Genomic DNA, 57671 nt, shown 5'->3' with positions numbered 1-57671 from the left:
GCGCTGCACGGCGCACGGCGCTATCAGGGTGCGGCGGAATTCGCACAGTCCTACGCCCTGCGGTACCGCATGATGGAGCGGCTCGAAGCACAGCTGCTGCGCACGGAGCAAGAGCCGGAGTCCGGCATGGTCGGCATCATCGAGCACGCGCAGGCGCAGATCCTCGGCATGGTGGAGAAGGACGCGTTCTACAAGATGCTCCTCGGCGTGCAGGCGGACGGGATGAGCGAGGACGCTGCACGCAAACAAAAAGCAGTGGAAAAGAATCGCATACATGTGCTCGAACGCTATCGCAGCGGTGCTCTCCCCGACCCAAAGGACACAGATTTCCGCGGCGCACAGACGGAGGATGTCCTCGTCTTTGTACGGGACGAAGGGCAGCATGTCATCGACTGCATCGTCACGGCAGAGCTGCGGCGCGGTGACACCCCCGCGCTTCACTCCGCCGCAGTCGCAAGCATCGTGCGCGTCGAGGGCATGGATACGTTCGTGCGCATCCTGCAGGCACTCGGCGCACTGAAGCTCGACCGCGGCAGCTGGTACTACGGGGCAAACGAGGCGAAGGCATCGACGCTCAGTCACCTGCTGAAGGTCAGCCACCCGCGCGCGGACGAGACAGCGGCGGAGCTGAAGACGGCTCTCTCGGGAAGCGGCATCACGGAGCAGCGGCTCGTCGAGGCGGCGATGTACGCACCGCAGTGGATTCCGCTCATCGAGGCACACCTCGGCTGGCGCGGCATGGCAAGCGGCTGTTACTACTTCCAGGCGCACATGAGCGACATCCCAAAGGATCGCGAGAGCATGATCGCAAAGTACACCCCGATCGCCGTCGAGGATCTGAAGGAGGGCGCGTTTGACATCGACTGGTTCAACGCAGCCTACAAGGAGCTCGGCAAGGCGCATTTCGAGTGTCTCTACGATGCCGCAAAGTACATCTCCGACGGTGCGAAGCACGCACGGGCGCGCAAATTCGCCGACGCCGTGCGCGGCATGATGAAACTCGCAGACGTGGAGAAGGAGATCGCGGCGAAGCGCAACAAGGATCTCGTCCTGTGCTGCGGGCTGATCCCCCTCAAACGCGCACGGGAAAAGGATATGCTCGAGCGCTACACATTCTTGCAAAACTTCCTCAAGGAGAGCAGGCAGTTCGGCGCACAGCGCCGCGCGAGCGAGGCAAAGGCGGTCGAGATCGCCCTCTCGAACCTCGCCCGCGCCTGCGGCTTTGACGACGTGACGCGCCTCGTGTGGACGGCGGAGACGGAGCTCATCAAGACGCACGCCGCCCACTTTGCACCCAAGGCGGTCGAGGACACGGAGCTGTGGCTGCGCGTGGCGGAGGACGGCAAGGTAAGCCTCGTGTGCGCAAAGGGCGGCAAGGAGCTGAAATCCATCCCCGCAAAGCTGAAGAAGAATGCCTACGTGCTCGAACTGAAGGAAGCGGAGACGAATCTGAAGGAGCAGTACCGCCGTACGCGGAAGATGCTCGAGGAGATGATGGAGGACGGCACGCCGCTGCTCGCCCGTGAGATTGCAAACGTCATGGAGCACAATCCTGTCATCGCTCCTCTCTTGCGTGTACTCGTCTTCAAATCGGACACGGCATTCGGCTTTTACGAGGGCGGCGCACTCGTCACGCCCGACGGCACACGCACAGAGGTCGCAGCGGATGCGGAAGTGAAAATCGCCCACGCGCTTGATCTCTATGAGAGCGGCACATGGGCGGCGTATCAGGCATATCTCTTTGAAAAGGGCATCCGTCAGCCGTTCAAGCAGGTATTCCGCGAGCTCTACGTCAAGACGGTGGACGAACGCGGCAAGGAGACGAGCCTGCGGTATGCGGGACACCAGATCCAGCCCGCGAAGACCGTCGCGCTGCTCAAGACGCGCCGCTGGGTCGTCGATGGCACGGACGGACTGCAGCGCGTTTACTACAAGGCAAACATCATCGCGCGTATCTACGCGCTCGCCGACTGGTTCTCGCCCGCCGACATCGAAGCACCGACGCTCGAATGGGTGGACTTCTTCGACCGCAAGACGTTCAAGAAACTGCCGATCGACGATGTGCCCGACCTCATCTTCACCGAGGTCATGCGCGATGTCGATCTCGTCGTCTCCGTCGCGCACGTCGGCGGCGTCGACCCCGAGGCAAGCCACTCGACCATCGAGATGCGCCGCGCCATCGTGCAGTTCAATCTGCCGCTCTTTAAGCTCGACAACGTCCGTCTCGATGGCACGCACGCACATATCCACGGAACGCTCGGCGACTATACCGTCCACCTCGGCAGCGGCATCGTGCAGCAGAAGGCGGGCGCAATGGTGAACGTCCTGCCCGTCCACAGTCAGCACCGCGGCCGCCTCTTCCTGCCGTTCCTCGACGAGGATCCCAAGACAGCAGAGATCATGTCGAAGATTATCCTCTTTGCGGAGGACGGGAAAATCAAGGATCCGTTTATATTGGAGCAGATCAAGACGAAACAGTGATCGGTTGATAACAGACCTGTGCATGCTCCACGTGACAAGCGTTTGCGTGGAGTTCGCATAGGACGTTTCATATCATCCATCACAGCACAAAAAACCGCACGGAACTCTGATCGGTCATTCCACCGACTCAGCACCCTGCGGTTTTCTTGTGCAGTAATATTCGATTGTTCAATGATTCCCTCCGTGAGAAGGACTACGCCGACGCCGCTTCGGCGTCAATCGCAGGACGCACACCCTGCAGATCAACCACGTACGGATCCCCAAACAACTCACGCGTCGCGTCGCTGTGGATATCCTCCTCCAACGAGCGCAGCGAACGTGCAAGCGCCTGAATGTCAACCTCGTACGCTTCACCATCCATGCGGTGGAGCTGCCGAATCTGCTCACGATACGCGAGCCGCTGAGCACGCATCCCCTCGATGAGGGCATCGTCCTTCGCGGGATAAACCGCTGCCGCGCGCACCATGGCATTGATTGGGATCCGTTTAGCCGGATCGTCCAGCACCGCTGCCAGTGATATGACTGCCATTACAGCCACCTCATTTCCTTATGAGTATTTTTCGTTGTGCTCGACTGCACACAACCGATCTTGAGACATTTCCTTTGTCTCACGTTTATTATAGAAAAAAAGCCAATGCTTGAACATAGTTCTTTCTTCCCATTTTTATTGTTTTTATCCAAAAATAACCTTCTTTTATCTTCATGATATAAAATTTATATCCAAATATTTTTCTTTATGCTATTGAATTTCATTCTCTCATATGCTATATTATCTACAGGCTTTCGTTTGAGACCATAGCCTGTGGAAAGGATATGGTTTCCAGAGCTCTCCTAAAATATAATACACAGCAAAAACACCCCGCAACTGCTCATTGCGGGGTGTTTTTGTGTATGCCTAGGCGTGCTCATGCGGCAGCTTGCAGTCGCGCCCCTTGATATGATCGTAGAGCCAGCGCGCAAGGAAGTCGAGAATGTTCAACAGATACTCCTGCTGGTTCTCATCGATTGCATCAAGGTCGATCTCTCCAACCTTCTTCATAAAGCGCAGGTGGAGTGCACGATGGCTGAAGCGGTGCGGATCGCCGACGCTCTCCGCATATGCCTCCTCGTGCGCAAAATGCGTGCCCGCATAGGCGGCAAGCTCCTCCAATATCGCGACGATCTTGTCGTATTTGTCCTCCGACGCACTCTCCATCACGAGCTCATAGCACTCGTTCGTGAGATCGAACAGCTTGCTGTGCTGCGCGTCCACAGACGCGATTCCCGTCAGATAATCATCGGTAAACTCGTATTTCATCTAAATCGTTCCCGCTTTCTCTCTGCGCACACTTCTCAAGGATTTCTGTGTCTACCTATTTTGCTGCAGCAACATCCTCCTTTGGAATGCGGCAGTCCATGACCTTGATATGACCGTAGAGCCAGCGTGCAAGAAAGTCGAGGATGTTCAGCAGATACTCCTGCTGGTTCTCGTCGATGTCGTCGAGGTTGATCTCGCTGAGTTTCTGGATGAAGCGCAGGTGCTGATAGCGCTCGCTGAAGCGCCGCTCGTATTGGATGCGCTCCATATACTCCTCCTCATGGGCGAAATGCGTCGCCGCGTAGGCGCGCAACTCCTCGAGCAGGGCAACAATGCGATCGAATCGGTCAACTGCCGCATCGTCCATCACGAGATCGTAACATTCATTTGCCAGATCAAAGAGCTTTCCATGCTCCTCATCAATCATATCAATGCCCGTCAGATAGTCTTTCGTAAGCTCGTACTTCATGTTCTGCTCTCCTTTTCGTCCAGATCAATCCCAACCTTGAAATTCCCAATACCTCTCCGCCGCGTCAATCAAGGCATAGAAGCCGTTCGTGCGCGCGGTATCCGTATGTACCCCGACGAGCTTCCAACGCCCGTCCGTCTGCCGCGCGAGCTCCATCGTCACGGAGCCCTCGGGCAGGAGGCGGCCGTAGTCCGTATCGTCGCCACGCACAATCACATTCACCATGGCGCGGTCGCCTGTAATCACGGGCAACTCGATGCTCGCCGTGTAGTGTGCGGCAAAGGCGCGCACCTCGTCCGAGCCCCAGCGCGCATTGCCGTCCTCCTTCGTCACAGGCACGCGCTCCGCGTCGAAGTAGTAGTCCAGCAAAAGGCGCGTAAAGGCAATGTCCGCCGCGCGCCGCTCCGCCATGTAGTCATACATAAATGCCGTATCGTGGCGGAAGAACCAGTCGGAGGGATGCCGCTCGTGGAGTGCCGCAATGTTGTCCGCGAGGAGTGCGGTTGCCTCCTCGTGCATCACGGCGAACACGGCGTCCTCGTCGACGTATTCGTCAAACAGTTTCCGATCCTCGGTCACGACGGCGCGCGCAATCGCGTGCAGCGCCGCCTCGGGCGTGCGGTCGCGGTGATAACAGTACCCCGTGTACGCGCCGCCGATGAGCGCCGCGACGAGGAGCACGAGCGCACCGAGGCGCAGGCGATATGTCATAGAGCCCCCTCCCCTGCAAATTTATTTATCCTTTGGGGCGAGTCCCACGCGAACGCTTAGTTACGCAAGCGGTCGGGCACTTATCTGCCTAAATACCTGCGGACTTCTTAAACGCGCTTCGCTTGAACGAAAGAAATCCGCAGGGGGCAGAACGTGCCCTCGTTTCCGCTTGCTCCACTAGGGTTCGCTTAGGGACTTCGCCTCCATCCATCTAGCTCGTTTTCTCCATATTCTTCAGCATCCGCACCCGCCGCTCCGCCTCAGCCGAAGCATAGGCGAAATGCGTGCGCAGATAGCTGTCCACGGTCTGTCCAATGTATTTCTTCCCCGTGAGGTCGGGGTGCAGCCCGTCCGTCGTATAGCCCTCCTCGAGCTCGCCGTCCGCATCCGAGAGCACGGTCGCAACATCGATGCTGTGCTCCTGCTGCATGACCCAGTTGTTCACATAGTCGCGGTGCGCCCACCAATCGCTCGGAGGCGTATTGATCGTCATGCGTGCGGTCATGAGCGCTGGGCGGATCGGCGTCGCCGTCAGAAAGATCGGCGTGATGCCGTGCGCCCTGCATTTCTCACGCAGCGCCGCGAGGTTGCGCACCGTCTCCGCGCCGTAGATGCCGACGCGGTAATCATTCACGCCGCCCATGATGATAAGGACGCGCGGTGCAAAAGGCAGGACATCGCGCTCAAAGCGTTCGAGCATCGCCTCCGTCGTGTCGCCGCTGCGCCCGAGGTTTTTCACGGGCACGGTGCAGTAGGACTCCCAATCGTAGAGCTGATACGAGGGCGGCACGGTGATTGCGCCGCCGCCATGCGTAATGCTGTCGCCGAGCGCCGCGATCGGCGTGCGCTCCGCGACGGTGAACGAGCCATACGCCGACCAGTTCGAGATCGGCATCCCCGCCGCCGTCACGCCGCGCACGCGGTAGACATACGTGCCCGGCACGGTAAAGGGCGTGTCGTCGTAGACATCGTACTCGCCGCCCCGCAGCGTATGCACGTAACGGTCATGCCCCACCTCGCGGCGATAGACCTCGACCTCGTGCTCCTTTTGCCCCGCGAGCGGAACCCACGAGTAGACGGGGTAGAGCGGCGCATATGGCATCGCCGCATACTCCGTCGTCAGCGCGGGTGCGGCGGGGTCTGCCTCCGCCTCGCGCACGGGGCACGGCTCCGATGCCGCAGCAAGCGGTGTGCCGTCGTAGCCGAGCGGCTGCACCGTCCAATAGAGGTCATCCACCGCGCCGTATGCCATGAGCGGCAGATGCAGCCCGGTCGTATAGACGTACTCCATCGTGGCAATCGTCTTCATCGGCGCGCCCACAGAGCCGCGCAGGACGCGCACGGCATAGCGCACCGCTGCGGGATACGGCGTCCAGTGCAACATGACGGAGGAAATACGCGTGTCCTGCATCTCTGCGGTCGCCGTCTCGCGTGCCGCCTGCGCCGTGATCTCCTGCATCGCCCGCTCTGCCTTTCCGATTGCCTGCGCGCTGTGGCGCGGCGCAGACTTCTCCGCCGCACCCACAGGTACGGCACCAAGCAATACTATGACAGCGAGAAGCGCCCCCACGCTCCGCCTGACTATCCCCATCTGCATTCAGTCCTCTTCCACCGATCGAATGTACTCCTCGCCGATCGCCTCGCGCGCGGCAGCAAGGGTCGGGGCGAGCAGTGTGCGCGCCTCCTCCCGCGTGGGAGCTGCCGCCGTGACACGCACGAGACAGCCGTCCTCCTTTGCGTAGGTCGCAACGGATGGATTCTCTCCATCGACAAGTGCGCCGAGGCGGTCAGCAACGGGTGATTCCCCGACGGGCAGCCCTTTTTCCGCCATCGAATAGAGCTTGATGTTCATGGAGACGAAGACCTTGTCGCTCTTTCCGCGCAGGAAGACGTCACACGCCGTCTCAAACATCGGCTTCATCTCCTTCGGCGGGCCGGGCAGCATGATACACGCGCGCCCGTCCTTCTCGATGATGACGCCGGGCGCCGTGCCGTGATCGTTCTGCAGCACGATCGCGCCCGAGGGCACGGTCGCCTGTTTGCGCATACTCTCCGTGAGTGCAATGCCGCGCTTTGCCGCACGCGCCTCGAGGCGGCGGAGCGCCTCCGCATCCTCCACAGGCGCAGCGCCGAAATAGGAGATCAGCATCTCTTTCGTCAGGTCATCCTTCGTCGGGCCAAGCCCGCCCGTCGTGATGACGCAGTCCGCGCGCGTGTAGGCAATATCGAGCGCGGCGCGCAGGCGCTCGGGGTTATCGCCGACAACGGTCTGATAGTAGGCGTCCAGCCCCATATGTGCAAGATGGCGCGCGATATACTGCGCATTCGTGTTCACAATGCTACCCATGAGCAACTCCGTGCCCACGCTGATGATTTCAACGACCATGGAAAGCTCCTTTTCACTCTATAGTTAATCTAGATTATTTTACTACAAAAGACCTATGTAGAAAAGGTAATTTCAGGTTTTTTGTCGAAAATATTAACAAAATGGGGTATGATATGGAAATCCGCGTGTTTGTATGCTGATTTCCCTAAGCGTTTGCGTTGGACATCAGTGGAAAACATGCCTCCCATATAAATGACATGAGGACGACGACTTGAAGCAAATCATTCTGAACGCCGACGATTTCGGTCGGCACACGCTCATCAACCGCGCCGTGGAGCGCGGCATACACGACGGCATCCTGCGCTCTGCAACCATCATGCCCGGCGGCGCGGCATTTGACGATGCGGCAGCGCTCGCGCGGCGGACACCCGAACTCGGTGTCGGCATCCATCTGACGCTCGTCAACGGCAATCCCGTCCTGCCGCCCGCCGAGATTCCGACGCTCGTCACGGAGGCGGGCGTCTTCGTCGATGATCACACTGCGCTGACCGTGCGCGTCCTGCGCGGTGCGGTCAATCTGAGCGAGGTACGCGCGGAGCTCGCGGCACAGCTGCGGCGCGTCGAGGCGGCGGGCATTCACCCGACGCATGCGGACAGCCATCAGCATATGCACGTCCTGCCGGGCGTTATCGATATCGCGCTCGATCTGTGCAAGGAGGCGCAGATCCCCGCCATGCGCGCCCCGCGCGCGCCCCTCTTTGCAGGGGACTTCGGCGGCATCGGGCAGCTCATCGGGCGCGCGGGGCTCTCCGTCCTCGCACACCGCGCCGCTGCAAAGGCAAAGGCGCGCGGCATCCGCGTCCCCGATCACTTCGCGGGCATTGTCGCAGGCGAGGCGGTCGATACAGAGGCGCTCACAGAGATCGCAGCAGGACTGAGGGAAGGCGTGACCGAGGTCATGCTCCACCCCGGCACGGACAATGCCGTGCTCATCCGCGACTGCCTCTGGAATCATGACTTCGAGGCGGAGTTTGCCGCCGTCTGCGCCCCCACCGTGCGTGATGCACTCGCAGCAGCGGACGCAGAGATCACGAATTTCAGGACGTTTGCGGATTCATCCGTGGGATACGTCTAAGCGTTTGCGTAGCGTACCCACGGATATATTGAGGAAGAACTATGGACAGAATTACAATTATCGTACCCTGCTATAACGAGGCGGAGGTTGTGGGGCGCTTCTACGAGACGGTGGAGGCGGCGACCGCAGGGATTGCAGACGCTACCTTCACCTACCTCTTTATCGACGACGGCAGCCGCGACAATACACTCGCCGCCATCCGCACGCTGGCCGAGGCGCACACGAACGTCCGCTACATCAGCTTCACGCGCAATTTCGGCAAGGAGCCCGCGATGATGGCGGGACTCGACTACGCGGACGGCGATGCCGTCATCCTCATGGATGCCGACCTGCAGCACCCGCCCGCCCTCATCCCGGAGATGGTCGCACTGTGGCGCGCAGGCTACGACGACGTCTGCGGCAAGCGGACGGATCGCACGGACGAGACCTTCCTCAAGCGCACAATGGCAAATCTCTTCTACCGCTCGATGCAGGCGGTCAGCCGCTTCACCCTGCAGCGTGACGTGGGCGATTTCCGTCTGCTCGATCACCGCTGTGTCGCGGCACTGCGGCTCCTGCGCGAGAATCAGCGCTTTACCAAGGGGCTCTTCACCTGGGTGGGTTTCAAAAAGAAGGAGATTCCGTTCCACGTGCAGCCACGCGCGGCAGGCACAACGACATGGAGTTACCCCGCGCTCCTCTCGCTTGCGATCGAGGGCATCACGTCCTTTACGACAGCGCCGCTGCGCCTGACGACGGTGCTCGGGCTCCTCGTCTCAGCACTCGCCATCGGCTACATGCTCGTCGTTCTCGTGGACGCCCTGCTCTACGGCAACCCCGTGGCGGGCTATCCGACCCTCATGACGGTGCTGCTCTTCCTCGGCGGCGTGCAGCTCCTCTCACTTGGCATCATCGGCGAGTACCTCGGGCGCGTCTTTACGGAGAGCAAACAGCGCCCGACCTATCTGATTGACGAGCGCGACGGGGAGAAATTCGACTACAGCAAGCTGCGCAGGGAGGTAAAGCGGTGCAGGGAAACAGGGGAATGAACGCACAAAAAACAGAGAGCACCGAAAAAAATAACATCGTACAGACCGTGCTTGCCGCAGGCGCAATCTTCGCCTTTATGCTTACGCTCAATCACTTTATGCCCATCCACCGCGACGACTACGACTACTCGCTGATCTGGAACACAGGCGTTCACGTCGGCGCATTCTCCGATGTGCTCTCCTCCGCCGTGCAGCACTACCTCCTGCACGGCGGGCGCATGATGACGGTCATCTGTCTGAATCTCTTCCTCTGGCTGGGAAAGCCTGCCTTCGATGCGGCGAATGCCCTCATGTTCCTCGCGCTCGCCGTTCTCGTGACAATGCACGCGCTGCGGAGGGCGGAGATCCGCCATGCGCCGGGACTGCTCGCGGCGGCAGCACTCATGCTCTGGCTCGCACTGCCGCATTTCGGTGAGGTCGCCGTCTGGAAGAGCGGCTCAACCGTTTACCTCTGGTCGGCGGTGCCCGCCTTCCTCTTCCTCCTGCCGTATAATCTCGCGCTGAAGTCGATAGAGTGCGGCATACAGCGACGATGCGCATGGGCAGTCCTGCCGATGCTCCTGCTCGGCATCTGTGCGGGCTGGTCGATCGAAAATCTCGCCGTGACCATCGTCCTGCTCGCGTTCGGCATCTGCCTCTACGTGTGGCGACGCTATGCATATCTCCCGCCGTGGATGCTCTCAGGTGCGCTCGGTGCATTCCTCGGGCTGATTGGCCTCGTCGCCGCCCCAGGCAACTACGTGCGCTATGACGAACAGGGCACGGGCAAGGGAATCCTCGCGCACATCGGCAATCAGTTTGCAGGTCAGGGCGAGATGCTGCTCTACCTCCTCCCCGTTCTCCTCCTGATTCTGACGATATGGCGTCTCTATCGACGTGACCGTGCAGGGATGGAGACAGCGCCTGCAGAGCGTGCAGGCACCGGAACAATCCTCCTTGCCGCCGCGTTCGTCCTCCTCGCTGTCTCGTATTTCACAGGCGGCTGGGTTGCGGGCGCAATCCGCGACGCCGTGATTGAAGGCGTACTGACGCCGCTCGGCCTGACAAAGCCGAAGACGATCCACCTCTTCACGAATCTCATGAACGGGTTCGAGGAGATGGCGATCTACTGGCTGGCAATTCTCCTCTTCTACGCGCGGCTCAAGCAGCAGCTTGGGCTGACTGCCGCCTCCATCCGCACGGCAGCATCGCGCATCCCCGCGGGCGAACTGCTCCGCGCCTCGCCAACGCTCCGCTATGCCGCATTCCTCATCGCACTCGGTGTCTGCAACAACCTCGTCATGCTCGCCGCGCCGACCTTCCCGGGACGCGCGACATTCAGCTCTGCCGCGATGTTCGTCACGGCGGCGCTCACACTCCTCGGCAATCCCGCCCTCCGCAGCCTGCTCAGCGCGACGGCGCGGCGGACAATCGCGGCGGCGGCCATCCTCCTCTTTGCCTACACGGGCACGGCCGCGCTCCTCATCACACATGAGATGGGCGCAGCGGACGCGGCGCGCATCTCACAGATCGAGGAGGCGTGTGCACGCGGCGAAGCCATCGTCCATTTCCCGCGCATCGACCGCACGAACCGCGCCCTCCGTCACGTCTACTACGAGGACTGGGACAACAACGTAACGAAGGAGGGGGCAATCAAGTATTTCGGACTGACGGATATTGTGGTGGAGAAATGACATTTCGCCGCGTCTGTGCTACAATACAATCGAAACATCTTTTTTGCAACCTTACGGATAGAGGAAATTCAGCCGACGAAACGCCTAAGCACCCCCTAGTGAAGCAAGCGGAAACGAGGGCACGTTCTGCCCCCTGCGGATTTCTTTCATTCAAGCGAAGCGCGTTTAAGAAATCCGCAGGTATTTAGGCAGATAAGTGCCCGACCGCTTGCGTAACTAAGCGTTTGCGTGGCGGTCGCACGGCGGCATTCCGTAACATTTATCACAAAACTCCAGATTTATTGAAAGGAGCTGCATACATCCTTGGACAGTTCCCTATCCGACCTCATTGCACTCATCCTGCTCCTCGTCTGCCTCTCGGCGAACGCCTACTTCGCGCAGGTCGAGACCGCACTCACCGCCTCCCACCGCGGACGCCTCGAGCGCCTCGCCGAGGGCGGTGACGAGGATGCCGCTCGCGCACTCGCCCTCCTCGAGCATTCCACTCGCCCGATTGCAATGGCGCAGGCGGGCGTCACCTGCACGAGCCTCCTCATGGGACTTGGCATCGGGCTCCTCGCCCTGCCGACCTTCGGGCGTTTTCTCGAAAAGCTCCTGCCCGGCATGGAGGTCTACCTCGCCGCACTCATCCTCAGCATCCTCGTCATGACCGCCCTCACGCTTCTCTTTGGCGACTTCCTGCCAAAGCAGGTCGCACAGCAGGATCCCGAGGGCATCCTCATGCGCAGTCACCGCTCCATCCGCCTCATCACGCGTCTCACGGCGCTGCCGAGCGCGGCGCTCGTCTCCGTCTCGCGCGGGCTGCTCCTCATCGTCGGTATCAACCCCGAGAACCGCGCCTCCGCCACGGAGGACGCCGTCAAGGATCTCATGGAGCAGGGCACGGAGGATGGTACCTTTGAAAAGGCGGAGCAGGACATGGTCGACCGCATCTTTCACATGAGCGATCAGACCGCCTCCGCCCTCATGACACCGCGCACGCAGATCGCGTGGATCGACCTCGCCGAGAGCCGCACAGAACAGCTGCGCGTCATCCGCTCTGCGGCACACGAGGTCTTCCCCGTCGCCTACGAGAACCTCGACGATTTCCGCGGCGTCATCTACGCAAAGGAACTCCTCGACGCCGCCCTTGACGGCGCGGAGATCGACCTCGCCGCATACATCCGCAAGCCACTCTTCGTCCCGCGCACCATGGAGGGGCTGCGTGTCCTCGAGAAATTCCGCACGGGCGCAATCCACGAGGCGGTCGTCCTCGACGAGTACGGCGGTGTCGTCGGCTTCATCACGATGGGTGACATCATGGAGGAGATCATCGGCAGCGCGGACGACGATGCGCCCGCAAGCACACGCATGGGCGCCGAGGAGACGGCAAACTGGGTCTTCGATGGACTCTTCCCCATCGACGAGTTCAAAGAGGAATTCGGCATCGACGAACTGCCCGACGAGGATCACGACCACTTCCACACCCTCGGCGGCTTCGTCACCGCACAGTTCGGCCGCATCCCGAAAGCCGGTGAGACCTGCACATGGGACGATTTCACCTTCGAAGTCCTACGCATGGATCGCGCGCGCGTCGCCCAGATCCGCATGACGCGAACGGAGGGGGCGCGCGAGACCCCCGATGCATCATGAACAGTGTAGTGCCCTAAGCAAACCCTAGTGGAGCAAACGGAGCATAGCGTGCGACCCGCCCCCGATGAATTTCTATCGTTCAAGCGCGTAGCGCGCGTTTGAAATTCATCGGTATTTAGGCGGACGAGCACGCGACCGTTTGCGCAACTAAGCGTTTGCGCGGGGCACACACCATTACACAGCACACAGAGGGAGACAATATGAACGACCGCATCTACAACTTTAATCCCGGCCCTGCCGTCCTCCCCGAGGACGTCCTCAAAGAGGTACAGGCGGAACTGCTGAACTTTAACGGCACGGGCATGTCCATCCTCGAGATCAGCCATCGTGCCCCCGCCTACGACGCCGTGCATCAGGCGGCAAAGGCAGACATCCTCGAACTCATGGGACTCGGCGACGACTACGACGTCGTCTTCACAGCAGGCGGCGCAAGCCAGACCTTTGCCCTCATCCCGCTGAACTTCGCCACCGAGTCGCACCCCGGCAGCTACGCTCTCTCCGGCTCATTCGCTCAGAAGGCATACGAGGAGGCCGTGAAACTCGGCGTCGGCACCGTTGCCGCCTCGACCAAGGAGGAGAACTACGTTCGCGTCCCCGCACAGGAGGAGCTGAACATTGCGCCAAACGCCGCCTACCTCCACATCTGCCTCAACAACACCATCTACGGCACGGAGTACCACTACACGCCCAAAACCAGCGGCGTCCCCCTCTTTGCCGATATGTCCTCCGACATCCTCTCGCGTCCGTGGGACTTCGGCAGCTACGACTTCATCTATGCAGGCGTGCAGAAAAACCTCGGCCCGGCGGGCGTCGTGCTGAACGTCGCAAAGAAAAAGCTGCTCGAGAGCAGCCCCGCCGAACTCCCGACCATGCTGCGTTACAGCACCTTCCAGAAGAACGACTCCCTCTACAACACGCCGCCCGTCTTTGCCATCTACATCGTCGGCAAGACCGTCCGCTGGATCAAGGAGCACGGCGGACTCGCTGCGATGGGCGAGGCAAATGCGAAAAAGGCGGCGCTCCTCTACGACGCCATCGACAGCTCCGACGGCTTCTATCGCGGACACGCAGAGGAGGGCAGCCGCTCGCGCATGAACGTCACCTTCCGCCTGCCGAGCGAAAGCCTCGAATCGGACTTCGTCGCGGGCGCAAAAGAGCAAGGACTCAGCGGCATCAAGGGACACCGCAGCGTCGGCGGCATGCGCGCCTCCATCTATAACGCCATGCCCCTTGCGGGCGTCGAGAAACTCGCCGCCTATATGGCAGACTTTCGCAAGAAACACTGATATTTCACTTTTATCTCACAATTACGCCCGATTTCCTTGCACGCAGTACCTGTCTGCGGTATAATCATATTGAAGGAGGTATATGAACATGAAAAACAATACCATTATTACCATCAGTCGTCAGTTCGGCAGTGGCGGTCGACAGATCTCCCGTATTCTTGCGGAGACGATGGGGGTCAAGCGCTATGACCAGACTGTTGTCACAATGGCGGCGAAGAGTCTTGGTGCGGGTGACCGCATCGAGGACGTCATCAGTCGATCCTACGAGGTGCCCAAAGCGAGTCTCGGTGCGATCAGCACGGCTTCATTCGACCGTGTACCCGCCTACAGGCAGCTCTATACCGAGCAGAGCAAAATCATCCGCGCCATCGCGGCGGAGGGAAAGGGCGCAGTTTTCCTCGGGCGCTGTGCTGATGTCATCCTCGCCGGACAGCCCGAAGTCTATTCCTTCTTCATCTGCGCCGATGATACTTTCCGTGCAAAGCGCGCCCAGACCCACTACGGCGGCATGAGCCTCGATCAGCTCAACGAGATCGAGAAACAGCGTAAGGACTACTACGACTTCTACACGGGCAAGACGTGGGGCGATCCCCAGAACTACGACCTCGTCATCAACACGAGCCGCATCCCGCTCGAAAAGGCGGCCGAGCTGATCCTCAACTACGTCAATTTCTGCCAGGGAGAGTAATCCCTCCATCCGAAGTACAAAACGCCGCGACGTGCAGACATCTGCACGTCGCGGCTCTTTTATATGGGAGCGCATGAAACGCGCTATATCCAGTTCCCCGCCTCTGCCACCATATAACCGCAAATTTCACAGCCTCAAAAAACAAGTTCAAAATCTCTTGTGCCCTAAGGAACCACTGATAATTTCAGCCACACTATCTTTGGCATCTTTTTCACCCGAACTTCGTCGACAAATCCTGTGCTTCGCTGATGCTGCAATCCGGCGTTGCCATGAAAACAGCTTCCGAAATCCTTGGACACAGCTCGATTGCCATTACAGCCGATCTTTACACCCACGTTATGCAAAAGACAAAGGAGGAAGCTGCCGGGAAAATCGGCGATTACGTTTTTGGCACGCAAGAGAAATGACAATCTTGCAAAAAAGACAAAATCCCTATAAAATATAGGTAGATCATTTGATTTGAGGTGAGTATCATCGAACTCGAACAAAAGAAAATTCGATACCTTGAAAAGATCAAACAGCTTCGGTTGATGGATGACACGTTCTTTAACAGCTGCTTTGACAGTAATATCCCCTGTATGGAGGTCGTGCTTCGTGCTGTGCTGGGCAATGACCGCCTGCGCGTGACGGAGGTCATCACGCAGCAGAGTGTGCCGAATCTCTACGGACGTTCTGTCCGCTTCGACGCCCTTGCAACGGATGGCAAGGCGATCTACAATGTGGAGATACAACGAGCGACGAGGGCGCGATTCCACTGCGTGCTCGCTACAACAGCAGCATGATTGATTCCCGCGAGGTCAGCAAGGGAACGCTCTTCCCTGATCTGCCGGAAACCTACGTCATCTTCATCACCGAGCATGACGTGTGGAGGCGGGGGAAACCGCTCTACAAGGTTCGGCGAACATTCGAGGACACCGAGGAGGTGTTCGACGACGGTGCACACATTCTCTACGTCAACGGGGAATGTCAGAGTGAAAGCCCGCTCGGACGTCTCATGCACGACTTCTTTTGCAGTGATCCAAACGACATGTACAGTGATGTACTCGCCGAGCGCGCACGCTTTTTCAAAGAAGACGAAAAGGGGGTTACCACGATGTGTAGGGTAATGGAAGAACTTTATAACGAAGGCGTTGCAGAAGGCAAGACAGAGGAGCGTCTGAAGAACATCAAGAATCTCATTTTAAGTTTAGGGCTTACCGCTGAAGCTGCCATGGACGCTCTGAAGATCTCAAAAGACGAGCAGGCCAAGTACCTGGCACTCCTATAACGGAGAAAGGTGCATCACATTCCCCAAAGAAGTGATGCGCCGTCCGCCAGAGTATTGTCCTCTCGTCCCGCCTGTCCATGCAAATAACAGGGTATGGATACCGCCATAAACACGGGCATTCTGCAAAAAAGACACAGGACAAGAGACAAAAGAGGTCTTTTCGTCCGCTGAGCGGGGAGATCAAACAGCTCCTACCAAGGAGCTCAAAAGTGATGCACAAACAATCTGAGGATGCTGCACGGCATCCTCTTTTTCTATGTCGCAGCCACAAATTTCACAGCCTCTAAAAACAAGTTCAAAATCTCTAATGCCCAAAATGTGCCCAAAATCCTGTTTTTCACCCAAAAATACGTACAGAAAAGGCTTCGTGGAAATCCCCACGAAGCCTTGATTTTACTGGCAGAGAGGGTGGGATTCGAACCCACGGCAGCTCATCACTGCACTTGATTTCGAGTCAAGCACCTTCGACCACTCGGACACCTCTCCATGCGCTTACGCGACATGACGCATTATAGCACAGTGAGGGGCGCGTTGGCAAGGGCTTTTTTCGGAAGAGCAGTAACACCGCATTACTGCTCACAACATCCTCAAACCTCGGCGAGGGCGTTTTCGAGGTCGACAATCAGATCATCGACGTGCTCGATGCCGATGGATAGACGCACCGTTCCTTCACCGATGCCGGAGGCGGCAAGCTCTGCCTCATTCATCTGAGAATGCGTGGTGGTCGCGGGGTGGATGACAAGCGACTTCACGTCCGCAACGTTCGCGAGCAGCGAGAACAGGGTCAGCTTGTCGATAAAGCGGAACGCCGCCTCACGCCCGCCCACAATGTCGAACGTGAAGATGGAGATGCCGCCGTGCGGGAAGTACCGCTTGTAGATTTCATGGTCAGGGTGGTTGGCGAGAGACGGATGGTTGACCTTCGCCACCTTCGGGTGCTTCGCGAGGAAGTCCACCACTTTCAGCGCGTTCTCGACGTGACGCTCGACGCGCAGGGACAGGGTCTCAAGCCCGTGGATGAAGTAGAACGCGCTCTGTGGTGCGATTGCCGCGCCCGTGTCGCGCAGGATGAGTGCGCGGATATAGACAACGAATGCGACAAGACCGAGCGCATCGACGAAGCTCACGCCGTGATAGCTCGGATTTGGGTCGGTGAGGTGCGGGAAGCGTCCCGATGCCTTCCAGTCGAACTTACCCCCGTCGACGATCACGCCGCCGAGGCTCGCGCCGTGTCCGCCGAGGAACTTCGTCGCCGAGTGCACAACGATGTCCGCGCCGTGCTCGATGGGGCGCAGGAGGTAGGGGGTGGCAAAGGTGTTGTCGATGACGACGGGTACGCCCTGCGCGTGCGCTGCCTGTGCGACCGCCTCGATGTCGATGAGGTCGGCGTTCGGGTTGCCGACGGTCTCGATGAAGACGCACTTCGTATTCGGACGGATCGCGTCCGCAAAGCCCTGCGCGCCCGCCTTCGGATCGACAAAGGTCACGTCGATGCCCCACTCCTTCACCGTATGCGCGAGGAGGTTGTACGAGCCGCCGTAGATCGTCTGCTGCGCGACAATATGATCACCCGCATGGGCAAGCCCCTGGAACGTCGCCGTGATCGCCGCTGCCCCCGAGGCAAACGCGAGTGCCGCCGCGCCGCCCTCAAGTGCCGCGATGCGCTTCTCGAACACATCCTGCGTCGGGTTCATGAGCCGCCCGTAGATATAGCCTGGATCTTTGAGTGCAAAGCGGTCGGCGGCATGCTGTGCATTGTGGAACACGTACGAGGTCGTCTGATAGATCGGCACCGCACGCGCATCCGTGACGGGATCCGCCTCCTCCTGTCCGACACGCACCTGCAGGGTTTCAAAATGGTATTTTTTCTCGCTCATGGTAAGTCCCCTTTTCCATTTCCGAAAACACATATTTTGTTGATATGAATTATATACAAAAGTTATTTTTTGTCAAGAGGAAATTGTCTTCTGATACTTCAACGGCGAGATTCCCTTGTACCTGCGGAACGTCTTGATAAAGTAGCTGATGTCGTTGAACCCCGTCGCGAGCGCAATCTCCGTGATGCTCTCATCGCCCTGCGCGAGGCGGATGCACGCCGCCTCGATGCGGTAGTAGTTCAGATAGTCAATGGGGCTGCGGTGCGTGATCTTCTGAAAAAACCGGCAGAAATAGTTCGGAGTCAGCCCTGCCGCTGCGGCGAGATCGCCGAGGGTGAGCGGCTGGTCGTAGGCGTCGTCGATGAGCTGAAAGGTCTTCTTGAGCTGCATGACGCGCCGGCGGCTGCTCTCGCGCAGCGCGGCGTTCGGCGCGTGGCAGAGTCCGTGGCGGAGCACCGCGCCGAGGAAGCTGTAGAGCATCCCTGTCACGACCATCTCATAGCCCGCATACGCCTCCTTCATCGCTGCAAACAGCATGGCAATCATCCCGGGGACATCCGCCGTTGTGCCCGGGATGTATTTATTGATAAGGAGTTCATGCTCGAGAATCGGCTGTACGCGCGCGCCTGTGCTCTGGCTCCCCTGCAGCAGCTTCTTCAGATCGAACACAATGCACTCGTAGACGGTCTCCTCATCGAGTGGTGCTCCGCCGTGCACGATGCCGTCGCGGATGAAGATGATATCCCCCGTCTGCGCCTGCACCGTGTCCTCGTTCAGCGCGAGCTTCAGCCCGCCGCGTACGATGTAGACGATCTCATACTCGATGTGCCAGTGATAGGGCATATGAAAACGCGGATGATTGCGGTCGACATGATGGAATTCGATTGGAAAATCAAAGCGCCCGCGCGTGCGGAATTCGTTGTATCCCTCGTGTTTCATCGTCTGACCCTCCATTTTATAAAAGATAATATCATCATGTTTTAGGTCAAGATTGTTATATCTTTCACAACCTATACATGATGAAATCGTTTCTCAAAATATATCAGAGTTTATAAAAAAGATAAAATCATACAACTTTTACATAGTATAGTACAAGCGGGAGGGCTTCTTCAATGCTATAATACGGACATGACAGAAAAAATCAAATATTCATCATAGCGATGAATCAATTACGAAACGGAGGAAATCATCATGACAGAAACAAGATGTATCGGCGGCTATCCCGTCATCGGCATTTGTCCGACGATCGACGGGCGGCGCGGGGTTCTCGACGTACGCGGCGCACTTGAGGAGCAGACGATGGGCATGGCACGCGCAGCGAAGAAGCTCTTCGAGGAGAACCTGCGCTACACAAACGGCGATCCCGTCAAGGTCATCATCGCGGACTCGACCATCGGCCGCGTCCCCGAGGCGGCGGCGTGCGCAGAGCAGTTCCGCCGCGCGGGCGTGGACATCACGCTGACGGTCACGCCGTGCTGGTGCTACGGCTCGGAGACGATGGACATGGATCCGATGACGATCAAGGGCGTCTGGGGCTTCAACGGCACGGAGCGGCCGGGCGCAGTCTACCTCACCTCCGTCCTCGCGAGCCACGCACAGAAAGGGCTGCCCGCATTCGGCATCTACGGCCATGACGTGCGGGAGGCAGACGCGGAGGAGATCCCCGCCGACGTGCAGGAGAAGCTGCTTCGCTTCGGCCGCGCTGCCGTTGCCGCCGCCACGATGCGCGGCAAGTCCTACCTCCAGATCGGCGCGATCACGATGGGCATCGGCGGCTCGATCATCAGCCCCGAGTTCTTCGAGGAGTACCTCGGCATGCGCGTCGAATCCGTCGACGAGGTCGAGATCATCCGCCGCATGACGGAGGGTGTCTACGACCCGGAGGAGTACAAGAAGGCACTCGCATGGACGAAGGAGCACTGCAAGGAGGGCTTTGACAAGAACCCCGAATTTGCACGCAAGTCCGACGCCGAAAAGGAAGAGGCGTGGGAATTCGTCGTCAAGATGATGTGCATCATCAAGGATCTCTACAACGGCAACAAGAATCTGCCGAAGGGCTGCGAGGAAGAGGTGCTCGGGCACAACGCGATTGCGGGCGGCTTCCAGGGGCAGCGCCAGTGGACGGACTTCTACCCGAACGGCGATTTCGCCGAAGCGATGATGAACTCCTCGTTCGACTGGAATGGTGCGCGCGAGCCGTACATCCTTGCCACCGAGAACGACACGCTGAACGGCGTTGCGATGCTCTTCAACAAGCTGCTCACGAACCGCGCCCAGATCTTTGCCGACGTACGTACCTACTGGAGCCCCGAGGCGGTCAAGAAGGCGACGGGCTACGATCTGGAGGGACGTGCAAAGGAAGGCAAGGGCTTCATCAACTACTTCCTGTCAGGTGAGAAGAAGACCGAGTACTCGATTGCAACGACAACCCAGATGCTTGACGCGCGCAGCCGCACATGGTCGTGCGAGGTGCTGGACGCGCTGGAACTGCCCGCGCAGATTCTCACGGAGATTGTGCCCACGGCGACGCCCATCGGGCGCATGACCGAGGAACTGTCCGCAGAGCTCGGTATGAACCGCCCCGAGATCATTGCAGTCGCAGGGCATGATACGCAGAGTGCAATGGCGGGCGTGCCCACGGGCGAGGAGGACTTCATCTTCCTCTCCTGCGGCACATGGTCGCTCCTGGGCACGGAACTGAGGGAGCCGGTCATCAACGTGGAGTCCGCCGCGTACAACATCACGAACGAGGGCGGCTGCTGCAGACGGATCTCGTTCCTCAAGAATCTCATCGGTCTCTGGCTCATACAGGAAAGCCGCCGTCAATGGATGCGCGAGGGGCACGAGTACAGCTACGGCGAACTCGAGCAGCTGGCAGCGGCAGCGCCCGCACAGCGCTCCTTCATCCGCCCCGACGATCCCGCTTTCCTGCCCTCGGGCGACATGCCGCTCCGCATTCGCGCCGCGTGCGAGCGCACGGGGCAGCCCGTTCCCGAGAGCGTGGGCGCCGTCATCCGCTGCATCGACGAGAGCCTCGCGCTCTCCTACCGCGCGGCACTCACCGAGATCGAGACCTGCACGGGCAAACACTACGACAAGATCTACCTCATCGGCGGCGGCGTCCAGAGCCGACTCCTCGCCAAGCTCACGGCAGACGCGTGCGGACGCACCGTCCTCGCGGGACCCATTGAGGCAACCGTCCTCGGCAATATCGCCCTGCAGCTGATTGCGGCGGGCGAGGTCAAGGATCTTGCCGAGGCGCGCGCACTCATCCGTGCCTCCTCCGACATCACCGCCTACGAGCCGAAGAACAACGACCAATGGGACGCACATTTTGAAAAATGGAAGGGGCTGCCCCCATGCTGAAAGGAATCCCCAAGATCATCTCGCCCGCACTCCTCAAGGTACTCGCCGAGATGGGACACAGCGACCGCATCGTCATCGGCGACGGCAACTTCCCCGCCGAATCGGTCGGTAAGGACTGCATCGTCATCCGCGCCGACGGGCACGGCGTTCCCGAACTCCTCGACGCAATCCTCACGCTGTTCCCGCTCGCCCCCTACGTTGACAAACCAGTCAGCCTCATGGAGGTCATGCCGGGCGATCCTGTTGCAACACCGATCTGAGACACGTACAAGGAGATCATTGCAAAGCATGACGCGCGCGGCGCAGCAGCCGTCGGCACGATCGAGCGGTTCCGCTTCTACGACGAGGCGCGCACGGCGTACGCCATTGTCACCACGGGCGAATCCGCGCTGTACGCCAACATCATACTGCAAAAGGGTGTCGTCACGGACGCCTGAAAGGTGAGAGAAATGGAAAATATAAAGGAAACAAAAGACGCGATCTGCGATGTCTGTCACAAGATGTGGCAGCTCGGCTGGGTCGCCGCGAACGACGGCAACGTCACCGTCCTCCTGGACGACGACACCCTGCTCGCAACGCCGACCGGCATCAGCAAGAGCTTTATCACGCCCGAGAAACTCGTGCGCATCGACCGCGAGGGCAACATCCTTGAGGCAAACGAGGGCTATCGTCCCTCCTCCGAGATCAAGATGCACCTGCGCTGCTACAAGGATCGCGCAGACGTGCGCTCCGTCGTGCATGCACATCCGCCCACGGCCACCGGATTTGCCGTCGCGCACATACCGCTTGACCGCTACGACATGATCGAGACCGTCGTCTCGCTCGGCTCCATCCCCATCACGCCGATGATGGGCGCACTCGTCGACGGCGGCACCCTCTCCGGACTCGTCAGCGGCTTCACCCCTGATGTCGCCGCCATCCGCAGCGCATTCTACCTCCCCGTCCTCTGCTTTGCCGTCGTCCTCCTTTACTCGCTCGCCTTCCGCAATGTGAAGGACTGATATACGGTAACGCAAAGCCTCCCCCGTCGGTACGGGGGAGGGGGATCGCGTGAGCGGTGGTAGGGGCGCCTTGAGCGTCCGAGAAACGCTAACAAAGAGCTGTTACACGAGTCGAAACGACTTCGTGCACCAGCTCTTTTTTGATTCATGAACAAAATATTTAATAATAACTATTGACAAGTAAAACCTTCTGGGATATAATAGCACACGTAATGAGATATGAAACAGATACACAAGGTATCTGCAGTACAAAATTATGAAAGGGGATTTTTCACTATGTCACACGCAAATGATGCAAACCTTAACAACGCACTCAACGCCTACATCGCCAACATCGGCGTCGGCTACATCAAGCTGCACAACCTCCACTGGAACGTCGTCGGCTCGCAGTTCAAGGCAGTCCACGAGTACCTCGAGTCGCTCTATGACGCATTCGCAGACGTACTCGATGAGACGGCAGAGCTGCTCAAGATGGCGGGCGCACAGCCGGTCGCGAGCCTCAAGGGATACCTCGCCATTGCAACGATTAAGGAGCTCGGCGATGAGGCAGTCGATCAGAAGAAGGCACTCGAGATCACACTTGCTGACCTCGAACTCCTCCGCGATCAGGCACTCGAGATCCGCAAGGCAGCCGATGCACACGACTGCTTCGGTGTCGCCAACCTCATGGAGGATCACGTCACCAACTACGCAAAGCAGATCTGGTTCCTCCGCTCCATGCTTGCTTAATCTAAGTCCATCCTCCATTCCTATAGACCAAACCGCCGCACAGTGTAGTGACCCCGAAAAGTTAGACCTGAAAGCGTGGGAAAGCGATTTCCTGCGCTTTTTTCTATGCGGCGAGATGTTTGCGACGGAACTGAACAGGACTGAGCCAGCCGAGAGACTCCTTGATGCGACACTCATTGTAGTAGATGATATACTCTTCGATCGCCGTCTTGAGTTCCTCGTAGCTATGGTAGACGCGCCCATAGTAAATCTCTTGCTTTAAGAGTCCAAAGAAGTTCTCCATCACACTGTTGTCCAGACAGTTCCCCTTGCGTGACATGCTCTGAAAGATTCTCTCCTCCTTGAGCCGCTTCGTGTACGACTTCATCTGATATGCCCACCCCTGATCGGAGTGGAAGGTGCGCCGATAAGGACAATCTGCTGTCACACGAATTGCTTCCTCAAGTGCGGACTGAATCCCCATCGCAGACGGTGTCTTTCCAATGTGGAAGCTGACAATTTCGTTGTTAAACAGATCCATATACGGATCAAAATACAGCTTATGTACGACGGACTTTCCATCCTCGCCCTGCAGCCAGTACTTGAACTCACTCGTGTCCGTTGTAATCTTTTGATGCGGTATGGAAGTTTCGAATCTGCGGTTCAGGAGATTGTCTGCTACCGTTCCGACAGACCCCCTGTAGGAGCTGTACTTGCGTGTTCTGTGCGTAAAGGAATGCACTTGAAGTCTGAGCTTTTGTACAATCCGCTGCACTGCCTTACGATTGATCTTGTGCCCAAGATTGCGCATCTGTGCCCATAGGCGGCGATAGCCATAATCTTTGTGCTCCTCACGAATGGCAAGGATGATCTGCTCCCGCTCGTCCGGCACTTCCGGTTGCGTAAATTTCTTCTGCCAGTACATATAGGTCGCTTTCGGAAAACCTGTGACGGCAAGGATGTCTTTCAACTGAAACTCTCCTCGGAGGCTGCGGACGATCCTTGCCTTTTGCTCTGCATCTTTTCCTGCAGACGCAGCCTCCTGAGTTCTTTTAAATAGGCGACCTCGATGCGCAGTTTCAGATTCTCATCCTGCAGGGCTTTGAGTTGCTGCGCGGTCTCGTCTTGTGGGAGGTCTTTTGTTTGCTCTTTTTTCTTTCTTGGCATAGCGGGGGCTCTTCCTTTCGGTTTTGGTCTTAGGGCATCTACGCCGCCGTTGCGATATTCCTTTGTCCAACGCGCAAGGAGGGACGGATTGTTCAGACCAAACGCGATAGCTACCTCTTGATAGGATGCCTCTGTTGACAGATAACATTCTACCGCAGAACACTTAAATTCGAAAGTGTATGTTTGCTGTGCACGGGAGCGTCGGAGTCCATCGTCACCGAATGCCTGATAAGCCTTTACCCATTCCTCAATGGATTTGCGCGAAACATGATAGAGCTTCGATAGTGTTTCATAGCCTCCGTGTCCTGCAAGATATTCCTGCACAACCTTCAGCTTACACTCTGTACTGTATTTTGCCATTACAATACCCCCAAAAGTTAGATTCTCTAAGTCTAACTTTTGGGGGTCAGGTCACAGCTGTGCGGCGGTTTTTGTGTATGCGGTATTTTATTTATTTCATAATCTCATCAACGAGTGCTGCAATGTGGATGCGCATCGTATCCAGCACAGGGACAGGCGACTCCATTCCCGCAAAGATAAGGGGAATCTCGGTGCAGCCAAGGATGATGGCCTCAATGCCGTCCTCGCGCGCCATGCGCTCTGTGATCTTACGAAAGCCCTCCTGTGTTGCGGGCAGGATTTTCCCAAGCTCGACCTCGCTCAGGAGCTTATGCTCAATGTAGGACTGCTCCTCTGCGCGCGGAGTCTCGATGACGATCCCTGTCTTGGAAAAGGATTTTTCAAAGAAGCCGCCCGTCATCGTACCGATTGAGCCGAGGAGGCCGACCTTTCGGTATCCCTGCGCTGCGGCACGGTCGCGCGTCACGTCAACGATGCTGACGAGAGGAATCGGCGACTCCTGCTCCAATTCGTCAAAGACGAGATGCGCCGTGTTGCAGGCCATCGCGGCGAAGTCCGCTCCGGCGGCGGTGACATTTCGAATGCTGCCAAGGAGATATGCGGCAAGCTCCTCCCGCTTCCCTGCTGACGCCATTGGCATGACTTCGAAACAGCTCAGGCTGTCGATGACCATCGGTGGAAAGTAGGCTCTGCCAACGCGCTCCTGCACGCCATAGAGGATGTCGTGATAGTAGGGTATGGTGCTCTCTGGTCCGATGCCGCCGATGAGTCCGAGTTTTCGCATGGCAGTCTTCCTCCTCTTGCATTTTCCTCGTACAAAAAAGACGTAGTATTGCGCATGGATATAGAATACTCCATAGATACAAAGATTTCCTGCAAACATATACCTAAAAGTTCGAATTTATCATTTTTTCCAATAGTTTTATAGGTAAATATATATTGTCATTTTTTGTGTTTTACGAAAAAGTATACAGAATTCTTTTGCAAATCACTTCATTTTAGGCATAAAGTCCATTGTACGATAGATCGCTTTTATTTTATAATCAATATTGCAATTCTTCCGCGAAGTCAGCGCGGAGCTTATTTGTACGAAAGGAGTCTCCTATGCGAAACAGAACTTACACGCTGCGCCGTCTTTCACTCGTACTCGGCGTGACGCTTGTCTTGGGCGCGCCCGCAGCCTTTGCCGCCTCGAACAACGCCCCCGCCGCACCCGCACCGCTCCCCGCCTCACATAAGATGCAGACATCCCCCACGCCCAGGGGCAGCGCCGCCCTCTCCCCCGCCGCAGAGGCACAGTTGACGAAGCGTCTGGATGCGATGCTCGGCGATACGGGGACGCAGGTTCCGGGACTCGGCGTCGTGCTCTATCGAAATGGGCAGGAAGTCTACAGTCACTTTGCGGGCAGCCGTCGCTTTCTTACGCAGGACGGAACTGCGGCAGAGCCGATCACGCGTGACACGCGCTTTCGCATTGCCTCCGTGTCGAAGCAGTTCACGATCTTCACGCTGATGCAGCTGGTTGAGGCGGGCAAACTCAGTCTCGACGACGATGTGAGCCGCTACCTCGGGTTCTCCCTGCGCAATCCCGCACACCCAAACACACCGATTACAGTGCGGATGCTTGCAAGCCACACATCCTCGCTGCGCGACGGCACGGTCTACAGCATCCCGCCCTCGGTCAGCGTGCGCGAGTTTTTCACACCCGAGGGACGCTACTACGAAAACGGCGATCACTTCGCGCCTGCAGAGGAGGCACCCGGCAGCTACTTCTGCTACGCGAACATCAACTATGGTCTCCTTGGCACAATCATCGAGAAGGTCACAGGCGAGCGCTTTGATCTCTACCAGAAGGAACATATCCTGAAGCAGCTGAACACGAAGGCGGACTACGTGCCCGGAAACCTCGCCAAAAAAGACTTTGCGAAGCTCGGCACGATCTATCAAAAGAAAGACGAGAACGGCAGCTGGGACGAGCACGGTCCTTGGTACGGAAAGGCGGACGACTACGGCGGCAGGCAGCCGAAGAAGGAGTCCATCTACCTGCAAAACCCGTACGCCGAGGACATTCAAGGCTGGTTCCCGCTCAAGGGCTATGTCCCCGGCACGAACGCGACAATGCTCTCCCCGCAGGGCGGTCTGCGCATCTCCTACGAGGAACTGACGCACTGCCTCGAGATGCTGATGAACGGCGGCAACTACCGCGGGCAGCAGATCCTGTCCCCCGCCTCCATCGCTGAGATGCTGCGCCCCCAGTGGCAGTACGATCCGACGCTGAAAAACGGGAGTACGGCAGGCGGCACGCTGCTCTCCTATGGTCTTGGCGAGGTACAAATCGCGGGCGGCAGCACATCGCGCGTCAACCGCACACACGAGATCGATCTCGTCGGCCATAACGGCGAGGCGTTCGGTCTCCTCTCCGGCGTATTCTTCCGCCCGGGGACAAAGGACGGCTTCGTCTACATCATGAACGGCGAAGCTGTTGCCGAGGACGATGATCCGCGCAGCGCGGGACAGTTCAGCGGCAACTATATCTGGGAGGAGGAGATCATGGACGCGCTGACCGAGGCACTGCTCTCGAAAAACTAACGGAAACGAAAATGGGGTTGTTGTACGTTGATGTTCGTACAACAACCCCATTTTTACTTGGATGCAGTCACTGTCATTTCGATTCTGCCCTGTGCTGCGTCTCCTTCATAAAGAACGCAACGACGACAAGCACGGCTTCGAAGGCGACGACGATGATATCGAGTGCCGCCGCATGGCCAAGTGTGCTCGTCAGGAAGCCCATCAAGGGGCCTGAGAAGAACGAGAGGAAGTAGCTCGATGCGCCGACAATGCCCGTTGCAAGACCGATCTGCTGCCGGCTCACGCCGTCCTGTGCAATCGTATAGCCGAGCACGTAGATCGCATGGAGTCCGATGCCCATGACTGCGCCGACGACGTAGAGGAGCGGCGAGTTTTGCGGCATGACGTGGAAGATGAGCAGCGCACAGAGTGCATTGAGCGCAGCGAGGAAGAGCACCGTTGGCCTCCGTCCGAAGCGATCGGCGAAGAACCCCAGGAGGACACCGCTGAGTCCCCCGATGCCGTAGATCGCGCCGAAGAACTGCCCCGCCTCCGTCGCACTGAACCCCTTGTACGTCATGAAGAGATACGGCCCCATCGACGCGAATCCCCAGTATGGGATGATGTTCAAAATCTGAATCAGCACGGCAAGCCAGACAACTTTATTGAAGCCGACGGTGCGCACCGCCTCGACCAGATGAAGCTGCTTGACATCCTTGGACGTGTCCGTGTACTTTGACTTGAACCCCACGATGAGCAGGAGTCCGAAAACAACCGTCACAGCCCCCATGTGCTGAAGCCCGATGCTCCACTCGCCCGTAGTCTCAAGGCTCCACCCGTAGTAGGCAGGGCCGACATATGCGCCGATCGAGTAAAACGTCATCATAAGGCCGTTGAGCATCGCACGCGCTGCGGGGAAGATCGAGCCTGCCACCGAGTACATGACAATGTTCCAGCATCCCTCTGTGACGCCGAACATAAGGCGCCAAAATGCCGCGCTGATGAAGTTCGATGAGGTCGTCACGAGCGCCGTCATGCAGCCGAGGCCGACCATGCTCATGACGAGCAGCCGCTTGCGTCCGAAGCGGTCTGCCAGATAGCCTGCAGGAATGTCAATGAGTGCCTGCCCGAGCGTAAAGATCGTGCTGATCGTACCGAGCTGAACAGCGGTCAGCGATATGCTCGCCGCAACCGCCTTGAGCCCGACACCGAACGACAGACGGTTCGCCGAATAAAAGGCGTAGCCGAGTGCCAGCAGGAACAGCTGAAACCATACGATCTTCGGAATCTCAGAGAATTTCTTTTTCATTGCATCTGCTTCTTTCTGTATGAATTGTTATTGCAAAGCCGGCGGCTTTCCCACAGCGGGTCACTCCTCCTCCGCACTCTGCATCTCCCTGCGGTCGCGATAGATATCCGTGATGACGATCTTGACGATGACGATGAAGGGGACGGCGAGGAACATGCCCGCCGCGCCGAGGATTTCGCCGCCGAAGACGACACCGAGGATGACGGCGACGGGGTGGAGGTGGAGGCTTTTGCCGACGAGGGCGGGATAGACGATGTTGTGGTTGACCTGCGTAAGCGCAACGTAGAAGAGTGCAGTCTGCACGGTGAGTTCGCGCATCGCTGAGGCGGTCATGAGCGTGCCGAGGGTCGAGGCGACAGTGGGTCCCAGCACGGGGATAAACTCGCTGACGCCCGACAGCAGGGCAAAGACCGAGGCATACGGGAGTCCCATCAGTTTGAAGTAGGCGAATACGACCACCCCTGTGATAAAGCACATGACGATCTGACTGCAGATGTAGGCGCGCAGTGCGATGAGCAGGGTGTCAAAGAGGCGGAGGACACGTCGCCGCGCTGTGTGCGGAAAGAGATCCACGAGCCAGAGTTTGATCGTGAGACCATCCTTCAGAAGGTAGAACGATACGAAAATGATGATGACAAAGTCGATGACCTTCCCGAATGCAACAAGGAGAAAGGAGAGCGAGGCACGCAGCAGCTCTGCGCCGACGCTGCGCAGACGGTCGAGGATGTTCACGAACTCATCTTGGACGAAGTCGGTGTCCGAGAGAAAGGGAAGCTGCTGCAGGCTCTGACCGATGGTCGGCAGCTCCGCGACGAACCGCTGAAAGGATGGAAGGACGGAGCGCGAGATGATGCTCGCGAGTGCGGCGAGCACGAGGATGAAGGCGATGATGGCGATTGCCGATGCAACCGAGCGCGGCATCCGTCGTGCCTCCATGAAGTCCACAGCGGGCTTTAGGAGGAGCTGCAGGAGCAGTGAGAGGAAGATGATGAACGCAAAGTCCTGATAGAACCAGAACGTTGAGAGCAGGAGCGTAAACGTTACGGCAAGAATGATGGATGTGCGGTAATTGGCAAGATTCATAGATGCCTCCTTTCTGTGGACGGTATGGGGTTCATCATAGCATATTCAGTGTGCTCCGTCTATAATACTTCTGTCTCATTGAGTCTATTGACCGAAAACACGGTCTGACGTATACTTTCTATAAGGAGGCGTCATTATGAAACACTACTACAGCACCATTGACGGCATTGTCACGACGTTTTCGGATATTCACTGCTCTGCCCCAAAAGGTGGGAGCATTCTCGTACACATGGAGAGCGCGCAGGAACACGGCGGAGTTCCTGCTTCCGAGCATTGTCTGCACGAAGTACAGAGGCTTCACCGAGGACGAGTGTGCGAAGCTGACCGAATTTGTACGGAATAACAGTTTATCGGTGATTCCTAATAGATATACAATTGAGGCATGAAGGAGTCGATGGAAAATGTTCTGCAAAGATTGCGGAAATCCTGTTGAGGACAGCGCAAAGTATTGTCGGGCGTGCGGCTCAGCGATTGCCACATCTGAGGTGCACACACAAATGAGCGGCACTCCGCGTAAACCGGACGAGGGCATTATAGAGAATTTTTTCAAGCTTCATGGGCGTTTGAATCGAAAGAGATTTATCAAGAGATCATTTGCGTTAGCGGGTCTGGCGTTCCCTTGCTTTTTCTTGCTTTTTGCCGTGCTCGATGATACGAAGCCATTTGAAGTCCTGTCAATGGTAACCGCATTTGTTTTCCAGATCGCGAATTATTGTATCGCTGCCCGCCGTTTGGAAGACATGGGGCATGGCCCGGGTGCGGCACGCCTCATTTTAATTGTTGGTATCATATCTCTCCCGATTGATGATGAGCATGTCCTTCGGATTTTGTCGTATGTACAGTCCGGTTTTTGGTTCTACTGTGCGGTAAAGAAAGGTACTGCGGGAAAAAATCAATACGGCGAAGATCCCCTGCAGCAAGGAGCAGGCTCATAGTTTTTGAGCATCAGAACATGGATAAAATTGCAATCATTCGAGAGCAACGCACAAAAAACGCCCCAACCAATGCGGTTGGGGCGTTTCCATTCCAAGTCTTACGCTCCGGGCGTCTGTGCCTTTGCGGTCTGCAGACGCGCTGCGGCGCGCTTGAGCGCGAGGGAGGCACGCTGTTCGTCGATGATGCTTCCCTCGGTCTCAGGGCTCTCGCGCAGGAGACGCAGGCGTTCCTGTGCGCGCTCGTAGGCACGCTGTGCGCGGTTGATGTCGATGTCGATCGGCTCCTCCGCAGCGGTTGCGAGAACGGTGATCTTCTCGGGTGTGACCTCCATGAAGCCGCCCGCCACAGCGATGAGCTGTTCCTTGGCGTCGACATGAATCTTCATGGCATGCGGCTGAAGTCCCGTGACGAGGGGGATGTGCTTCGGCAGGATGCCGATCTCGCCGCCCGTGGAGCGGGCGATGAGCATGTCGATATCGGCGGCGTAGACCATGCGGTCGGGAGATACAATCTCCAGCTTGATGGTCGCCATCCGTTACTCCTCCTCTTTGAGCTTCTTCGCCTTTTCGATCGCCTCTTCGATGCCGCCGACCATGTAGAAGGCAGCCTCGGGAAGTTCGTCGTACTTGCCGTCGAGGATCTCGCGGAAACCGCGGATCGTGTCCTTCAGTGCAACATACTTGCCGGGCGATCCCGTGAAGACCTCTGCAACCGCGAACGGCTGCGAGAGGAAGCGCTGGATCTTGCGTGCACGCGAGACGGTCAGCTTATCCTCGTCGGAGAGTTCCTCCATACCGAGGATGGCAATGATGTCCTGCAGCTCCTTGTACTTCTGGAGCACCGCCTGCACGCCGCGCGCGACCTCGTAGTGCTCCTGCCCGATAACATGCGGGTCGAGGATGCGCGAGGTGGAGTCGAGCGGGTCGACGGCGGGGTAGATGCCGAGCTCGGCGATCTGACGCGAGAGAACGGTGGTCGCATCCAGATGCGTAAAGGTCGCAGCCGGTGCGGGGTCGGTCAGGTCGTCCGCAGGGACGTAGACCGCCTGCACGGACGTGATCGAGCCCTTCTTCGTGGTCGTGATACGCTCCTGCAGTGCGCCGACGTCGGTCGTCAGCGTCGGCTGGTAGCCAACGGCGGACGGCATACGTCCGAGCAGAGCCGAGACCTCGGAACCTGCCTGGATGAAACGGAAGATGTTGTCGATGAAGAGCAGCACGTCCTGACCCTGCACGTCGCGGAAGTACTCCGCCATCGTGAGTCCCGTCAGTGCCACGCGCATACGCGCTCCGGGCGGCTCGTTCATCTGGCCGTAGACGAGTGCGGTCTTGTCGATAACGCCCGACTCGGTCATCTCCGACCAGAGGTCGTTGCCCTCACGCGTACGCTCGCCGACACCCGCAAAGACGGAGTAGCCGCCGTGCTCGGTCGCGATGTTGTGGATGAGCTCCATGATGAGAACGGTCTTGCCGACACCTGCGCCGCCAAAGAGACCAATCTTTCCGCCGCGCGAGTACGGAGCAATCAGGTCAACGACCTTGATGCCCGTCTCGAGGATCTGCGTCGATGTCTCCTGATCGTCGAACTTCGGTGCGGGGCGGTGGATCGGCCAGCTCTCCTTGTTGCCGACGGGCTCGGGGTTGTGGTCAACCGGCTCGCCGAGGACGTTGAACACGCGTCCGAGGGTCGCCTCGCCGACGGGCACCTTAATCGGTGCGCCCGTATCGTCGGCGTCCATGCCGCGCATCAGGCCGTCGGTGGAACTCATCGCGATGCAGCGCGTGACGCTGTCGCCGAGATGCTGCATGACCTCGACCGTGAGATTGATCTCCTGGTCGGCGGCCTTGCCCTTGATCTTGATGGCGCTTAAGATCTCCGGCAGTTCGCCCGCCGGGAATTCAATATCTACGACAGGTCCGATGACCTGTACGACTTTACCTTTTGCCAATGGAAAACCTCCTTACCTCCATGTACGCACGGTGCATGGATGTCACTTGAGTGCCTCGGCGCCGCCGACAATCTCGTTGATCTCGTTCGTGATGCCCGCCTGACGCACCTTGTTGTAGTAGAGGTCGAGCTTCCCGATGAGTTCGCCTGCGTTGTCGGTCGCGTTGCTCATTGCGTTCATGCGTGAACTCAGTTCGCTCGCCGCCGACTGGAGGAGCGCCGCATAGATGGTGGTGAACAGGTACTGCGGCAGCAGTGCCCCGAGCACCTCCTCGGCATTCGGTTCATAGATGTACTGTGCCTGCGCGTGCGCCGCGTTTTCACCCTCTGCCTCAAAGGGCAGGAGCTTCACAATCTCGGGGACGCAGGTGATCGCCGAGACAAAGCGCGTGTAGACCATGTAGACTTCCTTCACGCCGCCCGCCTCGAACGCAGCGATGAGCTGCGCCGCGAGCTTCTGTGCGTGGCGTGCCTTCGGACGCTCGCTGATGCCGACGCGCTGGTGCACGATGTCAAAGCCGCGATTCTTGAAGAAATCACGCGCCTTGCGACCGACCGCGACAATCTGCGTGTTCGCCTTGTCCTCAACGAGTGTCATCGCCGTCTTGAGCGCGTTGCTGGAGTATGCTCCGGCGAGCCCCTTGTCCGCCGCCATGACGAGGATCAGGCGCTTGCCCTCTGCGTGCTTTTCAAGCAGCGGATGCGAGACGCCGGAGGCTGCCGCCGCCACGCTCCGAATGACCGCAGCGGTTTTTTCGGCGTAGGGGCGGTTGTTGTTCGCCGCTTCCTTGGCACGGCGCAGACGCGAGGTCGCAACCATGTCCATGGCGTTCGTGATCTGCTGGATGCTCTTGACGCTTCGAATGCGTCGGCGGATGTCCTGTAAATTTGCCATATACAGTCACCTCTCCTTTACGCTTCTTTGTAGGAGATGGTGTCCTTGAACTCCGCAATCGCCGCCGTGATGTTCGCCTCAAGCGCATCGTCGAGCTTCTGCTGCGACGTAATCGCCGATGCGATCTCGGGATGCGAGGAACGCATGAACTTGAGGAAGTCCGTGTGGAACGTGACGACCTTGTTCACGGGGATGTCCGTGAGGTGTCCGCGCACCGCCGTGAAGATGACAAGCACCTGCTCGGCAACGGAGAGTGGGCTGTACTGCGCCTGCTTCAGCGTCTCGACCATGCGTGCGCCGCGATCGAGCTGTGCCTTCGTCGCCTTGTCGAGGTCGGAGCCGAACTGGGCAAATGCCGCCAGCTCGCGGTACTGCGCCAGATCCAGACGCATCGTGCCCGCGACCTGCTTCATCGCCTTGATCTGTGCGGAGCCGCCGACGCGGGAGACCGAGAGACCGACGCTGATCGCCGGGCGGATACCCGAGTAGAACGAGTCGGTGTCCAGCATGATCTGACCGTCGGTGATCGAGATGACGTTCGTCGGGATGTACGCCGAAAGGTCGCCCGCGAGCGTCTCGATGATCGGCAGTGCCGTGATGGAGCCTGCGCCGAGTGCGTCGGAGAGCTTCGCCGCGCGCTCGAGGAGGCGGGAGTGTAAGTAGAACACGTCGCCCGGGTATGCCTCGCGTCCGGGCGGACGGCGGAGCAGCAGCGACATCGCGCGGTACGCAGCCGCGTGCTTGGAGAGGTCGTCATAGACGCACAGCCCATGACCGCCCTTGTACATGAAGTACTCCGCCATCGCAACGCCCGCATACGGAGCGAGGTACTGGAGCGGAGCGCTGTCCGCAGCCGTTGCCGCGACAACGATCGTGTACTCCATCGCGCCGCCGTCCTCGAGCGTCTTGACGACGCGCGCGACCGTCGATGCCTTCTGACCGATGGCGACGTAGACGCAGATACAGTTCTGCCCCTTCTGGTTCAGAATCGTATCGACAGCGATTGCCGTCTTGCCCGTGCCGCGATCGCCGATGATGAGCTCGCGCTGTCCGCGTCCGATCGGGACGAGCGCGTCGATTGCCTTGAGACCCGTCTGCAGCGGCTCGTGAACGCTCTTGCGGTCCGCGATGCCGGGTGCCGGCGACTCGACCGGACGGAACTCCTTCGTGTCGATGGGACCCTTGCCGTCGATCGGACGACCGAGCGCGTCCACAACGCGACCGATCATCGCCTCGCCCACGGGCACCTGCATGATGCGGCCCGTGCGCTTCACCGTGTCGCCTTCCTTGATGACCGTATCGCCGCCGAGCAGAACCGCGCCGACGCTCTCCTGCTCGAGGTTCAGCACGAGACCGTAGACCTCGTTGCCGAAGTCCAGCAGCTCGCCCGCCATCGCCTTGTCCAGCCCATAGATATGGGCAATGCCGTCGCCGACCTCAAGAACCGTGCCGACATCGTTGACGTTCAGGTCGACATCATAGTTCTTGATTCGTTCCTTGATTATGGAAGTAATTTCTTCCGGATTCATTTTCATATTTCGCTGTCACCCCGCTAGTTCGCCATTAACTCTGCCGTCATTGCTGCGAGACGCCCCTTGATACTGCCGTCGATGCGGCGGTCGCCGATGCGCACCACCACGCCGCCGATGAGCGAGGGGTCGCGGTGTTCGCGTAGCGTTACCTGTTTGCCCGTAATCGCCTCGAGCTTCTCCGTCAGAGCCTTCATCTGCTCCGGCGTCAGTTCGTCCACCGTCGTGACATCCGCCACGGCGATGCCGAGCTTCTCGTTCGAGAGCTGTCCGAAGATCGTGCTGATCGCGTCGAACACCATCATGCGCCGCTTGTCGATGAGCAGCAGGAGGAAGTTCAGCACCGTCTCGCGCACACCGCCCGCGAACACCTCCTTCAGGAGGGACTTCTTGTCCTCCGGCTGGATGTTCGGATTGCAGAGATACGCCTTCAGCTCCGGGCACTCCGTATAGAGACGCTGCACCTTCGCGAGATCCGCGCCGTACTCCTTGAGTGCGTTATCCTCGCAGGCAAGTTCAAAGATCGCGCGTGCGTACTTGCGTGCAAGTTCCATGTTCAGCATGGCGCATCACCAATCTTTTTTGCGTCGAGTTTTGCGATAAACTCGCCAATGATGGCATCGTTGTCCTTCTCATCCAGATTCTTCTGGATGATCTTGCCCGCCGCTGCGAGCGACAGGGCGACAACCTCGGCCTTGAGCTGCTCAACTGCATGGGCACGCTCGCGCTCCATCTGCAGCTCCGCAGCCTTCTTCATCTGTTCGATCTCACGCTTCGTTTCCTGAATGCTCGCCTCGCGCTCCTCAGATGCGCGCTTCTCGGCGATATCCACGATCTCCTGCGCCTTCGTACGCGCCGCAGCCAGCTGCGCCTTGTACTCGTTCAGCGTCGCCTCGGCGGCAGCAGCATCTGCGTCCGCCTTGTCGATGCTCTCGGCGATCTTGGCCTTGCGTTCCTCCATCATGCGGACGATCGGCTTGTACGCCACAGCGCGCAGGAGTGCAACGAGAATCAGGAAGTTGATAATCTGGACGGGCAGTGTCCCATTGAGATCAATAAGCCCCTGTACGGTTTCGATCAATTCCTATGCCCCCTTTGCAAAATCCGATGCGATTACTTACTTAATCAGCGGATTTGCATAGAGCATGATGATGCCGAAAACAACGCCAATGATACAGAGCGCCTCGATCAGACCGACGGAGATCAGCGTACGCGTAAAGAGAACGCCGCCCGCCTCCGGCTGACGTGCCAGACCCTCGATGAAGCGCCCCGTAACAAGACCGTCACCAATCGCCGCGCCCATCGCAGCAAGACCAAAGCAGAGACCAGCACCAACCAGAGCGCCTGCAACCATAATTGCGTTTTCCATGAAAAGATCCTCCTTAAACTGTTGAACAAAATCTTAGATACGCGCACCTGCGCGAAAAAACCTTAGTGAGCGTCGTCCGTCTTGATAGCAGCACCAATATATGCTGTCGAGAGCATCGTGAAGACCAGTGCCTGCACAAGCCCGACGAACACGCTGAACGCCAGCCAGATCACCGAGGGGATGGTAGAGCCATTCCCGAGGAGCTGCAGCAGGATGTGAATCAGAATCTCACCCGCCAGAATGTTGCCGAATAGACGAAACGAGAGCGTGATCGGCTTTGCGATCTCCTCGACGACGTTGATGATGACGAACGGCGCGACCGGCTGGAAGAAATGCGACACATAGTGCATCCCCTTCACCGCAAGCCCCAGGACGTGCATCATGACAATGACCAGCAGAGCCAGTCCCAATGTGGTGTTCAGATCGTTTGTCGGCGATGCCATCGTCGGAATCAGACCGATCCAATTCGATACGAGCAGGAAGATGAACAGCGACACAATGAACGTGGCGAGGAAGCCCCGTCCGCGCGGTCCCATGTTCTCATCGACCTGTTCATGAAGTGCATCGATGATCGTCTCCAACATCATCTGCCAGTTCGACGTCGGCACAACCTTTAGATTGCGCACCGCCAGCCAGCCGATGAGGAGAACGACCGCCATTGAGATCCACGTCATGACAATCGTCTGCGAATTGAAGGTAAATCCGGCGATCTGCACTGCCTCGCGAACACCGATTTCGTGCATAACCTCTACCTCCCTTGGGGGGATTCCCCCGACTGCTCCTTATCGGAACGTATCGCGTGAACGATCATCTGCACCATCATCATCGCATGCACGAGGAGGAACCCCCCGAGCATCGCGAAGAAATGCAGCGTACTCGTCCGCACCGCCGCAAATGTGACCGCCGCCACGAGCACGAACATCAGGATCATGCCCATCTGCACCTGTCCCACCGCGCGCAGCCGCGCCGCACGCATGAGGCGCTGCGCCAGCTGCCAGAAATACAGCGCCGCAGCCGCCGCCCCTGCTGCGACTCCACCCATGAGTGTGATCTCACCCGCAGCGAGCAGGGCGATCCCACCGATGAGCACAGCCGCCGCAAACGCATACACGATCTGCCGCCGATACACCGATAAAACGACTTTCATATTCCTCCTCCGACAGTCCCGCGGCGTAAGAAACGCAAGAAAACCGCCCCTGCACCATCTTGGGCGCAGAGCCTTACGCCGGTCGCCGTCTTCGTTGAATATCAGTACCCTTAACAACATTCGACGAAAAAATCCTTTTTCCTTCCACAACTGTATACATAAGTGAAAAGTTTTTTGAAATTTTCCGTCAATATCATAAGGACGGGCTATGAAAAAGCCATGAAGCGATTCATACCCCTTATCGCATATTATACGGGCTTCTTGCATTTTCCGCAACATCATTTTAATTATCCGAGGTATTTTATTATTGTATTGGACGATAGGCTCTGCTAGAATAGGCAAAATACAGAAAGGAGGCGCAGCATGACCATCGAAGGCGCCGTCATCATCGAGAAGGGCGTGACATTCGCCGTCATCCACGTCGCGCCCGAAGTAACGCGCTACACCATCAAATCCACACAGACACGCCGCGCCCTCATGCGCTTCTTCCCCGGCATGCCGATCATCCTCATGAGCCTCACGCAGGACGGAAAGCCTCAATATTATGGACGCAAAGACATTGCAGACTTTCTCAGCAGTATCCGCCTAAACCAGATCCCGTGGAAGAAATATCATATTGTGTGAAAAGCGCGGAGCCTCATCCCATGGCTCCGCGCTTACTCATAATGCCCCTTGCAGGCGGCAATATAGATATTTTTCTCGTCGAACGTATAGATCAGCCGATCCTTTTGCGTAATGCGACGGCTCCAATAGCCCGCGAGCGCATGGCGCAGCGGCTCCGGCTTGCCTAGCCCATCGTGACCGTTGCGCTCAATATCCGTCAGCAGCTCGTGAATCTTGCGCGCCACCTTGCGATCCTCGCGCACCCACTCCATGAAATCCCGCCACGCATTCTCCGAAAACACCTTATTCATCGGAGAGGCGCTCCAGTTCTGCCGTATCCTTCATCACCGTGCGCCCCGCGCGCAGCTGCTCAATCCCCTCGACAATATGCGCATAGTTGCGGCGGTCACTCGTCAGGAAGACATTCTCCATCAGATTGTTATAGCTCTCCAGGCTCATCAAAACAACATTCTCCTCATTGCGCCGTGTCACAACAATCGTCTCCGCATCACGCGTCGCAGCGTCACAATACGTCTTCAGATTACTGCGCAGCGTCGAAAAATTCACTGCCACCATACAATCACACCCTTTCACTTTTATTGTACCAAAACTCGTACAAAAAGCAAGAAGTAAGTTGCCTGAACGAAAACACGCATCCGCGTGTATAAACAAAAAGCGCAGCCACACACGCGGCTGCGCTTTTTCCGTTTTCAGATATACCTTTTACTCTGCCGGAATGATGAACGAGAGGGAGCTGAAGATCTTCTTCGTCACGATCGGATCGTCTGTCGGGAAGCCGACCTCGACGCCGATGACGTTGAGGCCGTTGTTCGCGATGCGCACGGTAACATAGCCGTTCGCATCGGCCTGCGTCTCATTCGTGAGGTCGCCGAGCACATCCGCGATCACGGGTGCATTCGCATACGGCGCGCCATCCTTGTAGATGCGCAGCTGCAGCGTGTCGCCGCGCCGCAGCGTCAGCGGATTCACCTCGGGCACAATCTGGATCGGCACATTGTAGATGCCCGCCGGCTTCACAGCCTCGTTCCAGTAGTGCACATTGTACTTGTAAGCATAGGTCACGGCCTTGAGATTCTCGATGCCCGAGAAATCACGTGTCGGGATCACCTTGCCGTCCGTTGTCTTAGCGAAATAGCCGTAGTCAAAGAACGTCGCCGTCACGCCGAGATCCTCGCCCGGCACGATCGTGATGTTCTTTTCCCCGTCGACACGCTCCACCGTCGTCGGCGCGAAGTTCACATCATAGGCGTCGATGCGCTGCACGCACGCGGGATCGTAGGCGTTATCCAGAGGCCCCTCGCCGAGCACGAGAGCCTTCGTGTCGACACGGTTCGCAAAGAAAACACCGTGTGCGTCTGCCGGTGCTGCATACATACCGAGCCCCATCGCCGCACCAAGCGCCGCTGCCAAGAGTTTTTTCTTCATTACATATCCTCCCATCAAAAACAACTGAATGCGCGGGCGTATTCCCGCCACTTTGCTCATTATAGTATAAATAATTCCTATTTGCAATAAGACAAATCATTTTCATCACTTCTGTCTCACCAAATCTTAACCTAATTCTTATGCTGCTCTATCTTTTTTTTGAGATATTCAATAAATAAGCACACTTAAAGGAGGAATATTTATGCAGATTTTAAAATCCATTGCTCTTGCTGTGCTCATGCTCGCGCTCACGATTGGCACGCAGAATGTCAGTGCAGCGCCAGCTCAGTGGGATGGCGGCAAAATCCGTGTCGAGGGGCTTGGCATCGCCCCTGCGGATGCGCGCGGCTCACAGGCAGAGGCACTGGCACGCCGCGCCGCACTCAGCGACGCCTATCGCCAGCTCGCCGAGCAGATCAACGGTGTGAATGTCGATGCCGTGAACACGGTCGAAAACATGACACTTATGAACACGACCGTCCGCACGCATGTCACTGCACTCATCCAGGGTGCGCAGATCATTGACGAAAGTGCACGCCGCGACGGTTCGTACGTTGTCACCATGGAGATTCCTGTCTACGGCACCGGCTCCCTCGCAAGCACGGTCTTCACGCGCATTGAGACTCGCGCACCATGGGCAGCGCCCGAGAGCGTCTATGCTCCCTATACGCCGGTTCCCTATGATACAACGGGATACGGCACCTATGAGCGCACGCAGAATCAAACCTCCTCCTCCCCCATCCTGCAGGCCGCCATGGCAGCAGGCTCCACCGCTGCAGTGACCGTTCCCTCCGCGCAGACAGCGCCTGCGATCACGACGACGCCGACGCGCCCGGCACATCCCGCGGCAGTGGTGACCACGCCGACAGCACCGACAACGCCTCCGGCAGTGGTGACACCGACGGCTCCGACGACGCCCCCAGCGGCAGTGGCAGTGACACCCGCCGCCCCGCTCACGCCTGCTGCACCGACACCAACCACACCTCCTGCTGAGATCGTCCCCAAGGGGCAGGCAGTTGGCGGCTACACGGGCGTCATCATCGACTGCACGGGACTCGGACTGCGCCCTGCCATGAGCCCTGTCATCAAGGCGGAGAACGGGCAGCCCATCTACGGCTACAAGAACCTCGACGTTGACAAGGTCGTCGCGAGCGGCATGGCTTCCTACGCACACAGCGATGCAGAGGCCACGCGTGCGGGCGCAAATCCGCTGCGTCTGCGCGCTGTCTCCGTCGATCACAATGCGAACCCCGTCCTCTCGGCGAGCGATGCGAACCGCCTCCTCCTCGAGAACAGTGCGAGCGGCTTCCTCGACGCGACCAACGTGGTGTTCCTGCGCTGAGAACAGCCTTTTGAAAACCCTGCGAATTTGTGACATTTATCACGAATTTTTCAGGGTTTTTGTGTTATACTATATGAGTTACTACAAAACAAGGGAGGGAAACATATGAAACTCAGTGCACGCAATCAGCTCAAGGGCAAGGTTGTCTCCATCGAGAAGGGTGCTGTCAACGGCATCGTCGGCATCGAGCTGAAGGGCGGCGACGTCGTCACGGCGACCATCAGCCTGAACTCCATCAACGAGCTCGGTCTTGAGGTCGGCAAGGAGGCGTATGCCGTCATCAAGGCAACGTCCGTCATGGTCGGCGTCGATCACCATCACTAAAGCAATAGCCGCCCCGTGCGGCACACATCCCCCGTCCGCGGCAGCGCTGCAGGCGGGGGATTTTTCGCGCCCGGCTCATGTATTCAGCGGCATGCCTCCCCTTTCGCTGCAAAAACGTGGTATACTGAACCAGCACATCAAAACAGACGGAACAGAGGAACTCTATGGCAAACATCAACGAGAACTATCTGAAACTCCCCGGCAGCTACCTCTTCGCCGAGATTGCACACCGCGTCGCTGCCTATAAAGAGGCACACGCGGACGCGGATATCATCCGTCTCGGCATCGGCGACGTCACCCTGCCGCTGCCCCGCGTCTCGATCGACGCCATGCACCGTGCCGTCGACGAGATGGCAGAGCCCGCAACCTTTCGCGGGTATGGCCCCGAGCAGGGCTATGATTTCCTGATCGAGGCGATACGCGAGACGAACTATCGGCGGCGCGGCATCTCCATTGACGCCGACGAGATCTTCGTCAGCGACGGCTCCAAGAGCGACTGCGGCAACATCCAGGAGATCTTCGGCACGGACTGCCGCGTTGCCGTCACCGACCCCGTCTACCCCGTCTACCTCGACACGAACGTGATGGCAGGACGGACGGGTGCGCTCGGTGCGGACGGTCGGTTTGCGGGCGTCACCTATCTCCCCTGCACGGCGGAGAACAACTTTACCCCCACGCTTCCCACGGAGCGCGTCGATATGATCTACCTCTGCTGCCCCAACAACCCGACGGGCACGACGCTCTCGCGCGCGGCGCTCGCCGACTGGGTCGCCTATGCGCGGAAGAACGACGCCGTCATCCTCTTTGATGCCGCCTACGCCGCCTACATCACCGAGGAGGATGTGCCGCGCTCCATCTACGAGATCGACGGAGCAAAGGAGGTCGCCATCGAGTTCCGCTCCTTCTCCAAGACGGCCGGCTTTACGGGCACGCGCTGCGGCTACACCGTCGTCCCGAAGGCACTCACGGGACGCGCCGCCGACGGGACGCGCCATCCGTTCAACGCGCTCTGGAACCGCCGTCATACGACGAAGTTCAACGGCACGGCGTACATCATCCAACGCGCCGCCGCCGCCATCTACACGGAGGAGGGTCAGCGGGAGATCAGGGACATGATCGCCTACTACATGGAGAACGCGCGCATGATCCGCGAGGGGCTCGCCGCCGTCGGCCTTGAGGCGTACGGCGGCATCAACGCGCCGTACATCTGGCTGCGGACGCCAGATGGCATGCGCTCGTGGGATTTCTTCGACAAGCTCCTGCATGAGGCGCACATCGTCGGCACGCCCGGCACGGGCTTCGGCCCCTGCGGCGAGGGCTACTTCCGCCTCACCGCCTTCAACAGTCACGAGAATACAGCGCGTGCCGTCGCGCGCTTCGCTCAGCTGAAATAACTTCGCGCATTGAAAACGCCTCCGCCTGATTGTCAGGCGGAGGCGTTTTCAATGCTTATTTTACTGCGGACGAAACATCCTATAAACGAGCCAACGGCATAACGCCCCTCGTAGGCGGGCGTTACAATTTCTCTCAGATTTACCAGCATGGCAACCGTCCTTTACAGCAGGCCTGGCAGCGAGTTTGTGAACATGCTGAGGATGAGGACGACGATGAGCGCCGTCACGCCTGAGAGTGTGCCGCCGACCGTCCAGACGCGCATCGTGCTCGGCACATCGAATCTGCCGAAGCGGTTAATGACCCAGAATCCCGAGTCGTTCGGCAGAGAGAGACCGATGCCGCCCGCGCAGATCGCGAGCGAGGCGAGCAGCGGCGACACGCCCTGCATATTCGCCACAACGGGCGCAAAGATCGCCGCCGTCGTCACGAGCGCGACCGTGGTCGAGCCCTGTGCAGCGCGGAGCACCTGACTGATGATGAACGCCGCAATGAGGATCAGCGCTCCCGAGCCGTCCGTCAGCCCCGTCATGCCCTCGACGAGCTGCTTGCCGATGCCCGTCTCGTTGATGATCTTGCCGAATGCACCGCCCGCGCCCGTGATGGCGAGGATGATGCCGGACTGCGTGCACGCCTCGTTGACGAGGTCGTTGAACGAGTCCGTCAGATAGGGGCGCAGACAGAAGAAGCCCATGAAGAGTCCTAGGAGCAGCGCAATGTTCTTGTCACCGAGGAAGGTGAAGACCATGTGCGCGGTCGTCCCCTTCTCGAGGAACATGCCTGCAACCGTGCCCATGAGGATGATGAGGATCGGGAAGAAAATCAGGAAGATGCCGAGCTCGCCGGACGGCAGCTTCTTCGTATCCGCCACCTCCTGCAGAGCCTCGTCCTTAACAAACTCCTCCTCAAACGCATCCGCAAAGTCATTCTTGTACTCCGGACGCGTCCCGAGATACTTGCCGTAGAGCACACCGCCGACGAGCACGCCCGCAAGGCTTGCAATGATCGCGTAGAAAAGGAACCATCCGATATTGACGTCCATCGTCGCCGCAACCGCAATCGGGCCGGGCGTCGGGATAACCATTGCATGCGTTGTGATGAGACCGACAGCGAGTGCCGTAACGAGTGTCGCAAACGGAACACGTCCCTGCCGCGAAAGGGTCTTGACGAGGTTCACGAGGATGACGAATGCGGCGTCGAAGAACACGGGGATCGACACGATGTAACCCGTGAGTGCAATCGCCATCGGGGTATTTTGCGTCCCCGTCACGCGCAGGAGCAGCGCCGCGATCTGGCTCGTGCAGCCCGATACGTGGAGCAGGGAGCCGAGCGCAACGCCGAGGACGATGATGATGCCGATCCCCTGCATCGTCCCGCCGAATCCCGCCGCCATCGCGGCCGCGGTCTTGTCGAGCGGCATCCCCGCGAGGATGCCCATGAGGAGGCCGCCGAGGAGCAGTGCGAGGAACGGATGAAGCTTGAACTTGATGATCGAAACGAGCACGAAAAGCAGTGCCACAAAGAAGATTGCCAGCAGTACACCGAGCATATTTCCCCCTCCTTAAACAAGTTACAAAACGAGTCTGTGCTTGCTCCACTAGGGTTTGCTTAGGAGCATTGCACAAATCAGTTTCCGAAACGTACGAAACTCACAGCAGCATGGCAACCACGTCGCGCAGCGTCTCGACCGCACCGACGTTGCCCGGGAAGATGATGTAGCTCATGCCCGGGAACTTGCTCTCGGGTCCCGTCTGCCACACGGGAATGCCGGGCGCAACCTGTCCGAGGACGAGCGCGCGCCGCACGGAGAGCCCCTTCGTTCCAACATCGCTGGATGTGATGCCACCCTTCGCGATGAGGAAGGCGGGCTGGACGCTGAGGCGGTGCACGATGCTCGTGATTGCATCCGAGATCTGCACGGCGACACGCAGCGACTCCTCCTCGGAGCCGGCGTCAAAGCGCTCGCGCCCCGTGTAGACTGCGACCGTTACGCCGCTGCGGATCGCCTCCTCTGTCTCTGCGATGACGCGCTTCAGCTCCTCCGTAAGCTTTGGCGGGTCGAGCACGAGCAGGTGATGGAACTCGATGAATTTCACATCTTTCAGCTCGCGCAGCTTCTCGAACTGCTCCGTCGTCTTCTTCACATGCGAGCCGATGATGATGAGGCCGCCGTTTTTGTTCCCCTTGACGACAAGCTCATCCCGTCCAAGCAGCGGTTTGTCGGCAACGCCACCGATGACCTTCGTCCATGCTGCCGCCGTGCGGAACATGAAATTCTTGCCCGCCTTCATCGCACGCATCATCGCGATTGCAAACACCTTCACGTCCACATAGTCGACCGCATTCACGACAACCTTGCGGAAATCCGTGACCGCCATCAGCTGACTGACGATCGCATCCACGCGCACAGCACGCAGATCTGCGAGGGAGATGCTGACAACATCGGCGGCACGGAACGCGCCCTGCGTCTTCTCCTCGATATATTCCTTCAGATCCGAGGCACAATAGCCGAACGTCTTGTCCCGCGCGAACTCCGTCTCGCCCGCCGGTGTCAGCTCCGCGCCCTCCTGCACATAGTGCACATCGTCAATCGTAAAGCGCCCGCCCTCCTTGAAGAACGGCATGAGCACCTCGCCGTCGATGCGCTCCCCGCTCTCCTCAAGCGCGTGCGCGAGCGTCGCCGTCTCGAGCGGATAGTGCCCGCGCAGCGTCGAGTCGCCGCGGCTGATGAGCATGAACGGCTTGCCCGTCCGCTTTGCCTCTGCCGCCACGCGCTCGGCAATCTTCCAGTGCTCCTCCCCCGTCTGCTTCGCCTGAAATGCACGCGAGTTCGTAAGAATAAAGAACATGGCGTTCTTCTCGGCAAAGCCCTCGGCAATGCTCTCCTCCGACCAGTCCGTATAGACGTGGATGCCGTTCACCGTCTGCACGCCCGTCGGGTCGTCGTCGAGCACAATGATCTTGCGGTCAAATCCTGTGCGCTCCGCCGCGAGCGCCGCATCCACCGCCGCCTCGTCGGCCGTCGGAATCTTTGCAAAGAGTTCGTCCTTCGATACCTTCATCGCCGTCCTCCTCACGCCTCGTCCGACTTGACCACAACGCCGGAGATATTCTCATAGAACTGCACAATGCCGCTGTGGTCGTCCATCAGATGCCCCGTTGCCTTGAGACTGTGCATGATCTGCTGCAGGACGCCCGTCAGGATCAGCGGCAACTCCATGCCCTTCGCCGTGTCCATGACGTTCGTGATGTCCTTGAGGTTGATTGCAATCGGCCCGCCGGGCTTAAAGTTCCGCGAATACATCATCGGCGCCTTCGCATCGAGCACCGTGCTGCCCGCAAGCCCCCCGCGGATCGCCTCGTAGACCTTCTTCGGATCGGCACCCGCCTTTGTCGCAAGGATGAGTGCCTCCGAGACCGCCGCAATGTTGAGATTCACAATGACCTGATTCGCAAGCTTCGTCACCGAGCCGCTGCCATTCGGCCCCACGAGCGTGATCGTCTTTCCCATCGCCGCAAAGACAGGGCGCGCCTTCTCGAGCACCGCCGCATCGCCGCCGACCATGATCGCAAGAGAGCCGTCCACAGCACCAGGCTCACCGCCGCTGACCGGCGCATCGAGGAAATCGCAGCCATGCTCCGCCGCAAGTGCCGCAAACTCCTTTGACTCGACGGGCGTCACCGAGCTCATGTCCGCAATGATCGTCCCCTTTGCCGCACCCGCGAGCACGCCGTCTGCACCGCTCAGGATGCTGCGCACAATCGCGCCGTTCGGCCCCATTGTGATCACCATGTCCGCGCCCGTCGCCGCCTCCTTCGCCGATGCGGCAGCCTTTGCGCCCGCCGCAGCCATCACCTGCACGGCGTCCGCCACGACATCGAACACCGTGACCGCAAACCCCGCCTTGAGCAGATTGCGCACCATGGGCTTGCCCATAATCCCGAGCCCAATAAAACCAACGTTCTTCATCATCCGTTCCTCCCATCAAAATCCTCTTTCGTAGTATGTAGTATACTACCTTCTTTATAAAAAGACCGGGACGCTGCCCGAGTTCCTTTTGACTTGATAGATAGCGATGCTATTGCGGCACCCCGAAGACACGCGCTGTCGCGCCCATATGCACCATGAATGCGCGCATTGCCTCCGCCTCATCGCGCCGTCCGATGCCTGAGAGAATCGCCGCGTGCTCTTCCCATGCCTCTGCATGGCGGCGGCGGTGGTGCAGCGAGGTGAAGATTGCTTGCTCCAGCTTCGTCCGCATCTGCTCATGGATGCGGATGAGATAGCTGTTCCCCGTTGACGCAACCAACAGCGAGTGGAACGCCGTATCGAGCTTCATGAACTCGTAGTGCATACGGTCGTCCGCGATGTACGGCCGACTCTTCTCCTGCACCATGCCCATGCGGGCGAGCGTTCGCTGCCGCACGGACTCCGGCGCCTGCACGGTGAGCCAGCGGATGCTGTAGCCCTCGATCGCAATCCGCGCGGCAACAATCTCGCGCAGATCATCCTCCGACACAGGACGCACCGTCCATCCGCGGTTGGCGTGTACCTCGAGCATCCCCTCGTTCGTCAGACGGATTACCGCCTCGCGCACAGGCGTACGCGACACATTCAGCTGATCCGCAACCTGCTGCTCCGAGTAGATCTCGCCCGTCCGCAGCTCGCCCTTGATGAGCGCCGTCTTGAGATACTGATACACTTGATCCTTGTAGGATACCTTCTTAATCACTTTCTGCATCCCCCACTTGTATGTAGTATACCAGTCAAACGCAAAGAAAACAATCAGGACAAAAGTAGGAAAATTTTGCGGAGTGAAAAATTTCTATAAAACAAAGACGCCCTTCCATCGAAGAGCGCCTTTGTTTTACTCCTTCACATCCTCGTCACGATGTCGCTTCGGCGGGCGCGGGTGGTAGAGGCTCCAGTTCCAGCGAATGGCCGCAAAACGGATCATGAGGACAAGCACGAACGCGAGCCACGAGTCCGCCTCCACCCCGAGCGTAAAGCGCAGTGTGCAGAAGACAAACGCGCCGACAAGTGATGCCGCCGCATAGACCTCGGCATAGAGCACGACGGGCATGCGCTGGGCAAGCACATCGCGGATCATCCCGCCGCCAACCGCCGTTGTCGCGGCGAGCAGGATCGGCAGCACATAGCTGTCGTTCCCGCCAAATCGGACACCCGTGAGCGCACCCGTGATCGTGAAGGCGGCAAGACCGATCGTATCCGACACATTGAAGATCGTGAGAAGGCGCTGACGGCGCATATGGTGCAGCGCCGTCCACTGATAGAGCAGGGAGATCACGAGGGCAGTGCCTGCCGAGAGGAGGAAATTTGTCGTGTCACGCAGCGTCATCGGCGGCGTGATGCCGACGAGCACATCACGCACCATACCGCCACCGACCGCCGTCGCCAGAGCCAGCACCGAGATCCCGAAGATGTCCATACGACGCGAGATGCCGACCAGTGCCCCCGACACCGCAAAGGCGAGCGTCCCGATGATATCGAACAGCCGCCACAGATCTTCTACTGCCATAGTTTCGTCCTTCCCTTAAAATGGCATTTATAAAACCTACCGTTGACATGAATCTGCTCAGATTGGCGCAGATTTTTCGTCCTGTCAAGGAAACAAGCCGGACGCATAGTGAAACCTATGCGGAGGACTTGTTGACACAGAGAGGGCGGAAAAGATGCCCAAGCTGATCGTCAGTCCTGCGCAAACAGATAGAGCACCGTCTCAATCGGCGTCAGTGCCCCCGTCCGTGCCGAGCGGGATGTCGCCGCAAGCAGATTGCCGTCCATATCATACACCACACGCTCCAGCGTCAGACGGTACGTCTCGTGTGCATCGCGGATCTTCGCCCCCGCAATCCGATAGGCGACCATCTGCTCCGCCCCTGCCGCACGCGCCGCCGCGAGATGCCCCTCCAACCCGCTCAGCAGATAGTCCTCCGACAGCCCACCACCGCTCGCCGCACAGACCACAGCAGCATTCCGCACATGGAGCGCATCGCGCAGCACCGCCATCATATAGGGCGCATCCTCCGCGAGCGTATCGTCCAGAGCCGTCTCAATCGGCAGGGCGTAGAGCTTCCGTCCCTCCGTGCGGTTCGGCAGCCCCATCAAAAAGAGAAACGCATTGTCCCCGCCGTACGCATCGTAGACCTGCCGAATCGCCGCATCCACATAGACCATCATCGCGTGCGGGAACTTCGCCACAGACCGCGCGGGCGACCACGGGACACGGTCCCCGAACTGCTGAAACCCGAGCGGCGCGGCAAGCACATCCTTCATCGGATCGCCGCTCATCACCACACGGTGCAGCGTAAACCGCCCCTCATAGCGACGCACAAACGCCGCATTCCCGACCGCAGGCGCACCGAACGTCGTCACAACGAGCTGCTCAGGTGCGACCCCCAGATCCGAGAGACGTGCCGCCGCAAGGACTGCCGCCGCCCCGCCGAGGCTGTGTCCCGTCAGATAGATCCGCATCGAGGGATGTGCACGCAGCTCCGCCGACAACACCTCCCCTGCCGTACGATTGCCGTATGCGGGCAACGCATCGGTAAAGAGCGCCGCTTGGCAGTAGTCGAGGAACCCGCGATGCACAAGCGGCGTCTCCTTGCGATCCGTCACACGCGCATCGCGCATGGCAAGAAACTCTGTGGGTGTCGTCCCTCCGAACGCGGCACGCCCGAGCCGCAGATCCGTCCACACATCGCTCCCGCGCTCCGTCCCTGGGAAGGCAATCAGATGCGTCTCAGTGCCATCCTCATCCGTCCGCACCATATGGAAGAACCGTCCGACCGTACCGCGATGCCCCTCCGTCTCATACGACGCGATCTGCCAGCCCGCCGCCGCGAGACGCGCACGCAGGAGTTCCGGCAGCTCCCCGCTGTACGCCGCCTCCGATGCCGCCGCACACACGAAGCAGCGCGACGGCAGATCAGCGGGCGCAGCCAGTACGCGCACAGGCAGCAGAAACAACAGACAAAATACCAGCAGCCGCAGCATCATCGCTCCTCCTTCGCAAAAAATCCTTCCCTATTATATCCATATTTCATTTGAAAAAACAGTGCTTTTTCTGCACACATTACGCCTCATTCTCATTCATTTACAAATAATCAAATCTTGTTTTCACAATTTTGCCATAAAAGAAGCCGTAAATAAATTTTTCTCTATGATACTCGTACAGCCTTGAAAACACTGGGTTTTCCGGAAAATTGGGACGTTTGAACCCTGTTATTTGCTACAGTACGTTTTTTCTGAGAATATGCTACAGTGAGATTGGAGAGGAATAACCGGCATAATTCAAGGTGCCCACATCGGATGTATTGATCTTGAAAGGAGTCGATCATCATGAAACACCATTCTCAGCGCAGCAAGCGTCCCCCATCACGGACACTTGCCCCACGCATCCTCGCCGCCCTCACGGCGGGCGCGGTGACGCTCGGTGCGCTCCCGTACGCGTACGCCGATCCCATCGTCGCCTCCTCCGTCACATCGGACATGGTGACAGAGGACGGGGTTGCGGGCAGCATCGACGGATCGTCCGCCACCATCACCGTCGGCAGGACGGGCGACGGCGATACGCCCCGCCTCCAAAGGGCAACCCCCTCGGAATGGAGCTTCGCCTACGGGACATACCTCAAGTCGTCCGTACCGCTTGCAAACATCCACATCACAAACGGAAAGGCAATTGTGCGAAGCGGTACCCTGCACGATGCTGTCGGCACCTACATCGAACTGATGCAAGGCGGTACTGCGCGCGTGGAGAACAGCACGGCGGAGGCCTCGGGCGGCACGTTTCTGTTTAACTTAACCCAGGTTCCGTCGCTCACCGGCGGTGAGGTGAGTATTGAAGGAGCCGGCACACATGGCGTGGCGGAGGTTGTCCGCAGCCATGCCACGTTTACGGGCGGCACGTTCGGGTCAATCCAAGTGTCAGGCGGCAGAGCATTCAGCGAAAACGACACACGTGCCGAGGCTCTTGTCGAGGAAAACACCGCCACCTTTACGGGCGGCAACATTTCCCGTGACGGTCTCTCTATGACCGGCGGTTATGCCTATGCAGAATCCCTCAACACCGCTGCGGCAAAGGCACTGCGGAATCGTCTGACCGTTCATACACCTACAGGTATTAGGTCATTCGATCTGGTCGGAGGCCAGGCAACGACCAGCAACGGGAGCAGCCGCAGCGCACAGGCAAACGAGAATGTGATCAACGCCAAGACAAGCGTATATCAAAGGCTCATTGGCGGATTTGCATGGAGTCATCCGGCATATTCCACTTCGGTGCCTGCCCCGCTCAGCACGACGGAGGCGAACCGGAACAAGATCTGGATCGCGGCTGGCTCCGGTGAATTCACAGGTCGGAGTGTATGCGGTTGGAGTGAGCTCAACGACAACCAGATCACCGAGCTGCGCGGAGCGGCGAACGAGAACGAGTTCTCCATCGGGGGCGGCACCCTCCGCCTCACCTACGGCGGCATGAGCCAGGCGGTAAATTCCCGCACAGGTGCGGACAGCATCGCGCGGACGGAGGCAAACAAGAACAAGGTCTGGTCAAAGGCGGACACGCTCGAAGGCGACCTGCTGGGCGGATCTGCCCTGGCGTGGACGACCGATGGCAGAGCGGAGGCCGCAGCGCACGAGAACGAGCTGTATGTGAAGGGAGGCACCTATCAGCAGAACGTCTACAGCGGCAGTGCCACAGCAGAGTCCGAGAACGGCAGCGCTGTGGCACAGGCGACGAAGAACTACCTCTCCACCGAGACGAACGTCATGCAGGGCATCACGGGAGGTCATGCATCTGCCGAGGCAAAGGGTACCTTTGACGTACTGGCAAGCGAGAACTTGCTCAGTCTGAGGGGCGGCGCGCGCAGCTTCATCGGCGGCTATGCCGAGGGCACGCAGCGAGACAGCGGCACCTACGTCCTCCAGAGCACGGGCACGGCGAACGAGAACAGTATGGAGATCCGCTCCACCGGTACATTCACCGACAAGAGCGCGGGCGGTTACGTCCATATCACAGCGAACAATACGAAGCTGCTGTCTGCTGCCGCAGCAAGGAACGAAGTTCTCCTGCAGGACGGCACGTTCAACGAGGATGTGGCGGGCGGCAGGAGCTTTGCCCGGAATACGACGACGGCGGCGGACAGCGTCACGAATGCCGCAGCGAACGAGAACACCGTCCACGCCTTGGGGGGCACGTACGGCGCGGGACTCTACGGCGGCTCGGCGTATGCCGAGGCAAAGAGGGAGTTCAATGCGAGCGCCAACAAGAACAAGCTGGCCGTCTCCGCGGGGGCAAAGAACTTCATCGGCGGCTACGCCGAGGGCAAGCAGCTTGCGCCCGGTGAATCGGTGACCCACAGCACCGCAGAGGCGAACGAGAACAAGGTCTGGGTGGGTGCAGGCGCAGGGACATTCACCGACAAGAGCGCGGCAGGCTACAGTACGATCGAGACGAACAATGTCGCAGAACCAAAAGCCGAGGCAAACAGCAACCAGCTCACCATCCGTGCCGGCACGTTCCGTGAGGACGTGACGAGCGGCAGAAGCTTTGCACGGAACACGTCTACAGGCAGCGCGGCAAATGCCGTCGACAACCGCCTCTGGGTGTACGGCGGCACCACGCGGTTCCAAAGGCATCTCTTCGGCGGCTCTGCCGAGGCAAGAGCGGCGGGCAATAACAGTGCAGAAGCGGAGGCTTCGGGGAACATTACCCACCTGATGGAGGGCACGGCGTATGACGGGGATGTCTACGGCGGCATGGCGCAGGGTGGCTCCGACACGGGCAATGTCTACCTCAAGTCCAATTACAACGAGCTCTACATCCACGGCGGCACCTATCGCGGCAACATCTACGCAGGCGCGGCTCTGGGCGATCCCGCAGCGGATCCAAACGATGTCCATGAGGAGGTTCACGACAATAAGATCGTGATCTCGGGCGCAAACGATCTCTCCTTCGCAAGTCTCTACGGCTATCGGCACCGCGTCGGCGGCGGGAATGCCCATGCAGCCGACAATGAGCTCGTCCTAAAAAACACGAAGAATATCACGGTGAAGAGCGTGCAGGGATTCAACCGATTCGCGTTCTATGTGCCGAGCGACATTACCGAAGATGATACGATGCTCTACGTCAGGGACGATACGCAGGACATCGACCTCAGCGGCAAGACGGTCGATGCCTATCTGCAGGGCAGCACGTCGCTCCCGAACCGCATCCGCCTGCTCCATACGGTAAATGCGGAGATTCACAATGACGGCACAGCCACGATGACGGTGCATGAGGGCATCTCCGGTACGGAACGCATCAGTGTGACGACGAACAAGAAGGAGCTGATCGTGCGGCGTGACGGCGGCACCGATGCGGGCGGTCCGGTGCCGGTACCGTCGGCGCCGAAGCCTGACGATACGCCGCTGCCATCGGGGGCGACCCCGCCGACGCCACCCGGCTCGCCGTCGATTACACCGCCGGGTGGGATCGTCACGCCTCCGCCGACACCGCCCGCTCTGCCGCCGGAGACACCCTACGACGGCGGCTTCCGACTGAGGGATGATCATGCAAAGTCGCTTGCCGAGACGATGGCAGGCTCGGTCGCCTTTATCGGCTCTGGCATGAATCTCTTTACGGGCTTGGCGATGTCGAGTGCGTCCATCGAGGCAGCGGCAGCCGAGGGCTTTGCCCCATTTGCGGCGATGAGCGGCTCCTCCATGCGCATCGCAACGGGCTCGCACGTTGACCTCAAGGGCATGAACCTCGCTGTCGGCTTCTCGCGCGAAGTGAAGCGCGACGACAACCGACTGATTTTCGGTCCCATCGTCGAGTACGGACGCGGCACCTACGACAGCTACGTCAATGCAGTACACGGCGACGGCTCCATCCGCTACATCGGTGCGGGCGGATTCATCCGTCAGGAGCAGAAGGACGGGATGTTCTACGAGGGCAGCCTCCGCGCCGGACGCTCGAACATGAACTACGGTGCAACGCTCAATGTGGGCGGCACCCCGAGGCATACGTCCTACGATACGCGTGCGAACTACATCGGCGCACATCTCGGCGTGGGACAGAGTACCGCGATGAAGGACGGCGGCAAGCAGGAGGTCTACGTCCGCTACTTCTACACACGGCAGAACGGCACGGACGCGACCCTCTCCACGGGCGACCGCTACTCGTTCTCTGCAGTGGACAGCCACATCCTGCGCACGGGCGCACGCTGGATGCATCCGCAGAAGAGCGGCTCGCTCATCGTCGGTGCCTCCGTACAGTATGAGTTTGGCGGCGATGCAAGCGCGACCTATCATCGCGCGGGCGGCATGAGCTACACCTCGCCGTCTCCATCACTCAAGGGTGTCTCCGCGAGTGTCGAACTCGGCTGGAAGACCCAGATGAGCGCGAACTCCACCGCCGACCTCTCCGTCGAGGGCTGGACGGGCAAACAGCGCGGGGTCAACTTCCGTGCCGGATTCGCTTGGCAGTTCTAACGTCCGTTCTCCCCCGCTGCGGCGAGGGAGCATTGGATCGCGGTATAGCAGCTTCCCCCGTCCGAGACGGGGGAAGCTTTTTTGCAAAGAAGTGCAACAAAAAATCGCTGTAGTTTCCTACAGCGACGATGTTTCAAATGGTGCGGTTGATGGGACTTGAACCCATACGTCTTGTGAACACTACCCCCTCAAAGTAGCGCGTCTGCCAATTCCGCCACAACCGCATAAATGGTGCGGTCGAGAGGACTTGAACCTCCACGATGTTGCCATCACTAGCGCCTGAAGCTAGCGCGTCTGCCATTCCGCCACGACCGCGTGACTATCAAATTGTAAAGAAAAAATGGTGCGGTCGGTGGGACTTGAACCCACACGTCTTGTGAACACTACCCCCTCAAAGTAGCGCGTCTGCCAATTCCGCCACGACCGCGTGACATGAGATATCAAAGTAAAATATATGGTGCCGAGGACCGGAATCGAACCGGTACGATCTTACGATCGGGGGATTTTAAGTCCCCTGCGTCTGCCTGTTCCGCCACCCCGGCGAAATGCAAAATGGAGCGGGTGATGGGAATCGAACCCACGTGACCAGCTTGGAAGGCTGGGGCTCTACCATTGAGCTACACCCGCATGGAGCTGGCGAGAGGACTTGAACCCCCAACCTGCTGATTACAAGTCAGCTGCTCTACCGATTGAGCTACGCCAGCAGCATTGCACAAGCGGCACGCGCCGCAGACGCTGTAGGATACGAAGTGGTGCCTCAGAGCGGAATCGAACCACTGACACGGGGATTTTCAGTCCCCTGCTCTACCAACTGAGCTACCGAGGCATAAAAATGGCGACCCGAAGGGGACTTGAACCCCTGACCTCCGCCGTGACAGGGCGGCATTCTAACCAACTAAACTACCGGGCCGTATAAAATGGAATGTCCTTGGTGGGCGATGACAGGATCGAACTGCCGACATCTTGCTTGTAAGGCAAGCGCTCTCCCAGCTGAGCTAATCGCCCATATAATGGTGACCCACCACGGAATCGAACCGTGAACCTACTGATTAAGAGTCAGTTGCTCTGCCAGTTGAGCTAGTGAGTCATGATAAGTGAAAGAAAAAGTGGTGGCTCACCCGGGACTCGAACCCGGGACCCTCTGATTAAAAGTCAGATGCTCTACCAACTGAGCTAGTGAACCTTTATCAGCGCCACCCATCTCATAAAATGAGATAAATTGGCTGGGGTAGTTGGATTCGAACCAACGGATGCGGGAGTCAAAGTCCCGTGCCTTAACCGACTTGGCGATACCCCAACTATCCACAAAGAATCACTGATAAAAAGGAACTCCTTATCAGTGCTTCGCCAGCGGCAGCACCGCTATAAATGCAAAAATGGCTCCTCGAACTGGACTCGAACCAGTGACATTCTGATTAACAGTCAGACGCTCTACCGACTGAGCTATCGAGGAGTGATTGCGGCAACTACCTACTCTCCCACGTCGTCTCCAACGAAGTACCCTCGGCCTTTGAACGCTTAACTACTGTGTTCGGAATGGGAACAGGTGGAACCGTTCAGGCATCATCACCGCATACTGAGTGTTGTACACTCAAAACTTCACAGAAGAAACTGTAAGCAAATTGTTCTTGTTAGGCTTATCTACCTTAGAATGTAGTCAAGCCCTCGACCGATTAGTGCTGGTCAGCTGCACACATTGCTGTGCTTCCACACCCAGCCTATCTACCTTGTCTTCTTCAAGGGGTCTTACTTCCTTATAGGAATGAGATACTTCATCTCGGGACGGGCTTCACGCTTAGATGCTTTCAGCGTTTATCCCTTCCGGACGCAGCTACCCGGCCGTGCCCTTGGCAGGACAACCGGTACACCGTTGGTCCGTCCACTCCGGTCCTCTCGTACTAGGAGCAGCCTCCCTCATGTATCTTGCGCCCGCGATGGATATGGACCGAACTGTCTCACGACGTTCTGAACCCAGCTCACGTACCACTTTAATGGGCGAACAGCCCAACCCTTGGGACCTGCTTCAGCCCCAGGATGTGATGAGCCGACATCGAGGTGCCAAACCTCCCCGTCGATATGGACTCTTGGGAGAGATTAGCCTGTTATCCCCAGGGTAGCTTTTATCCGTTGAGCGATGGCAATTCCACTCTCTTTCCACCGGATCACTAAGCCCTACTTTCGTACCTGCTCGACCCGTCAGTCTCGCAGTCAAGCTCCCTTCTGCCTTTATGCTCTTCGCGCGATTTCTGTCCGCGCTGAGGGAACCTTTGGACGCCTCCGTTGCTCTTTCGGAGGCGACCGCCCCAGTCAAACTGCCCGCCTGGTACTGTCCCGAACACGGTTAATGTTCCGGTTAGATCCTTAGCATATAAAGGCCGGTATCCCAACGGTGACTCCATCACATCTAGCGATATGACTTCCCAGTCTCCCGGCTATCCTGTACGTTATATGCCAAAGACCAATGCCAAGCTGCAGTAAAGCTCCATGGGGTCTTTCTGTCCAGTCGCGGGTAACCTGCATCTTCACAGGTATTTCAATTTCACCGGGTCCCTCGTTGAGACAGTGCCCAAATCGTTACGCCTTTCGTGCGGGTCGGAACTTACCCGACAAGGAATTTCGCTACCTTAGGACCGTTATAGTTACGGCCGCCGTTTACAGGGGCTTCAGTTCGCTGCTTCACCTCAGGGGCTAACAACTCTCCTTAACCTTCCTGCACCGGGCAGGCGTCAGCACCTATACTTCAGCTTGCGCTTTCGCAGGCACCTGTGTTTGTGGTAAACAGTCGCTTGGGCCTCTTTTCTGCCGCCGACAACAGCTCCATCTGTAAAAGACTTCACCACCATCGGCCATCCTTTTCCCGAAGTTACGGATGCATTTTGCCGAGTTCCTTAACGAGGGTTTTCCCGCGCACCTTAGGATTCTCTCCCCGCCTACCTGTGTCGGTTTTGGTACGGGCGGACGTCTTCTCGTTAGAAGCTTTTCTTGGCAGTGTAGTGCAGCTGAATTCAGATTGACCGTAGTCTTTCCTATCTATCGGTTCTCGGCCTTATAGTATGGGGATTTGCCTCCATACAAGCCTACCGCCTTCGACGCGCCCAACCATTCGCACGCTCAGCTTCCTTCCTGCGTCACTCCATCCTCAAACGAAGACGCCCGGTACTGGAATTTTCGCCAGTTGTCCATCGCCTATGCTTTTCGCCTCGGCTTAGGTCCCGACTAACCCCGGGACGACGAGCGTTGCCCGGGATACCTTAGGCTTTCGGTGGACAGGATTCTCACCTGTCGTTTCGCTACTCATACCGGCATTCTCACTTCTTATCCGTCCAGCAGTCCTTCCGGTCTGCCTTCGTCCAGATAAGAACGCTCCCCTACCCAGTGTGTACACATCAGCACAACGCTCAAAAAGCTTGTTAAAATTGCTCTCTGCTGTGTCAACCTCGTTTGACGTAGCTCTACTACGCCGCTCTCGGTTTCCTTGCAGATACCAATTTTTCCTGCGCTTTGAACGCTCTGTAGATATGTACACCCTGCCGCAGCTTCGGTTCTGTGCTTTAGCCCCGGATATTTTCGGCGCAGGGCCTCTCGACCAGTGAGCTATTACGCACTCTTTTAATGGTGGCTGCTTCTGAGCCAACATCCTGGTTGTTTTCGAAGTCCTACATCCTTCTCCACTTAGCACAGCATTTGGGACCTTAGCCGGCGGTCTGGGCTGTTTCCCTCTTGAATACGGGTCTTATCACTCGCATTCTGACTCCCAGGCTGCCCATATGAGCCATTCGTAGTTTGACTGGGGTCGGTAGGCTTTACGCCCCCTT

47 protein-coding genes, 14 tRNA genes, 2 rRNA genes and 3 pseudogenes (2 of these 66 cut by a window edge) are annotated in these 57671 nt (G+C 58.4%); 20 read left to right on the top strand and 46 right to left on the bottom strand.

All coding sequences use genetic code 11. From position 1 onward, the window contains the following. Nucleotides 1–2481, top strand: the final stretch of a protein-coding gene (locus tag H1B31_RS03530) for a DUF4132 domain-containing protein (RefSeq protein WP_185980919.1). It extends 2685 nt beyond the left edge of the window; 2481 of the gene's 5166 nt are visible here — the last part of the coding sequence; its start codon lies off the left edge, out of view; it ends in the stop codon at nt 2479–2481. Nucleotides 2482–2674: 193 nt separating this feature from the next. Here the strand turns inward: H1B31_RS03530 and H1B31_RS03525 are convergent, their stop codons facing one another. From H1B31_RS03525 to H1B31_RS03500, 6 genes are all read right to left on the bottom strand, one after another. Then, a complete protein-coding gene (locus H1B31_RS03525; protein ID WP_009655782.1) occupies nt 2675–3010 on the bottom strand; it encodes a hypothetical protein in 336 nt (111 codons plus the stop codon). Between the two features lie 366 nt (nt 3011–3376). Then, complete coding sequence (locus H1B31_RS03520) at nt 3377–3778, bottom strand: bacteriohemerythrin (RefSeq protein WP_009440803.1); 402 nt, start codon at nt 3776–3778, stop codon at nt 3377–3379. A gap of 55 nt (nt 3779–3833) precedes the next feature. Next, the gene (locus tag H1B31_RS03515; RefSeq protein ID WP_185980918.1) at nt 3834–4247 is read right to left on the bottom strand and encodes a bacteriohemerythrin; all 414 of its coding nucleotides are present in this window, start codon (nt 4245–4247) and stop codon (nt 3834–3836) included. Between the two features lie 24 nt (nt 4248–4271). Next, nucleotides 4272–4958 carry a hypothetical protein gene (locus H1B31_RS03510; RefSeq protein WP_185980917.1) on the bottom strand — a complete coding sequence of 229 codons (687 nt, stop codon included), beginning with the start codon at nt 4956–4958 and terminating at the stop codon, nt 4272–4274. 211 nt (nt 4959–5169) lie between these two features. Beyond that, nucleotides 5170–6555 carry an SGNH/GDSL hydrolase family protein gene (locus H1B31_RS03505; protein ID WP_185980916.1) on the bottom strand — a complete coding sequence of 462 codons (1386 nt, stop codon included), beginning with the start codon at nt 6553–6555 and terminating at the stop codon, nt 5170–5172. Continuing rightward, on the bottom strand, nt 6556–7344 hold the full coding sequence (locus H1B31_RS03500) for a molybdopterin-binding protein (protein ID WP_185980915.1): 789 nt from the start codon (nt 7342–7344) through the stop codon (nt 6556–6558). Nucleotides 7345–7555: 211 nt separating this feature from the next. Here H1B31_RS03500 and H1B31_RS03495 point away from each other — a divergent pair, with 211 nt between their 5' ends. The 8 genes and pseudogenes from H1B31_RS03495 to H1B31_RS11550 all read left to right on the top strand — a co-directional run bounded on the left by H1B31_RS03495 (nt 7556) and on the right by H1B31_RS11550 (nt 15993). Then, the gene (locus H1B31_RS03495) at nt 7556–8419 is read left to right on the top strand and encodes a ChbG/HpnK family deacetylase (RefSeq protein WP_185980914.1); all 864 of its coding nucleotides are present in this window, start codon (nt 7556–7558) and stop codon (nt 8417–8419) included. A gap of 41 nt (nt 8420–8460) precedes the next feature. After that, entirely contained in the window at nt 8461–9447 is a 987-nt protein-coding gene (locus H1B31_RS03490; protein ID WP_185980913.1) for a glycosyltransferase family 2 protein, read from the top strand. After that, nucleotides 9444–11120 carry a DUF3329 domain-containing protein gene (locus H1B31_RS03485; RefSeq protein WP_185980912.1) on the top strand — a complete coding sequence of 559 codons (1677 nt, stop codon included), beginning with the start codon at nt 9444–9446 and terminating at the stop codon, nt 11118–11120. Before H1B31_RS03490 ends, H1B31_RS03485 begins: the two co-directional genes overlap by 4 nt. Nucleotides 11121–11423: 303 nt before the next feature. Next, nucleotides 11424–12752 (top strand): hemolysin family protein, encoded by a 1329-nt coding sequence (locus H1B31_RS03480; protein ID WP_185980911.1) that lies wholly within the window; start codon nt 11424–11426, stop codon nt 12750–12752. 200 nt (nt 12753–12952) lie between these two features. Then, entirely contained in the window at nt 12953–14038 is a 1086-nt protein-coding gene (gene serC, locus H1B31_RS03475; protein WP_185980910.1) for a 3-phosphoserine/phosphohydroxythreonine transaminase, read from the top strand. A gap of 82 nt (nt 14039–14120) precedes the next feature. Further along, nucleotides 14121–14726: a cytidylate kinase-like family protein gene (locus H1B31_RS03470; protein WP_009440790.1), complete on the top strand. Its 606-nt coding sequence runs from the start codon at nt 14121–14123 to the stop codon at nt 14724–14726. Between the two features lie 221 nt (nt 14727–14947). After that, a pseudogene (locus tag H1B31_RS11555) lies at nt 14948–15133 on the top strand (hypothetical protein); the annotation flags it as partial. A 57-nt stretch (nt 15134–15190) separates the two neighbouring features. After that, nucleotides 15191–15993 (top strand): annotated as a pseudogene (locus H1B31_RS11550) (hypothetical protein). A gap of 397 nt (nt 15994–16390) precedes the next feature. Here the strand turns inward: H1B31_RS11550 and H1B31_RS03455 are convergent. From H1B31_RS03455 to H1B31_RS03445, 3 genes are all read right to left on the bottom strand, one after another. Further along, nucleotides 16391–16479 (bottom strand) — tRNA-Ser (locus H1B31_RS03455). A gap of 101 nt (nt 16480–16580) precedes the next feature. Next, entirely contained in the window at nt 16581–17870 is a 1290-nt protein-coding gene (locus tag H1B31_RS03450) for an O-acetylhomoserine aminocarboxypropyltransferase/cysteine synthase family protein (protein WP_185980908.1), read from the bottom strand. A gap of 72 nt (nt 17871–17942) precedes the next feature. Next, on the bottom strand, nt 17943–18809 hold the full coding sequence (locus H1B31_RS03445; RefSeq protein WP_185980907.1) for a helix-turn-helix transcriptional regulator: 867 nt from the start codon (nt 18807–18809) through the stop codon (nt 17943–17945). Nucleotides 18810–19061: 252 nt separating this feature from the next. On the opposite strand from H1B31_RS03445, the gene H1B31_RS11385 reads away from it, so the two are divergent. From H1B31_RS11385 to H1B31_RS03420, 4 genes and pseudogenes are all read left to right on the top strand, one after another. Continuing rightward, nucleotides 19062–21236, top strand: a complete 2175-nt coding sequence (locus H1B31_RS11385; protein WP_226372143.1) for an FGGY-family carbohydrate kinase — start codon at nt 19062–19064, stop codon at nt 21234–21236. Beyond that, nucleotides 21212–21673: pseudogene (locus H1B31_RS03430) on the top strand (RbsD/FucU family protein). The gene H1B31_RS11385 and the pseudogene H1B31_RS03430 overlap by 25 nt, the downstream one beginning before the upstream one ends. Nucleotides 21674–21685: 12 nt before the next feature. Further along, entirely contained in the window at nt 21686–22237 is a 552-nt protein-coding gene (locus H1B31_RS03425) for a class II aldolase/adducin family protein (RefSeq protein WP_226372142.1), read from the top strand. Between the two features lie 276 nt (nt 22238–22513). Beyond that, nucleotides 22514–22966 (top strand): Dps family protein, encoded by a 453-nt coding sequence (locus tag H1B31_RS03420; RefSeq protein ID WP_185980906.1) that lies wholly within the window; start codon nt 22514–22516, stop codon nt 22964–22966. A 103-nt stretch (nt 22967–23069) separates the two neighbouring features. Here the strand turns inward: H1B31_RS03420 and H1B31_RS03415 are convergent. Together H1B31_RS03415 and H1B31_RS03410 are read right to left on the bottom strand one after the other, a co-directional pair. Then, a protein-coding gene (locus tag H1B31_RS03415) for an IS3 family transposase (protein ID WP_404828669.1) occupies nt 23070–24472 on the bottom strand; the annotation gives its coding sequence in 2 pieces (ribosomal slippage) (nt 23070–24001 and nt 24001–24472; 1404 coding nt in all). A gap of 91 nt (nt 24473–24563) precedes the next feature. Then, nucleotides 24564–25256: an aspartate/glutamate racemase family protein gene (locus H1B31_RS03410; RefSeq protein ID WP_185980904.1), complete on the bottom strand. Its 693-nt coding sequence runs from the start codon at nt 25254–25256 to the stop codon at nt 24564–24566. A 320-nt stretch (nt 25257–25576) separates the two neighbouring features. Here H1B31_RS03410 and H1B31_RS03405 point away from each other — a divergent pair, with 320 nt between their 5' ends. Next, the gene (locus H1B31_RS03405; protein ID WP_185980903.1) at nt 25577–27061 is read left to right on the top strand and encodes a serine hydrolase domain-containing protein; all 1485 of its coding nucleotides are present in this window, start codon (nt 25577–25579) and stop codon (nt 27059–27061) included. Between the two features lie 73 nt (nt 27062–27134). Here H1B31_RS03405 and H1B31_RS03400 read toward each other — a convergent pair whose 3' ends face one another. Then, on the bottom strand, nt 27135–28349 hold the full coding sequence (locus H1B31_RS03400) for an MFS transporter (protein ID WP_185980902.1): 1215 nt from the start codon (nt 28347–28349) through the stop codon (nt 27135–27137). 60 nt (nt 28350–28409) lie between these two features. Further along, nucleotides 28410–29432: an AI-2E family transporter gene (locus H1B31_RS03395; RefSeq protein WP_185980901.1), complete on the bottom strand. Its 1023-nt coding sequence runs from the start codon at nt 29430–29432 to the stop codon at nt 28410–28412. A gap of 401 nt (nt 29433–29833) precedes the next feature. On the opposite strand from H1B31_RS03395, the gene H1B31_RS03390 reads away from it, so the two are divergent. After that, a complete protein-coding gene (locus H1B31_RS03390; protein ID WP_185981219.1) occupies nt 29834–30367 on the top strand; it encodes a DUF805 domain-containing protein in 534 nt (177 codons plus the stop codon). A 98-nt stretch (nt 30368–30465) separates the two neighbouring features. Here H1B31_RS03390 and H1B31_RS03385 read toward each other — a convergent pair whose 3' ends face one another. From H1B31_RS03385 to H1B31_RS03345, 9 genes are all read right to left on the bottom strand, one after another. Then, nucleotides 30466–30900: a F0F1 ATP synthase subunit epsilon gene (locus tag H1B31_RS03385; protein ID WP_009440524.1), complete on the bottom strand. Its 435-nt coding sequence runs from the start codon at nt 30898–30900 to the stop codon at nt 30466–30468. 3 nt (nt 30901–30903) lie between these two features. Continuing rightward, nucleotides 30904–32316, bottom strand: a complete 1413-nt coding sequence (gene atpD, locus H1B31_RS03380; protein WP_185980900.1) for a F0F1 ATP synthase subunit beta — start codon at nt 32314–32316, stop codon at nt 30904–30906. Between the two features lie 42 nt (nt 32317–32358). Next, nucleotides 32359–33210 carry an ATP synthase F1 subunit gamma gene (gene atpG / locus H1B31_RS03375; protein WP_185980899.1) on the bottom strand — a complete coding sequence of 284 codons (852 nt, stop codon included), beginning with the start codon at nt 33208–33210 and terminating at the stop codon, nt 32359–32361. A 17-nt stretch (nt 33211–33227) separates the two neighbouring features. After that, a complete protein-coding gene (gene atpA / locus H1B31_RS03370) occupies nt 33228–34745 on the bottom strand; it encodes a F0F1 ATP synthase subunit alpha (protein ID WP_185980898.1) in 1518 nt (505 codons plus the stop codon). 17 nt (nt 34746–34762) lie between these two features. Next, nucleotides 34763–35302: a F0F1 ATP synthase subunit delta gene (locus H1B31_RS03365; RefSeq protein WP_185980897.1), complete on the bottom strand. Its 540-nt coding sequence runs from the start codon at nt 35300–35302 to the stop codon at nt 34763–34765. Next, entirely contained in the window at nt 35296–35820 is a 525-nt protein-coding gene (atpF, locus tag H1B31_RS03360; protein WP_185980896.1) for a F0F1 ATP synthase subunit B, read from the bottom strand. Before atpF ends, H1B31_RS03365 begins: the two co-directional genes overlap by 7 nt. 36 nt (nt 35821–35856) lie before the next feature. After that, the gene (atpE, locus tag H1B31_RS03355; RefSeq protein WP_185980895.1) at nt 35857–36108 is read right to left on the bottom strand and encodes a F0F1 ATP synthase subunit C; all 252 of its coding nucleotides are present in this window, start codon (nt 36106–36108) and stop codon (nt 35857–35859) included. Between the two features lie 62 nt (nt 36109–36170). After that, complete coding sequence (gene atpB, locus H1B31_RS03350) at nt 36171–36851, bottom strand: F0F1 ATP synthase subunit A (RefSeq protein WP_185980894.1); 681 nt, start codon at nt 36849–36851, stop codon at nt 36171–36173. A 5-nt stretch (nt 36852–36856) separates the two neighbouring features. Then, nucleotides 36857–37255 (bottom strand): hypothetical protein, encoded by a 399-nt coding sequence (locus H1B31_RS03345; protein WP_185980893.1) that lies wholly within the window; start codon nt 37253–37255, stop codon nt 36857–36859. A 363-nt stretch (nt 37256–37618) separates the two neighbouring features. Here H1B31_RS03345 and H1B31_RS03340 point away from each other — a divergent pair, with 363 nt between their 5' ends. Beyond that, complete coding sequence (locus H1B31_RS03340; RefSeq protein WP_009440534.1) at nt 37619–37879, top strand: hypothetical protein; 261 nt, start codon at nt 37619–37621, stop codon at nt 37877–37879. A 32-nt stretch (nt 37880–37911) separates the two neighbouring features. Here H1B31_RS03340 and H1B31_RS03335 read toward each other — a convergent pair whose 3' ends face one another. The 3 genes from H1B31_RS03335 to H1B31_RS03325 form a co-directional block, all read right to left on the bottom strand. After that, nucleotides 37912–38169 carry a Txe/YoeB family addiction module toxin gene (locus tag H1B31_RS03335; protein ID WP_185980892.1) on the bottom strand — a complete coding sequence of 86 codons (258 nt, stop codon included), beginning with the start codon at nt 38167–38169 and terminating at the stop codon, nt 37912–37914. Next, the gene (locus tag H1B31_RS03330; protein WP_185980891.1) at nt 38162–38434 is read right to left on the bottom strand and encodes a type II toxin-antitoxin system Phd/YefM family antitoxin; all 273 of its coding nucleotides are present in this window, start codon (nt 38432–38434) and stop codon (nt 38162–38164) included. Before H1B31_RS03330 ends, H1B31_RS03335 begins: the two co-directional genes overlap by 8 nt. A gap of 147 nt (nt 38435–38581) precedes the next feature. After that, a complete protein-coding gene (locus H1B31_RS03325; protein ID WP_185980890.1) occupies nt 38582–39304 on the bottom strand; it encodes a DUF4198 domain-containing protein in 723 nt (240 codons plus the stop codon). Nucleotides 39305–39506: 202 nt separating this feature from the next. On the opposite strand from H1B31_RS03325, the gene H1B31_RS03320 reads away from it, so the two are divergent. The 3 genes from H1B31_RS03320 (at nt 39507) to H1B31_RS03310 (ending at nt 42364) form a co-directional block, all read left to right on the top strand. Continuing rightward, on the top strand, nt 39507–40646 hold the full coding sequence (locus tag H1B31_RS03320) for an LPP20 family lipoprotein (RefSeq protein ID WP_185980889.1): 1140 nt from the start codon (nt 39507–39509) through the stop codon (nt 40644–40646). 105 nt (nt 40647–40751) lie between these two features. After that, nucleotides 40752–40970: a TOBE domain-containing protein gene (locus H1B31_RS03315; RefSeq protein ID WP_009440541.1), complete on the top strand. Its 219-nt coding sequence runs from the start codon at nt 40752–40754 to the stop codon at nt 40968–40970. A 164-nt stretch (nt 40971–41134) separates the two neighbouring features. Then, complete coding sequence (locus H1B31_RS03310; protein ID WP_185980888.1) at nt 41135–42364, top strand: LL-diaminopimelate aminotransferase; 1230 nt, start codon at nt 41135–41137, stop codon at nt 42362–42364. Nucleotides 42365–42525: 161 nt separating this feature from the next. On the opposite strand, the gene H1B31_RS03305 is transcribed toward H1B31_RS03310, so the two are convergent. From H1B31_RS03305 to H1B31_RS03280, 6 genes are all read right to left on the bottom strand, one after another. Continuing rightward, nucleotides 42526–43911 (bottom strand): GntP family permease, encoded by a 1386-nt coding sequence (locus tag H1B31_RS03305; RefSeq protein ID WP_185980887.1) that lies wholly within the window; start codon nt 43909–43911, stop codon nt 42526–42528. A 100-nt stretch (nt 43912–44011) separates the two neighbouring features. After that, nucleotides 44012–45424, bottom strand: coding sequence for a four-carbon acid sugar kinase family protein (locus H1B31_RS03300; protein WP_185980886.1), 1413 nt, complete (start codon nt 45422–45424; stop codon nt 44012–44014). Nucleotides 45425–45435: 11 nt separating this feature from the next. After that, nucleotides 45436–46332: a 2-hydroxy-3-oxopropionate reductase gene (gene garR / locus H1B31_RS03295; protein ID WP_318842532.1), complete on the bottom strand. Its 897-nt coding sequence runs from the start codon at nt 46330–46332 to the stop codon at nt 45436–45438. A gap of 109 nt (nt 46333–46441) precedes the next feature. Then, entirely contained in the window at nt 46442–47104 is a 663-nt protein-coding gene (locus H1B31_RS03290; protein WP_185980884.1) for a GntR family transcriptional regulator, read from the bottom strand. A 126-nt stretch (nt 47105–47230) separates the two neighbouring features. After that, complete coding sequence (locus H1B31_RS03285) at nt 47231–47902, bottom strand: trimeric intracellular cation channel family protein (RefSeq protein ID WP_185980883.1); 672 nt, start codon at nt 47900–47902, stop codon at nt 47231–47233. Nucleotides 47903–48072: 170 nt separating this feature from the next. Then, nucleotides 48073–49383 (bottom strand): lipase family protein, encoded by a 1311-nt coding sequence (locus H1B31_RS03280; protein WP_185980882.1) that lies wholly within the window; start codon nt 49381–49383, stop codon nt 48073–48075. Nucleotides 49384–49725: 342 nt separating this feature from the next. Here H1B31_RS03280 and H1B31_RS03275 point away from each other — a divergent pair, with 342 nt between their 5' ends. Then, nucleotides 49726–53856, top strand: a complete 4131-nt coding sequence (locus tag H1B31_RS03275) for an autotransporter outer membrane beta-barrel domain-containing protein (RefSeq protein WP_185980881.1) — start codon at nt 49726–49728, stop codon at nt 53854–53856. 138 nt (nt 53857–53994) lie between these two features. Here H1B31_RS03275 and H1B31_RS03270 read toward each other — a convergent pair. The 15 genes from H1B31_RS03270 to H1B31_RS03200 form a co-directional block, all read right to left on the bottom strand. Beyond that, a tRNA-Leu gene (locus H1B31_RS03270) sits at nt 53995–54080 on the bottom strand. A 5-nt stretch (nt 54081–54085) separates the two neighbouring features. Then, a tRNA-Leu gene (locus H1B31_RS03265) sits at nt 54086–54171 on the bottom strand. Between the two features lie 26 nt (nt 54172–54197). Beyond that, a tRNA-Leu gene (locus tag H1B31_RS03260) sits at nt 54198–54283 on the bottom strand. A gap of 28 nt (nt 54284–54311) precedes the next feature. Next, nucleotides 54312–54398 (bottom strand) — tRNA-Leu (locus tag H1B31_RS03255). An 11-nt stretch (nt 54399–54409) separates the two neighbouring features. Further along, nucleotides 54410–54483: transfer RNA gene (locus H1B31_RS03250), tRNA-Gly, on the bottom strand. Nucleotide 54484: 1 nt separating this feature from the next. Continuing rightward, nucleotides 54485–54560, bottom strand: a tRNA-Thr gene (locus H1B31_RS03245). Between the two features lie 46 nt (nt 54561–54606). Further along, a tRNA-Phe gene (locus H1B31_RS03240) sits at nt 54607–54682 on the bottom strand. Nucleotides 54683–54689: 7 nt separating this feature from the next. After that, nucleotides 54690–54766, bottom strand: a tRNA-Asp gene (locus H1B31_RS03235). A 19-nt stretch (nt 54767–54785) separates the two neighbouring features. After that, nucleotides 54786–54861: transfer RNA gene (locus H1B31_RS03230), tRNA-Val, on the bottom strand. 6 nt (nt 54862–54867) lie between these two features. After that, nucleotides 54868–54943 (bottom strand) — tRNA-Lys (locus tag H1B31_RS03225). Between the two features lie 20 nt (nt 54944–54963). After that, a tRNA-Lys gene (locus tag H1B31_RS03220) sits at nt 54964–55039 on the bottom strand. Nucleotides 55040–55076: 37 nt separating this feature from the next. Beyond that, nucleotides 55077–55153 (bottom strand) — tRNA-Gln (locus H1B31_RS03215). 80 nt (nt 55154–55233) lie between these two features. Next, nucleotides 55234–55309, bottom strand: a tRNA-Asn gene (locus H1B31_RS03210). Between the two features lie 4 nt (nt 55310–55313). After that, nucleotides 55314–55430: ribosomal RNA gene (rrf, locus tag H1B31_RS03205) — 5S ribosomal RNA — on the bottom strand. Nucleotides 55431–55509: 79 nt separating this feature from the next. Next, a 23S ribosomal RNA gene (locus H1B31_RS03200) occupies nt 55510–57671 on the bottom strand; it runs 907 nt beyond the window's last position.

Origin of the sequence: Selenomonas timonae (assembly GCF_014250475.1) — a bacterium.
Taxonomy (GTDB): domain Bacteria; phylum Bacillota; class Negativicutes; order Selenomonadales; family Selenomonadaceae; genus Centipeda; species Centipeda timonae.
Note: the sequence above shows the minus strand (reverse complement) of the source record. Positions and strands in the feature narration are given on the sequence as shown.

Excerpts from the sequence above, each read along its gene's own strand:
- H1B31_RS03525 (WP_009655782.1), bottom strand. The coding sequence starts at position 3,010 with ATGGCAGTCATATCACTGGCAGCGGTGCTGGACGATCCGGCTAAACGG.
- H1B31_RS03520 (WP_009440803.1), bottom strand. The coding sequence starts at position 3,778 with ATGAAATACGAGTTTACCGATGATTATCTGACGGGAATCGCGTCTGTG.
- H1B31_RS03515 (WP_185980918.1), bottom strand. The coding sequence starts at position 4,247 with ATGAAGTACGAGCTTACGAAAGACTATCTGACGGGCATTGATATGATT.
- H1B31_RS03510 (WP_185980917.1), bottom strand. The coding sequence starts at position 4,958 with ATGACATATCGCCTGCGCCTCGGTGCGCTCGTGCTCCTCGTCGCGGCG.
- H1B31_RS03505 (WP_185980916.1), bottom strand. The coding sequence starts at position 6,555 with ATGCAGATGGGGATAGTCAGGCGGAGCGTGGGGGCGCTTCTCGCTGTC.
- H1B31_RS03500 (WP_185980915.1), bottom strand. The coding sequence starts at position 7,344 with ATGGTCGTTGAAATCATCAGCGTGGGCACGGAGTTGCTCATGGGTAGC.
- H1B31_RS03490 (WP_185980913.1), top strand. The coding sequence starts at position 8,461 with ATGGACAGAATTACAATTATCGTACCCTGCTATAACGAGGCGGAGGTT.
- H1B31_RS03485 (WP_185980912.1), top strand. The coding sequence starts at position 9,444 with ATGAACGCACAAAAAACAGAGAGCACCGAAAAAAATAACATCGTACAG.
- serC (WP_185980910.1), top strand. The coding sequence starts at position 12,953 with ATGAACGACCGCATCTACAACTTTAATCCCGGCCCTGCCGTCCTCCCC.
- H1B31_RS03470 (WP_009440790.1), top strand. The coding sequence starts at position 14,121 with ATGAACATGAAAAACAATACCATTATTACCATCAGTCGTCAGTTCGGC.
- H1B31_RS03450 (WP_185980908.1), bottom strand. The coding sequence starts at position 17,870 with ATGAGCGAGAAAAAATACCATTTTGAAACCCTGCAGGTGCGTGTCGGA.
- H1B31_RS03445 (WP_185980907.1), bottom strand. The coding sequence starts at position 18,809 with ATGAAACACGAGGGATACAACGAATTCCGCACGCGCGGGCGCTTTGAT.
- H1B31_RS11385 (WP_226372143.1), top strand. The coding sequence starts at position 19,062 with ATGACAGAAACAAGATGTATCGGCGGCTATCCCGTCATCGGCATTTGT.
- H1B31_RS03425 (WP_226372142.1), top strand. The coding sequence starts at position 21,686 with ATGGAAAATATAAAGGAAACAAAAGACGCGATCTGCGATGTCTGTCAC.
- H1B31_RS03420 (WP_185980906.1), top strand. The coding sequence starts at position 22,514 with ATGTCACACGCAAATGATGCAAACCTTAACAACGCACTCAACGCCTAC.
- H1B31_RS03410 (WP_185980904.1), bottom strand. The coding sequence starts at position 25,256 with ATGCGAAAACTCGGACTCATCGGCGGCATCGGACCAGAGAGCACCATA.
- H1B31_RS03405 (WP_185980903.1), top strand. The coding sequence starts at position 25,577 with ATGCGAAACAGAACTTACACGCTGCGCCGTCTTTCACTCGTACTCGGC.
- H1B31_RS03400 (WP_185980902.1), bottom strand. The coding sequence starts at position 28,349 with ATGAAAAAGAAATTCTCTGAGATTCCGAAGATCGTATGGTTTCAGCTG.
- H1B31_RS03395 (WP_185980901.1), bottom strand. The coding sequence starts at position 29,432 with ATGAATCTTGCCAATTACCGCACATCCATCATTCTTGCCGTAACGTTT.
- H1B31_RS03390 (WP_185981219.1), top strand. The coding sequence starts at position 29,834 with ATGTTCTGCAAAGATTGCGGAAATCCTGTTGAGGACAGCGCAAAGTAT.
- H1B31_RS03385 (WP_009440524.1), bottom strand. The coding sequence starts at position 30,900 with ATGGCGACCATCAAGCTGGAGATTGTATCTCCCGACCGCATGGTCTAC.
- atpG (WP_185980899.1), bottom strand. The coding sequence starts at position 33,210 with ATGGCAAATTTACAGGACATCCGCCGACGCATTCGAAGCGTCAAGAGC.
- atpA (WP_185980898.1), bottom strand. The coding sequence starts at position 34,745 with ATGAAAATGAATCCGGAAGAAATTACTTCCATAATCAAGGAACGAATC.
- H1B31_RS03365 (WP_185980897.1), bottom strand. The coding sequence starts at position 35,302 with ATGCTGAACATGGAACTTGCACGCAAGTACGCACGCGCGATCTTTGAA.
- atpE (WP_185980895.1), bottom strand. The coding sequence starts at position 36,108 with ATGGAAAACGCAATTATGGTTGCAGGCGCTCTGGTTGGTGCTGGTCTC.
- atpB (WP_185980894.1), bottom strand. The coding sequence starts at position 36,851 with ATGCACGAAATCGGTGTTCGCGAGGCAGTGCAGATCGCCGGATTTACC.
- H1B31_RS03345 (WP_185980893.1), bottom strand. The coding sequence starts at position 37,255 with ATGAAAGTCGTTTTATCGGTGTATCGGCGGCAGATCGTGTATGCGTTT.
- H1B31_RS03340 (WP_009440534.1), top strand. The coding sequence starts at position 37,619 with ATGACCATCGAAGGCGCCGTCATCATCGAGAAGGGCGTGACATTCGCC.
- H1B31_RS03335 (WP_185980892.1), bottom strand. The coding sequence starts at position 38,169 with ATGAATAAGGTGTTTTCGGAGAATGCGTGGCGGGATTTCATGGAGTGG.
- H1B31_RS03330 (WP_185980891.1), bottom strand. The coding sequence starts at position 38,434 with ATGGTGGCAGTGAATTTTTCGACGCTGCGCAGTAATCTGAAGACGTAT.
- H1B31_RS03325 (WP_185980890.1), bottom strand. The coding sequence starts at position 39,304 with ATGAAGAAAAAACTCTTGGCAGCGGCGCTTGGTGCGGCGATGGGGCTC.
- H1B31_RS03320 (WP_185980889.1), top strand. The coding sequence starts at position 39,507 with ATGCAGATTTTAAAATCCATTGCTCTTGCTGTGCTCATGCTCGCGCTC.
- H1B31_RS03315 (WP_009440541.1), top strand. The coding sequence starts at position 40,752 with ATGAAACTCAGTGCACGCAATCAGCTCAAGGGCAAGGTTGTCTCCATC.
- H1B31_RS03310 (WP_185980888.1), top strand. The coding sequence starts at position 41,135 with ATGGCAAACATCAACGAGAACTATCTGAAACTCCCCGGCAGCTACCTC.
- H1B31_RS03305 (WP_185980887.1), bottom strand. The coding sequence starts at position 43,911 with ATGCTCGGTGTACTGCTGGCAATCTTCTTTGTGGCACTGCTTTTCGTG.
- H1B31_RS03300 (WP_185980886.1), bottom strand. The coding sequence starts at position 45,424 with ATGAAGGTATCGAAGGACGAACTCTTTGCAAAGATTCCGACGGCCGAC.
- garR (WP_318842532.1), bottom strand. The coding sequence starts at position 46,332 with ATGAAGAACGTTGGTTTTATTGGGCTCGGGATTATGGGCAAGCCCATG.
- H1B31_RS03290 (WP_185980884.1), bottom strand. The coding sequence starts at position 47,104 with ATGCAGAAAGTGATTAAGAAGGTATCCTACAAGGATCAAGTGTATCAG.
- H1B31_RS03285 (WP_185980883.1), bottom strand. The coding sequence starts at position 47,902 with ATGGCAGTAGAAGATCTGTGGCGGCTGTTCGATATCATCGGGACGCTC.
- H1B31_RS03280 (WP_185980882.1), bottom strand. The coding sequence starts at position 49,383 with ATGATGCTGCGGCTGCTGGTATTTTGTCTGTTGTTTCTGCTGCCTGTG.
- H1B31_RS03275 (WP_185980881.1), top strand. The coding sequence starts at position 49,726 with ATGAAACACCATTCTCAGCGCAGCAAGCGTCCCCCATCACGGACACTT.